The 56042-nt window shown below is 70.5% G+C and carries 50 protein-coding genes, 2 tRNA genes and 1 riboswitch (1 of these 53 only partly in view); of the genes, 24 read left to right on the top strand and 28 right to left on the bottom strand.

Features of this window, described 5'->3' with window-relative positions; genetic code table 11:
- Positions 1-694: the 3' portion of a diacylglycerol/lipid kinase family protein gene (locus tag ABD339_RS07235; protein ID WP_344563374.1), read on the top strand. It extends 275 nt beyond the left edge of the window; only the last 694 of its 969 coding nucleotides appear in the window; its start codon lies off the left edge, out of view; its stop codon occupies positions 692-694.
- Between the two features lie 315 nt (positions 695-1009).
- Positions 1010-1273, top strand: a complete 264-nt coding sequence (locus ABD339_RS07230) for a WhiB family transcriptional regulator (protein WP_016469673.1) — start codon at positions 1010-1012, stop codon at positions 1271-1273.
- Positions 1274-1409: 136 nt separating this feature from the next.
- Here the strand turns inward: ABD339_RS07230 and ABD339_RS07225 are convergent, their stop codons facing one another.
- The 7 genes from ABD339_RS07225 to ABD339_RS07195 form a co-directional block, all read right to left on the bottom strand.
- The gene (locus ABD339_RS07225; protein ID WP_344563787.1) at positions 1410-2921 is read right to left on the bottom strand and encodes a histidine kinase N-terminal domain-containing protein; all 1512 of its coding nucleotides are present in this window, start codon (positions 2919-2921) and stop codon (positions 1410-1412) included.
- 346 nt (positions 2922-3267) lie between these two features.
- Positions 3268-3903 carry a class II aldolase/adducin family protein gene (locus tag ABD339_RS07220; protein ID WP_344563372.1) on the bottom strand — a complete coding sequence of 212 codons (636 nt, stop codon included), beginning with the start codon at positions 3901-3903 and terminating at the stop codon, positions 3268-3270.
- 13 nt (positions 3904-3916) lie between these two features.
- Entirely contained in the window at positions 3917-4987 is a 1071-nt protein-coding gene (locus ABD339_RS07215) for an SIS domain-containing protein (protein ID WP_344563370.1), read from the bottom strand.
- A gap of 220 nt (positions 4988-5207) precedes the next feature.
- Positions 5208-6734 (bottom strand): glycoside hydrolase family 3 protein, encoded by a 1527-nt coding sequence (locus ABD339_RS07210; RefSeq protein ID WP_344563368.1) that lies wholly within the window; start codon positions 6732-6734, stop codon positions 5208-5210.
- Positions 6735-6787: 53 nt separating this feature from the next.
- A complete protein-coding gene (locus ABD339_RS07205) occupies positions 6788-7627 on the bottom strand; it encodes a carbohydrate ABC transporter permease (protein ID WP_344563366.1) in 840 nt (279 codons plus the stop codon).
- Positions 7624-8646, bottom strand: coding sequence for a carbohydrate ABC transporter permease (locus ABD339_RS07200; protein ID WP_344563365.1), 1023 nt, complete (start codon positions 8644-8646; stop codon positions 7624-7626). Before ABD339_RS07200 ends, ABD339_RS07205 begins: the two co-directional genes overlap by 4 nt.
- Positions 8647-8773: 127 nt before the next feature.
- Positions 8774-10042 (bottom strand): extracellular solute-binding protein, encoded by a 1269-nt coding sequence (locus tag ABD339_RS07195; RefSeq protein ID WP_344563364.1) that lies wholly within the window; start codon positions 10040-10042, stop codon positions 8774-8776.
- A gap of 349 nt (positions 10043-10391) precedes the next feature.
- On the opposite strand from ABD339_RS07195, the gene ABD339_RS07190 reads away from it, so the two are divergent.
- The 7 genes from ABD339_RS07190 (at position 10392) to ABD339_RS07160 (ending at position 19687) form a co-directional block, all read left to right on the top strand.
- Complete coding sequence (locus ABD339_RS07190) at positions 10392-11183, top strand: GntR family transcriptional regulator (RefSeq protein WP_344563785.1); 792 nt, start codon at positions 10392-10394, stop codon at positions 11181-11183.
- An 88-nt stretch (positions 11184-11271) separates the two neighbouring features.
- Positions 11272-13458, top strand: a complete 2187-nt coding sequence (locus tag ABD339_RS07185; RefSeq protein WP_425575915.1) for a carbon starvation CstA family protein — start codon at positions 11272-11274, stop codon at positions 13456-13458.
- Positions 13455-13655: a YbdD/YjiX family protein gene (locus ABD339_RS07180; RefSeq protein WP_344563362.1), complete on the top strand. Its 201-nt coding sequence runs from the start codon at positions 13455-13457 to the stop codon at positions 13653-13655. The genes ABD339_RS07185 and ABD339_RS07180 overlap by 4 nt, the downstream gene beginning before the upstream one ends.
- A 155-nt stretch (positions 13656-13810) precedes the next feature.
- Positions 13811-14107, top strand: a complete 297-nt coding sequence (locus ABD339_RS07175) for a DUF3311 domain-containing protein (RefSeq protein ID WP_344563360.1) — start codon at positions 13811-13813, stop codon at positions 14105-14107.
- Positions 14104-15837: a monocarboxylate uptake permease MctP gene (mctP, locus tag ABD339_RS07170; RefSeq protein ID WP_344563358.1), complete on the top strand. Its 1734-nt coding sequence runs from the start codon at positions 14104-14106 to the stop codon at positions 15835-15837. The genes ABD339_RS07175 and mctP overlap by 4 nt, the downstream gene beginning before the upstream one ends.
- Positions 15838-15957: 120 nt before the next feature.
- Positions 15958-16090: riboswitch (cobalamin riboswitch) on the top strand.
- Between the two features lie 118 nt (positions 16091-16208).
- Positions 16209-18668 carry a ribonucleoside-diphosphate reductase subunit alpha gene (locus tag ABD339_RS07165; RefSeq protein ID WP_344563356.1) on the top strand — a complete coding sequence of 820 codons (2460 nt, stop codon included), beginning with the start codon at positions 16209-16211 and terminating at the stop codon, positions 18666-18668.
- Complete coding sequence (locus ABD339_RS07160; RefSeq protein WP_425575914.1) at positions 18665-19687, top strand: ribonucleotide-diphosphate reductase subunit beta; 1023 nt, start codon at positions 18665-18667, stop codon at positions 19685-19687. Before ABD339_RS07165 ends, ABD339_RS07160 begins: the two co-directional genes overlap by 4 nt.
- Before the next feature lie 114 nt (positions 19688-19801).
- Here the strand turns inward: ABD339_RS07160 and def are convergent, their stop codons facing one another.
- The 8 genes from def to ABD339_RS07120 form a co-directional block, all read right to left on the bottom strand.
- A complete protein-coding gene (gene def, locus ABD339_RS07155; protein ID WP_344563351.1) occupies positions 19802-20446 on the bottom strand; it encodes a peptide deformylase in 645 nt (214 codons plus the stop codon).
- An 84-nt stretch (positions 20447-20530) separates the two neighbouring features.
- Positions 20531-21532, bottom strand: a complete 1002-nt coding sequence (locus ABD339_RS07150) for a tetratricopeptide repeat protein (RefSeq protein WP_344563349.1) — start codon at positions 21530-21532, stop codon at positions 20531-20533.
- A gap of 183 nt (positions 21533-21715) precedes the next feature.
- A complete protein-coding gene (locus ABD339_RS07145) occupies positions 21716-22960 on the bottom strand; it encodes an HD-GYP domain-containing protein (RefSeq protein WP_344563347.1) in 1245 nt (414 codons plus the stop codon).
- Complete coding sequence (locus ABD339_RS07140) at positions 22957-24333, bottom strand: HD-GYP domain-containing protein (RefSeq protein WP_344563345.1); 1377 nt, start codon at positions 24331-24333, stop codon at positions 22957-22959. Before ABD339_RS07140 ends, ABD339_RS07145 begins: the two co-directional genes overlap by 4 nt.
- Before the next feature lie 243 nt (positions 24334-24576).
- Positions 24577-24987 carry a mycothiol system anti-sigma-R factor gene (gene rsrA, locus ABD339_RS07135; RefSeq protein ID WP_344563343.1) on the bottom strand — a complete coding sequence of 137 codons (411 nt, stop codon included), beginning with the start codon at positions 24985-24987 and terminating at the stop codon, positions 24577-24579.
- Entirely contained in the window at positions 24984-25655 is a 672-nt protein-coding gene (locus tag ABD339_RS07130) for a sigma-70 family RNA polymerase sigma factor (protein WP_405805488.1), read from the bottom strand. The genes rsrA and ABD339_RS07130 overlap by 4 nt, the downstream gene beginning before the upstream one ends.
- 247 nt (positions 25656-25902) lie before the next feature.
- Positions 25903-26580, bottom strand: a complete 678-nt coding sequence (locus tag ABD339_RS07125) for an alpha/beta hydrolase family protein (protein WP_344563339.1) — start codon at positions 26578-26580, stop codon at positions 25903-25905.
- 104 nt (positions 26581-26684) lie between these two features.
- On the bottom strand, positions 26685-27521 hold the full coding sequence (locus tag ABD339_RS07120) for an SOS response-associated peptidase (RefSeq protein WP_344563337.1): 837 nt from the start codon (positions 27519-27521) through the stop codon (positions 26685-26687).
- A gap of 101 nt (positions 27522-27622) precedes the next feature.
- Between ABD339_RS07120 and ABD339_RS07115 the strand changes: the two genes are divergently transcribed.
- From ABD339_RS07115 to ABD339_RS07100, 4 genes are all read left to right on the top strand, one after another.
- The gene (locus tag ABD339_RS07115) at positions 27623-28336 is read left to right on the top strand and encodes a M50 family metallopeptidase (RefSeq protein WP_344563335.1); all 714 of its coding nucleotides are present in this window, start codon (positions 27623-27625) and stop codon (positions 28334-28336) included.
- Positions 28337-28407: 71 nt separating this feature from the next.
- The gene (gene aroA / locus ABD339_RS07110) at positions 28408-29781 is read left to right on the top strand and encodes a 3-phosphoshikimate 1-carboxyvinyltransferase (RefSeq protein WP_344563333.1); all 1374 of its coding nucleotides are present in this window, start codon (positions 28408-28410) and stop codon (positions 29779-29781) included.
- A 13-nt stretch (positions 29782-29794) separates the two neighbouring features.
- Entirely contained in the window at positions 29795-30814 is a 1020-nt protein-coding gene (gene rsgA, locus ABD339_RS07105) for a ribosome small subunit-dependent GTPase A (protein WP_344563331.1), read from the top strand.
- Positions 30815-30888: 74 nt separating this feature from the next.
- Positions 30889-31212 carry a DMT family transporter gene (locus tag ABD339_RS07100; RefSeq protein WP_344563329.1) on the top strand — a complete coding sequence of 108 codons (324 nt, stop codon included), beginning with the start codon at positions 30889-30891 and terminating at the stop codon, positions 31210-31212.
- A 10-nt stretch (positions 31213-31222) separates the two neighbouring features.
- Here the strand turns inward: ABD339_RS07100 and ABD339_RS07095 are convergent, their stop codons facing one another.
- Entirely contained in the window at positions 31223-31978 is a 756-nt protein-coding gene (locus ABD339_RS07095; protein ID WP_344563327.1) for a TetR/AcrR family transcriptional regulator, read from the bottom strand.
- Between the two features lie 134 nt (positions 31979-32112).
- On the opposite strand from ABD339_RS07095, the gene hisN reads away from it, so the two are divergent.
- On the top strand, positions 32113-32907 hold the full coding sequence (hisN, locus tag ABD339_RS07090) for a histidinol-phosphatase (RefSeq protein WP_344563325.1): 795 nt from the start codon (positions 32113-32115) through the stop codon (positions 32905-32907).
- Positions 32908-33131: 224 nt separating this feature from the next.
- On the top strand, positions 33132-33554 hold the full coding sequence (locus tag ABD339_RS07085; protein WP_344563323.1) for a CBS domain-containing protein: 423 nt from the start codon (positions 33132-33134) through the stop codon (positions 33552-33554).
- A gap of 198 nt (positions 33555-33752) precedes the next feature.
- Here the strand turns inward: ABD339_RS07085 and ABD339_RS07080 are convergent, their stop codons facing one another.
- Positions 33753-35189: a catalase gene (locus ABD339_RS07080; RefSeq protein WP_344563783.1), complete on the bottom strand. Its 1437-nt coding sequence runs from the start codon at positions 35187-35189 to the stop codon at positions 33753-33755.
- Positions 35190-35351: 162 nt separating this feature from the next.
- On the opposite strand from ABD339_RS07080, the gene ABD339_RS07075 reads away from it, so the two are divergent.
- The 4 genes from ABD339_RS07075 (at position 35352) to ABD339_RS07060 (ending at position 38917) form a co-directional block, all read left to right on the top strand.
- The gene (locus ABD339_RS07075) at positions 35352-35768 is read left to right on the top strand and encodes a Fur family transcriptional regulator (RefSeq protein ID WP_344563321.1); all 417 of its coding nucleotides are present in this window, start codon (positions 35352-35354) and stop codon (positions 35766-35768) included.
- Positions 35769-36022: 254 nt separating this feature from the next.
- Positions 36023-36862, top strand: a complete 840-nt coding sequence (locus ABD339_RS07070; RefSeq protein WP_344563319.1) for an ABC transporter ATP-binding protein — start codon at positions 36023-36025, stop codon at positions 36860-36862.
- A 5-nt stretch (positions 36863-36867) separates the two neighbouring features.
- Positions 36868-37725 (top strand): ABC transporter permease, encoded by an 858-nt coding sequence (locus tag ABD339_RS07065; RefSeq protein WP_425575930.1) that lies wholly within the window; start codon positions 36868-36870, stop codon positions 37723-37725.
- Between the two features lie 70 nt (positions 37726-37795).
- Entirely contained in the window at positions 37796-38917 is a 1122-nt protein-coding gene (locus ABD339_RS07060; RefSeq protein ID WP_344563315.1) for an ABC transporter substrate-binding protein, read from the top strand.
- A 49-nt stretch (positions 38918-38966) separates the two neighbouring features.
- On the opposite strand, the gene ABD339_RS07055 is transcribed toward ABD339_RS07060, so the two are convergent.
- The 4 genes from ABD339_RS07055 to ABD339_RS07040 all read right to left on the bottom strand — a co-directional run bounded on the left by ABD339_RS07055 (position 38967) and on the right by ABD339_RS07040 (position 44472).
- Positions 38967-39040: transfer RNA gene (locus ABD339_RS07055), tRNA-Met, on the bottom strand.
- Positions 39041-39292: 252 nt separating this feature from the next.
- Complete coding sequence (locus ABD339_RS07050; protein ID WP_425575913.1) at positions 39293-41137, bottom strand: tetratricopeptide repeat protein; 1845 nt, start codon at positions 41135-41137, stop codon at positions 39293-39295.
- 181 nt (positions 41138-41318) lie between these two features.
- Positions 41319-41392, bottom strand: a tRNA-Met gene (locus tag ABD339_RS07045).
- Positions 41393-41598: 206 nt separating this feature from the next.
- Positions 41599-44472, bottom strand: coding sequence for a UPF0182 family membrane protein (locus tag ABD339_RS07040; protein WP_344563782.1), 2874 nt, complete (start codon positions 44470-44472; stop codon positions 41599-41601).
- 143 nt (positions 44473-44615) lie between these two features.
- On the opposite strand from ABD339_RS07040, the gene ABD339_RS07035 reads away from it, so the two are divergent.
- Entirely contained in the window at positions 44616-45185 is a 570-nt protein-coding gene (locus tag ABD339_RS07035; RefSeq protein ID WP_344563311.1) for a PPA1309 family protein, read from the top strand.
- Positions 45186-45356: 171 nt separating this feature from the next.
- Here ABD339_RS07035 and ABD339_RS07030 read toward each other — a convergent pair whose 3' ends face one another.
- From ABD339_RS07030 to ABD339_RS07020, 3 genes are all read right to left on the bottom strand, one after another.
- Positions 45357-46472, bottom strand: coding sequence for a YlbL family protein (locus ABD339_RS07030; protein ID WP_344563309.1), 1116 nt, complete (start codon positions 46470-46472; stop codon positions 45357-45359).
- 460 nt (positions 46473-46932) lie between these two features.
- Positions 46933-47499: a molybdenum cofactor biosynthesis protein MoaE gene (locus tag ABD339_RS07025; protein WP_344563307.1), complete on the bottom strand. Its 567-nt coding sequence runs from the start codon at positions 47497-47499 to the stop codon at positions 46933-46935.
- Between the two features lie 43 nt (positions 47500-47542).
- Positions 47543-48643 (bottom strand): SDR family oxidoreductase, encoded by a 1101-nt coding sequence (locus ABD339_RS07020; RefSeq protein ID WP_344563305.1) that lies wholly within the window; start codon positions 48641-48643, stop codon positions 47543-47545.
- Positions 48644-48801: 158 nt separating this feature from the next.
- Between ABD339_RS07020 and ABD339_RS07015 the strand changes: the two genes are divergently transcribed.
- Both ABD339_RS07015 and ABD339_RS07010 read left to right on the top strand, forming a co-directional pair.
- On the top strand, positions 48802-50319 hold the full coding sequence (locus ABD339_RS07015; RefSeq protein ID WP_344563303.1) for a zinc-dependent metalloprotease: 1518 nt from the start codon (positions 48802-48804) through the stop codon (positions 50317-50319).
- The gene (locus tag ABD339_RS07010; protein ID WP_425575912.1) at positions 50316-50894 is read left to right on the top strand and encodes an NUDIX hydrolase; all 579 of its coding nucleotides are present in this window, start codon (positions 50316-50318) and stop codon (positions 50892-50894) included. Before ABD339_RS07015 ends, ABD339_RS07010 begins: the two co-directional genes overlap by 4 nt.
- A 200-nt stretch (positions 50895-51094) precedes the next feature.
- Here ABD339_RS07010 and ABD339_RS07005 read toward each other — a convergent pair whose 3' ends face one another.
- Positions 51095-51658, bottom strand: coding sequence for a M48 metallopeptidase family protein (locus ABD339_RS07005; RefSeq protein ID WP_344563301.1), 564 nt, complete (start codon positions 51656-51658; stop codon positions 51095-51097).
- Positions 51659-52033: 375 nt separating this feature from the next.
- Here ABD339_RS07005 and ABD339_RS07000 point away from each other — a divergent pair, with 375 nt between their 5' ends.
- Both ABD339_RS07000 and ABD339_RS06995 read left to right on the top strand, forming a co-directional pair.
- On the top strand, positions 52034-53125 hold the full coding sequence (locus ABD339_RS07000) for a ThiF family adenylyltransferase (protein ID WP_344563299.1): 1092 nt from the start codon (positions 52034-52036) through the stop codon (positions 53123-53125).
- A gap of 53 nt (positions 53126-53178) precedes the next feature.
- Positions 53179-54585 (top strand): ABC1 kinase family protein, encoded by a 1407-nt coding sequence (locus tag ABD339_RS06995; protein WP_344563297.1) that lies wholly within the window; start codon positions 53179-53181, stop codon positions 54583-54585.
- A 216-nt stretch (positions 54586-54801) separates the two neighbouring features.
- Here ABD339_RS06995 and ABD339_RS06990 read toward each other — a convergent pair whose 3' ends face one another.
- The 3 genes from ABD339_RS06990 to ABD339_RS06980 form a co-directional block, all read right to left on the bottom strand.
- The gene (locus tag ABD339_RS06990) at positions 54802-55158 is read right to left on the bottom strand and encodes a hypothetical protein (protein WP_344563293.1); all 357 of its coding nucleotides are present in this window, start codon (positions 55156-55158) and stop codon (positions 54802-54804) included.
- Positions 55155-55523, bottom strand: coding sequence for a WhiB family transcriptional regulator (locus ABD339_RS06985; RefSeq protein ID WP_344563288.1), 369 nt, complete (start codon positions 55521-55523; stop codon positions 55155-55157). Before ABD339_RS06985 ends, ABD339_RS06990 begins: the two co-directional genes overlap by 4 nt.
- Positions 55524-55657: 134 nt before the next feature.
- On the bottom strand, positions 55658-55924 hold the full coding sequence (locus ABD339_RS06980) for a hypothetical protein (RefSeq protein ID WP_344563779.1): 267 nt from the start codon (positions 55922-55924) through the stop codon (positions 55658-55660).
- Positions 55925-56042: the final 118 nt, after the last annotated feature.

The following is a 56042-nucleotide window of genomic DNA, read 5'->3' as shown; positions in this document are numbered from 1 at the left end:
GGGCGGCTCCACAAATGTCTTCGCCCGCGCCCTGGGCATGCCCAATCACGTGGTGGAGGCCACAGGCGCACTGCTGGACGCGCTGGAGTCGGGCAGTGAGAGAACCGTCGGGCTGGGACTGGCCGGCGGCGTTCCGGGAACGGACGACGCCGAAATCCCCTCGCGCTGGTTCACTTTCACGGCGGGACTGGGATTCGACGCCGGAGTGATCGGCCGGGTCGAGCAGCAGCGCGAACGCGGAAAGCGCTCCACACACTCCCTTTATGTCCGCCAGGTCATGCGGCAGTTCCTGACGGAACCGCACCGCAGCAAAGGGACGATCACTCTGCGCAGGCAGGGCGAGGAGCCGATCGAGGAGCTGGCGCTCTCGATGGTGTGCAACACCGCGCCGTGGTCGTACCTGGGCAACAAGCCCCTGTACGCGGCCCCCGAGGCGTCCTTCGACACCGGCCTCGACGTGCTGGGGCTCTCCCGGCTGACCCCCGCCGCCGTCAGCCGCTACGGCACTCAGCTGCTCACTTCCAGCCCCGAAAAGGGGCCTCACGGCAAGCACGCGGTGACGCTGCACGACCTGACGGACTTCACCTTGCATTCCCAGGTCCCACTGCCGTTTCAGATGGACGGTGACCACCTGGGGCTGCGTACGAGCGTGAACTTCACAGGCGTTCGCCGTGCACTGCGTGTGATTGTGTAAGTGGAAGTGCCTAAAGTCCTTCCACTCGAACGTTTAGACCAGGATCCACCCACTGGAATGACGGCTGTGAGCTAGGCGACACCAAGGATTCAAAAAAAAGTTTCCGGAGGGGGTTGTATCCGTCGCCGAGGTTTGCGAGTCTCTTCATGGCGATCGGGACGGCCCGCCACTGGGCCCCCTTGAGAGTCCGAATCCCCTCCTTCTCATCTTTGTGGGACCCGCATCACAGTTGTGTGGCCCCCCTTCACCCGCGAGGGGATTCGTGAAAGCGTTCACATTCACAAGCAATGCCACACACGAGGAGAGGTAGCAGCCATGGACTGGCGTCACCACGCCGTTTGCCGCGAGGAAGACCCCGAGCTGTTCTTCCCCATCGGCAACACTGGTCCTGCGCTGCTGCAGATCGAGGAAGCCAAGGCCGTCTGCCGCCGCTGCCCCGTCATGGAGCAGTGCCTGCAGTGGGCCCTGGAGTCCGGTCAGGACTCCGGTGTCTGGGGTGGCCTCAGCGAGGACGAGCGCCGCGCGATGAAGCGCCGCGCCGCCCGCAACCGGGCGCGGAACAACGCCGCGACCGCCTGAAGCGCCGCCCCGCACCTAGCTGCATCCCCCGAGCCGCAGCGCGCAGTGCCTCGGAGCGCCTCACAAGCAAGCAGAGCGCCCGCACACGCAGAGCGTGAAGCGCTGAGCCCCGGTCCGTTCGTCAACGGACCGGGGCTCAGCGCTTTTCGCGCGTCTCGCGCTTCTCGGCGAGCGGCAGATCGAACAGCACCCGGGTGCCGCCCCCGGACGCGGGCAGCATGTCGAAACCGCCGCCCAACTCGCCCTCCACGAGCGTGCGGACGATCTGGAGCCCGAGGTTGCCCCCGCTCTTGGGGTCGAACCCCTCGGGCAGGCCGCGGCCGTTGTCCTGGACGGTGACCAGCAGCCGGGCCGCCTCCTTGCCCGGGCCGCCCGCACCGCCCGTGCCACCTCCGCCCCGTACGGCGTGCACCTCGATGGCGCCCTGCTCCTCGGGGCCGAAGCCGTGCTCTATGGCGTTTTGCAGCACCTCGGTCAGCACCATGGACAGCGGGGTGGCGACCTCGGCGCCCAGAATGCCGAAGCGCCCGGTGCGACGGCCGGTGATCCGGCCGGGCGAGATCTCGGCGACCATGGCCAGGACCCGGTCGGCGATCTCGTCGAAGTCCACGCGCTCGTCCAGGTTCTGGGAGAGGGTCTCGTGCACGATCGCGATCGAGCCGACCCTGCGCACCGCCTCTTCCAGCGCCTCCTTGCCGCGCATCGAGTCCATGCGGCGGGCTTGGAGGCGCAGCAGCGCCGCCACCGTCTGGAGGTTGTTCTTCACCCGGTGGTGGATCTCCCGGATGGTGGCGTCCTTGGTCACCAGTTCCCGCTCGCGGCGGCGCACTTCGGTGATGTCGCGCAACAGGATGAGCGAACCGATGCGAGTGCCCTTGGGTTTGAGCGGGATGGCGCGCAACTGGACGACGCAGTCGGTGCCCTCGACCTCGGCGCCGCGCGGGGCCCAGCCGCTGGCGAGCTTGACCAGCGCCTCGTCCACCGGGCCGCGGGAGGGCGCGAGTTCTGCGGTGGCCTGGCCCAGGTGCAGGCCCACCAGGTCGGTGGCCAGGCCGAGCCGGTGGTAGGCGGACAGAGCGTTGGGGCTGGCGTACTGCACGACGCCGTCCGCGTCGAGGCGGATGAGGCCGTCGCCCACCCGGGGCACATGGTCCATGTCCACCTGGTGGCCGGGGAAGGGGAAGGTGCCGCCCGCGATCATCTGCGCCAGGTCGGAGGCGCTTTGCAGGTAGGTCAGCTCCAGCCGGCTGGGGGTGCGCACGGTGAGCAGGTTGGTGTTGCGCGCGATCACGCCCAGCACCCGGCCCTCGCGGCGCACCGGGATCGACTCGACGCGGACGGGGACCTCCTCGCGCCACTCCGGGTCGCCCTCGCGCACGATGCGGCCCTCGTCCAGCGCGGCGTCCAGCAGCGGGCGGCGGCCCCGCGGGACGAGGTGGCCGACCATGTCGTCCTGGTGCGAGGTCGGCCCCGTGTTCGGGCGCATCTGCGCGACGGAGACGTAGCGGGTCCCATCCAGCGTGGGCACCCACAGGACGAGGTCCGCGAAGGAGAGGTCTGCCAGGAGCTGCCACTCGGACACCAGCAGATGGAGCCATTCCAGCTCGGCGTCCGAGAGCGCGGTGTGCTGGCGTACGAGGTCGTTCATGGAGGGCACCCGGCCGAGGGTACCGGCCGGCCGCGGGGGCCCCACCACGGGCGGGGAGGGCGTGGGTCCGGAATGGGCGCGGGCCGGAGAGGGTGCGGGCCCGGAAAGCACTTCGGGCCGCGGCGCCGGGGCGGGACCCTCAACCCGCCCGGCACCGCAGCCCGGAGCTACAAGACCCGCCGCTGTCAGGGCAGAGAGCGGCCGGGCCTCGATCTGCCCTCCTGTGCGGGGAGAGCAGAAGCCGTGTTTCCCGAGAATTGTGGACTAGACCACAGCGTCCTGTCTATGGATCGCGCGGCCCGCTCCGGTGATTCCGGTACCGGGCCGCCGCGTGCCGTCAGGTGCCTCATGCGTGCTGGATCGCCTCGTCGGCCGTCACGGGGAAGCGCGTCGTACGGTCGCCCAGCAGCAGGGCGCGGTAGGTGGCCGTGGCGGCCTCCTCCAGGTTCATCGCCCGGCGGAAGGCCATGCCCACGTCCTCGCCCAGTGCCGAGCAGCCGTGGTGTGCCAGGAGCACGCAGTTGTGCTCCTTGGCCTGCTCGGCCGCCGTGTCGGCCAGCTCGTCCGACCCGTTCGGGTAGAAACCGGTCCGGCCTATGGAGCGCACGTACACCGCGTGGTCCAGGGTCAGCAGCCGGATCTCGTGACCGAGCGCGTCCACCAGCACGGCGTGCTGGGGGTGCATGTGGACGATCGCGTTGGTGTCCTCGCGCACCCGGTAGGTGCGCTGGTGCAGCTTCCATTCGCTGGAGGGCTGCGGGTTGCCGCCGACGATCTGACCGGACAGGCTCATCACGGTGAAGTCCTCGGGGGTCAGCCGGTCCAGCCAGGTGCCCTTGCCGGTGACGACGAACTCGTCCGAGCCCGGCAGCCGGGCGGAGAGGTTGCCGCCGCTGGCGAGGACGAAGCCGCGCCGGACGGCGGTCGCCCCGACATCGACGAGCTGTTCCACCAGGCCCTCGACGGTGGTCTCCTGCTTCATGTCGCGCGCCTCCTCAGCGGGTCTCGGTGACCTTGGCGAGCGAGCGGGGCGCGTCCGGGTCCTGGCCGCGCGCGATGGTGACCTCGTAGGCCAGCATCTGGAGCGGAAGGATCTCCACGATCGGCTGAAGCTCCTCGGGCAGGCCCTCGGTGGGCAGCGCGAAGCCGGCCGAGGCGCGCTCGACCTCGTCCTGCTCGCCGATCACCACGAGGTCGGCGCCGCGGTCGCGCAGCCGGTCCAGCACGGGCTGGAGGGCCTGGCCGCCCTTGCCCCCGGTGACCACGGCGATGACCGGCGAGATGTTGTCCACCATGGCCAGCGGACCGTGCAGCAGGTCGGCGCCCGAGTAGGACAGGGCCGGGATGTAGCTGGTCTCCATGAGCTTGAGCGCGGCTTCCTTGGCGGTCGGGTAGCCGTAGCCGCGCGAGGTGAGCACCATGCGCTCGGCGAAGCGGTAGCGGGCCGCCAGCGCCTTGACCTCGTCCCTGCGCTCCAGTACGGACTCGGCGAGGCCGGGCAGTGCCTTGGCCGTCTCGATGCCCTCGCTGCCCTCGCCGCCGCGCAGGCCCTGGACGAAGAGGTAGAGCGCCAGCAGCTCGGCCGTGTACGTCTTGGTGGCGGGCAGTGCCTTCTCGGGGCCGGCCAGGACGTCGATGTGGAACTCGCTGACCTTCGCCAGCGGGGAGTCCGCGTTGTTGGTGACCGCCAGCGTGATCGCGCCCGCGTCCCGGGCCGACTGGGTGGAGGCCACCAGGTCGGGGCTGCCGCCGGACTGGCTGATGGTGATGACCAGGCAGTCGGTCAGGTCCGGCTGCGCCCCGTACGCCGTGGTGGTGGACATCGAGGTGAGCCCGCAGGGCTTGCCCAGCTGGATCTCCAGCAGGTACTTCGCGTAGAGCGCCGCGTTGTCGGAGGTGCCGCGGGCGGTCAGCAGGACGAAGCGGGGGTTCTTGGCGGCGATCCGCTGGGCCACCTCGCGGATGGCGGGGGCGCCCTCGTCCAGGATGCGGCGCAGCACTGCGGGCTGCTCGGCCATCTCGCCGGACATGACGGCGCCCGGCGTGGATGGAGCGTTCGAGGACATACGAGGTGCCTCCCAGGCGGGTCGTGCGGTGGTGTGCGCTTGTGCTTCGATCCTACGGCGATACGAACAGCCCGATTTGCCCCGGCCCCTCCCGGCTCCCCGGCCCCTTCCGGCTGCTCCCGGTGTCCCGCCGGGGCTCCTCGTGCCCCACCCGGCCTCCGTCCGGTGGAGGCCGGGTACGAACGCTCCCCAGCGCGGGACTCCCGGCGCGGGGGCGTGGTCACCCCTGGGCGATCACCTCGGCCGCTGCCCGGCCGCACACCCGCGCGGCGCCGTGCGTCGCGATGTGGAGCGCGCCGCGCGGCGGGGCCTGGGGGACGCCCATCTCGACGACCACCGTGTCGGCGCGGGCTGCCACCAGCTTGTCGACCGCCGCCGCCATCCAGGGGTGGCGGTGCAGGTCACGGACGACGGCGACCACCGACCGCTCCCCCGCGGCGGCCAGGATCGCGCCGCCCGCGTCGTCGTCGGTGCTCCCGTACGTCGCCGTACGGGTCCCCGGAACCATCCGTTCCAGCTCGGCCGCCGGTCCCCAGGGGGTCTCGTCCCCGACGGCGATGTTGGCCAGCGGGGTCAGTGCGGCGACGAACAGCGGGCCCGTGGGGCCGCTGTGCTTCTCCGGCCGCGTGACCACCAGGGCGCGGCGGGCCGCTGCCAGGCCGATGCCGGGGTCGGAGCGGAGCGCGGAGCCGGCCCGGCCCCCTGCGCCGGGTCGGCTCGCGCTCCGCGTCCATGCGGCCAGCGCGCGGACCCGCCCCGCCGCGTCGGCCAGCCGCTCCTCGGTCAGCTCGCCCGCGCGGACGGCCGCCACCAGCGCGTCGCGCAGCCCGAGCACGGTGTCCTCGCCGGCCAGTCCGCCGCCCACGCAGATCGCGTCGGCCCCGGCGGCCAGGGCCAGCACGCTGCCGCGCTCCAGGCCCCAGGTGGCGGAGATGGCCTGCATCTCCATGCCGTCGGTGACGATGAGCCCCTGGTGGCCGAGGCCGCCCTCGCTCTCGGGGGCGCGCAGCAATCCGGCGAGCGCGGCGGGGCTGAGGGTGCCGGGGCGGGCCGCGTCCAGTGCGGGCAGCAGGATGTGGGCGCTCATCACGCACTTGCTGCCCGCGCGCACGGCGGCCTGGAAGGGGACGAGTTCGCGGGCTCTGAGGGTGTCCAGGTCGGCGTCGATGCGCGGCATCGTGTGGTGGGAGTCCACGGCGGTGTCGCCGTGCCCGGGGAAGTGCTTGACGCAGGCGGCGACGCCGGCGGCCTGGAGCCCTTCCACGTAGGCGACGGTGTGCCGGGCGACGAGTTCCGGGTCGCCGCCGAAGGAGCGGACGCCGATGACGGGGTTGTCCGGGTTGGAGTTGACGTCGGCGGAGGGCGCCCAGTTGAGGTTGACGCCGGCTGCCGCGAGTCTGCGGCCGAGTTCATGGGCGACGGCCCGGGTCAGGTCGGGGTCGTCGATGTGGCCGAGGGCCAGGTTGCCGGGGAAGGAGGAGCCGCTGCGCGCCTCCAGCCGGGTGACGTCGCCGCCTTCCTCGTCGATGGCGACCAGCACCTCGGGGCGCACCTCGCGCAGCTGTTCGGTGAGGATGGCGAGCTGTTCGGGCGAGTCGATGTTGCGCCCGAACAGGCCGACGGACGAGAGTCCTTCGTCGAGCCGGCGCAGCAGCCATGCGGGCGCCGAGGTTCCGGTGAAGCCGGGCTGGAGCACGGCCAGGGCGTCGCGGGTGAGGGTGTCGGAGTCTCGTACTGATGTGGTCATTCGGCGCGGTGTCCCTTCACTTCACGGGTGTGGCGTCACGGCGGCGAGCGGCCCTATCCCTTCACCGCACCGGAGGTGAGGCCGCTCACTGCCTTCCGCTGGAGGTAGATGAAGAGCAGCAGGATGGGGATGGCGAAGAGCGAGGCGGCTGCCATCGTGGCACCCCAGTCGTCGCCGAACGCGGTCTGGAACGTCGAGAGCCACAGGGGCAGCGTCTGGGCTTCCGCGTCCTTGTTGAGGATGAGGACCATGGGGAACTCGTTCCAGGCGGTGATGAAGCCGAAGAGCGAGGTCGCCATCAGGCCGGGGGCCAGCAGCGGGAAGATGACCTTGACGAAAGCCTGGGTGCGGGTGCACCCGTCGACCATCGCGGACTCCTCCAGTTCCCTGGGGACGGCCGCGACGTAGCCGCGCAGGGTGATCACCGTCAGCGGGAGGACCATGACGGTGTAGAAGAGCGTGAGCGGGACCAGGCTGTTGAGCATGTCCGCGTCGCGCACGATCATGTAGATCGCGATGACCATGACCTCCCAGGGCGCCATCTGGGCGACCATGAAGGTCAGGATGATGCCCTTGCGCCCCCGGAACCGCATCCGCGCGATGGCGAACGAGGCGAAGAGCGCGAGCACGAGTGAGATCCCCACCGCCAGCACGGTGACGGTGACGGAGTTGCGCACCAGCGTCCAGAAGTGCTCGGCGTTCACCGCCGTCTTGAAGTGTTCGAAGGTGGGCGAGGTGGGGAACCAGACGGGGTCCTCGCTGAGGATCTCCCCGTTGGGCTTGAACGCCGTGTTGAACATCCAGTAGACGGGGAAGGCGAACACCACGAACAGCACCAGGGCTGTGGCGTTGGGCCATATCCGGCCGGTGAGAGACTTTCGCGCGCGGCTCATCGCAGCCCTCCAGCGGCGGTGTGGGTCTCGACGTCCCCCGCCTCGTCGTCGTCTTCCTGCCGCAGCGCCATGCGCAGGTAGTACGACATCAGCGCGAGCAGGATGAGGATGGTGAGCACCGAGATCGCCGCGCCTGCGCCGTAGTGCTGGTTGCCGACGCCCTCGACGAAGGCGTAGACGGGCAGGGTCTCGGTCAGCCGGTCGGGGCCGCCCTGGTTGACGGCGAAGACCTGCGGGAACGCCTTGAAGATCCAGATGACTTCGAGGAACGTCGCGACCATCAAGAAGGGCTTCAGGAAGGGGAACGTGACGTTCTTGAAGCTCTTCCAGGCCCCGGCGCCGTCCAGCGACGCCGCCTCGTACAGCTCCCGCGAGATGGTCGTCGTCGCGGCGTAGAGGTTGATGGCGACGAACGGCACGGACATCCACACGATCAGCAGGGAGATCACGAAGAACGTGGACAGCTGGCTGCCGGTCCAGTTGTAGTCCGCCATGGAGCTGAACCCGGCTTTGGCGAGCACCCAGTTGACGACGCCGAACCGCTGCGCGAAGAGCCACTGGTAGACGGTGGTCCCCGCGATGGGGGGCGTGGCCCAGGCGAGTACCAGCCCGACGGAGAGCAGCAGCCGCATCTTCGGTCCGAGCCGGGCGAGCAGCAGCCCGGTCAGAGTGCCGGCCACCATGATCAGTACGACGTTGACCGCCGTGAAGATCACCGATCGCAGCGTGACCCGCCAGAACGTCTCGCTGGTGAGGGTGTCGGTGTAGTTGCTGGGCCCGGTCCACTCGGTGACGCGCTGGATCAGCTGCGTCATGTTCAGGTTCTGGAACGACAGCATGCCGTTCATCACCAGCGGATAGCCGAGGAAGACGACGGTGAGCGCGAGCGCGGGCAGCAGCAGGAGGTAGGGCAGCGTGCCCTTCGCCCGCGACCGCCCGCCCTCCGGCGCCTCCGCTGCCGTCACCGGGCCGACCGGCACCTTCTCTCCCGGCGGTGCCTCACCGGTCTGCACAGACATCGTGGATCCAGCTCCAAGTCACACGGGACACGGGGGACAGCAGAGGCGGAGGGGGCACACCCGGGTGCCCCCTCACACCCCGCGAGCGGCGAAGCGCGGTGTCACCGCTTCGCCGCTGGGGGCAGCCTCACTGCTTCTGGGAGAGCCTCTTGTTCAGTTCGCCCTCGACGGCCTTGGCGGCGGCGCCGTGCGACTTCCCCTTGAGTACGGACGTCATATACGTCTTGATCGGGTTGGGCGGGTTCTCCACCCCGGCCCACTCGGGGATGAGCGGGGTCAGTCCGCCGTCGGCGACGGCCGGCGCCGCGGCCTGTGCCGCGGGGTTGCCCTTGAGCTGGTCCTGGAGTGCTTCCTTGTTCGGGATGACGCCGCCCTCCTTGGCGAGGGCGCCCTCGAACTCGTCGGACAGCGCGATCTTCAGGAACTCCTTGGCCAGTTCCTGCTTCTGGCTGCCGGCCGCGATCGCCAGGTTGGAGCCGCCGAGGAAGACGCCTTCGGGCTTGTCCGCCTTCTCACCCGGAATGGTGAAGTAGCCGATGTCCTTCTCGATCTTCTTGTTGCTCGCGATCGCGGTGGCCGCCTCCCAGCTCAGGCCGATGAAGGCGCCGGTCTTGCCCTTGGCGAAGACCTCGGCCTGCTGCGGGGTGGCCTCGTCCTTGTCCTTGGGGGCCTTGGAGTAGGAGGCGTACTTCTTGTAGGTCTCCATGGCCTCGCCGACCTTGGGGTCGGAGAGGTTGGAGACCCACTTGCCGCCCTTCTTCTTCACCAGGTCGGCGTTGTTGGCGATCAAGAGGCCGTCGAAGAAGTACCAGTTCTGGCCGGGCATGTAGATCGGCTCGGCGTCGGTCTTCTTCCCGATCCGGTCGAGCGCCTTGAAGAACTCGTCGCGCGTCTTGGGAGTGCCCTTGATGCCGGCCTCGGCCCAGATCTTCTTGTTGTAGATGACCGTGCGGTTGACGGCGAACCAGGGGGCGGCGTACTGCTTTCCGCCGTAGACCGCCGACTTGTTGATGGAGGGGGTCCAGTCGGCGCCGACCCCCTTCTTCAGGTCACCGAGGTCGGCGAGCCCGCCGGTCTTGGCGTAGGCGGGGGTCTGGGTGTTGCCCACCTCGATGACGTCGGGCGGGTCGGACTCGGAGAGCGCGGTGGTGATCTTCTGCTGGATGCCGTTCCACTGCTGGACCTCAAGCTTGAGCTTCGCGCCGGTCTTCTTCTCGAAGGCGGCCCGTACGTCCTTCTCCCACTGCTTGGGCGTCGAGCCGTCCATGGCCCAGAGCGTGAGAGTCTGGCCCTTGAAGCTGTCGGGCCCGGACTTCTTGTCGCCGTCGGACCCACAGGCCGCGACGTTCACCACCAGTACCGCGACTCCGGCCGCGGCGATGAGTCCACGTTTCACAGCATCCTCCCCTGCCCACTGGATGTGGTCCTACCTGCGTGATTCCGGGGGCTGTTCCCCGGTCCTCCAGCCGGATCCACGCGCCGTGCGGCGGGCCCGCCGAGGGCTCGGCGAGGGTTCCGTCGGAGACTCCGCGAGCACATCCGGATGATGGTTTAGACCAATGCGCAGAGCTTGGCCTAGACCTTTAGGGGTGTCAACGGTGTATAAAGCTCGCTGCAGGTTCCGTTATCGGAACGACATCTGAGCTGGGGCGCCCGACCGGAGCGGGCCCGTGCCACGATGTGAGCCGCTATAAAGACGGAGGAAGCCGGTGACGGCAGCACGACACGAGTCGGGAAGGCGGGCCATGGGCACGGAAGGGGGCGGCGGCACGCCCGCCGCCGCGCGGACCAGGGCCACCACGGGCAACGGAGCGACGGCCCGCACCGCACGCGTGCCCAAGTACTACCGTCTCAAGCGGCACTTGCTGGAGATGACCGAAACCCTGCCGCCGGGCACCCCGGTGCCCCCCGAGCGCACCCTGGCCAGCGAGTTCGACACCTCGCGCACCACCGTGCGCCAGGCCCTGCAGGAACTGGTCGTCGAGGGGCGGCTGGAGCGCATCCAGGGCAAGGGCACCTTCGTGGCCAAGCCCAAGGTCTCCCAGGCCCTGCAACTCACCTCCTACACCGAGGACATGCGCGCCCAGGGCCTCGAACCCACCTCGCAGCTGCTGGACATCGGCTACGTCACCGCCGACGACCGGCTCGCCGCGCTGCTGGACATCCCCGCGGGCGGGCGGGTGCTGCGCATCGAGCGGCTGCGGCTGGCCAGCGGCGAGCCGATGGCCATAGAGACAACACACCTGTCCCAGAAGCGCTTTCCCGCGCTGCGCCGCAGCCTGGTGAAGTACTCCTCCCTCTACACGGCGCTGGCCGAGGTCTACGACGTCCACCTCGCCCAGGCCGAGGAGACCATCGAGACCTCACTGGCCACCCCGCGCGAGGCAGGGCTGCTGGGCACCGATGTGGGGCTGCCGATGCTGATGCTCTCGCGGCACTCCCGCGACAGCGAGGGCGAACCGGTGGAGTGGGTGCGTTCGGTCTACCGCGGCGACCGCTACAAGTTCGTGGCCACCCTCCAGCGCCCGGCCGGCTGAGAGACCCGCGCGAGTTCCCCGTACCGGGGGTATGGCGCGGATCACCACGCTGTTCTACCGTCGCCCTGCCGCCAGGGTCGAGGAGGACATGCGAGTGCGCACTGCCACACAGGCCGGACACCGGCTCGGTCCCCGCTCCATCGCCGTCTGGACAGCGGTCGCGCTCGTCGGCGCCGTCGGCTGGGGAATGCTCGCGCTGGCGCGCGGGGAGGAGATCTCCGCGGCCTGGATGGTCGCCGCCGCGCTCGGCTCCTACGCCATCGGATACCGCTTCTACTCGCGCTTCATCGCCACCCGCGTCCTGCGCGTGGACAAGTCGCGGGCCACGCCCGCCGAACGGCTCGACAACGGGATCGACTTCCACCCCACCGACCGGCGGGTGCTGCTGGGCCACCACTTCGCCGCGATCGCGGGCGCCGGGCCGCTGGTGGGACCCGTCCTCGCCGCACAGATGGGGTATCTGCCGGGCACCATCTGGATCGTCGTCGGCGTGATCTTCGCGGGCGCCGTGCAGGACATGGTGACCCTCTTCTTCTCGATGCGGCGGGACGGCAAGTCCCTTGGCCAGATGGCGCGGGAGGAGATCGGGCCGGTCGGCGGGGCCGCCGCGCTGCTCGCCGTTCTCGCGATCATGATCATCCTGCTGGCGGTGCTGGCGCTGGTCGTGGTCAACGCGCTGGCCGAGTCGCCGTGGGGCACCTTCTCGATCGGCATGACCATCCCGATCGCCCTGTTCATGGGCTTCTACCTGCGGGTGCTGCGGCCGGGCAGGGTCAGCGAGGTCTCGCTGATCGGCGTCGCGCTGCTGCTGCTCGCACTGGTCTCCGGGCGCTGGGTCGCCGAGTCCTCGTGGGCGGACACCTTCACACTGGAGCCGGGCACGCTGGTGATCTGGCTGCTGGTCTACAGCTTCGTCGCCTCGATCCTGCCGGTGTGGATGCTGCTGGCGCCGCGCGACTACCTGTCCACGTTCATGAAGATCGGCACCATCGGGCTGCTGGCCATCGGCGTCATCGTCACGCTGCCCACTCTCAAGATGGCGGGCGTCACCGACTTCGCCGGTGTCGGGGACGGGCCCGTGTTCGCCGGCTCGCTCTTCCCGTTCGTCTTCATCACCATCGCCTGCGGTGCCCTCTCCGGCTTCCACGCGCTGATCTCCTCGGGCACCACCCCGAAGATGATCCAGAAGGAGACGCAGGTCCGGATGATCGGCTTCGGCTCCATGCTGATGGAGTCGTTCGTCGCGATCATGGCAATGGTGGCCGCCTGCATCATCGACCCCGGGCTCTACTTCGCGATGAACGCCCCCGCCGGGGTCATCGGCGACAACGTGCAGGCCGCATCCGAAGCCGTGCAGCACCTCGGATACACCATCTCCCCCGACCAGTTGGCGGCGGCGGCCAAGGCCGTGGAGGAGCAGTCGCTGCTCTCCCGCACGGGTGGTGCCCCGACCCTGGCCATCGGTGTCTCGGAGATCTTCTCCAAGGTCGTGGGCGGGGGCGGCATGAAGGCGTTCTGGTACCACTTCGCCATCATGTTCGAGGCGCTGTTCATCCTGACGGCACTGGACGCCGGTACCCGCGTGGGCCGCTTCATGCTCCAGGACATGCTGGGCAACGTCTACAAGCCCTTCCGCCGGGTCAGCTGGTGGCCGGGGCTGCTGATCTCCAGCGCGGTGATCGTGGCGCTGTGGGGCTACTTCCTGTGGGTCGGGGTGCACGAGCCGCTCGGCGGGATCAACCAGCTCTTCCCGCTCTTCGGCATCGCCAACCAGCTGCTGGCGGCCGTGGCCCTGGCGGTCTGTACGACGCTGCTGATCAAGTCCGGGCGGCTCAAATGGGCCTGGGTGACGGGCATCCCGCTGGTGTGGGACGCGGTGGTCACGCTGACGGCGAGCTGGCAGAAGGTCTTCTCCAGCGACGCGAAGGTGGGCTTCTTCCAGCAGCGCTCCAACTACCAGGACGCCATCGACCAGGGCAAGATCCTCCCGCCCGCCAAGACCATGGACGACATGCACACCGTCGTCACCAACTCCACGGTGGACGGCGTGCTCTCCGCCCTGTTCGCCGTGCTGGTGATCGTCGTCCTGGCGGACGCGGCCCGCACCTGCGTGCGCGCGATCCGCGACCCCGGGGGCGCGAAGCTGACGGAGGCGCCGTACGTGGAGTCGAAGCTGGTCGCCCCCGCGGGCCTGGTGGCCACCAAGGAGGAGAAGGCCGAGCAGACCGCCGCAGCGGCGGCGGGCGCCGGGGGCGCGGAAGGGGCCGGGCGGTGAACGGGCTGCTGCGGGCCGGGCGTTGGGTGCGCTGGTATGTGCGCGAACTGACGGACGAGAGCGCCTACGACCGCTACGTCGCCCACCTGCGCCGGCACCAGGGACCGGATGCCGCCGTGCCCAGCAGGAGGGAGTTCGAGCGGCGCCGCACGGACGCGCGGGAGGCCGACCCCAGGGAGGGTTTCCGCTGCTGCTGAGGGGGCCTGTGGGGCGCTTGGGCGCTTGAGGGCGGACGCCACGGCGCGACACTCTGAGAACTGTCCGGTATACGGACAACCGGTGACGGAGAGCGAAGCCCTCGCTTAGGTTTCATGCACATTACAGGAACCCTGAGCGAGGGACGGAGCCCACCATGTCCGCACCACCCCCAACGACGGGTAGAAAACGGCCCGTTGTGACCCCCGCGCGCACCGTGGCGGGGCTCTGCCTTCTCGCGCCGTTTCTCGGCATTCTCTGGGTGGACTCCTACGCCCGCGTCGAGCCGACCCTGATAGGAATCCCCTTTTTCTACTGGTACCAGATGCTCTGGGTCCTGATCTCGGCCCTGCTGACCCTGGTCGCCTATCGGATCGTCCGCCACGAGCAGGCCGCCACCGCACGCCTCCGGACGGAATCCCCGCGCACGGCCGAGAGCGGTGAGGAGCGGTGAACGGCGGCATCAACGGCGTCGCACTCGCCGTCTTCATCTTCTTCTTCCTGGCCGTCACGGTCATGGGATTCCTCGCCGCACGCTGGCGCAAGGCCGAGAACGAGCACAGCCTCGACGAATGGGGCCTGGGCGGCAGGAGTTTCGGCACCTGGATCACCTGGTTCCTGCTGGGCGGCGACCTGTACACGGCCTACACCTTCGTCGCCGTACCGGCCGCCATCTACGCGGCGGGCGCCTCGGGATTCTTCGCCGTTCCCTACACGATTCTCGTCTACCCGCTCATTTTCACCTTCCTGCCCCGCCTGTGGTCGGTCTCGCACCGCCACGGATACGTCACCACCTCCGACTTCGTACGCGGCAGGTTCGGCTCCAAGGGCCTCTCGCTCGCGGTCGCGCTCACCGGAATCCTGGCGACCATGCCCTACATCGCGCTCCAGCTGGTGGGAATCCAAGCGGTGCTGGACGTCATGGGCATCGGCGGCTCGGAATCCACGCACTGGTTCGTCAAGGACCTGCCGCTGCTCATCGCCTTCGGGGTACTGGCCGCCTACACCTACTCCTCGGGACTGCGCGCGCCCGCGCTGATCGCATTCGTCAAGGACGGGCTGATCTACCTCGTCATCGCGGTCGCCATCATCTACATCCCGATCAAACTCGGCGGCTTCCACGAGATCTTCGACAAGGCGGGCGAAGCACTCGGGCAGCAGAATCCCGCGACCGGAAAACCACGCGGCGAACTGGCCAGCGGCGCGAACGCGCAGTGGGCCTACGCCACCCTCGCGTTCGGCTCCGCGCTCGCGCTCTTCATGTATCCGCACTCGATCACGGCCACGCTCTCCAGCAAGAACCGCAATGTGATCCGCCGCAACACCACCATTCTGCCGCTGTATTCGCTGATGCTGGGCTTCCTCGCGCTGCTCGGATTCATGGCGATCGCCGCCGGAATCAAGGTGGACAACGGCCAGCTCGCCATTCCCCAGCTTTTCGAGACGATGTTCCCCGACTGGTTCACCGGGGTCGCCTTCGCCGCCATCGGCATCGGCGCGCTGGTGCCCGCCGCGATCATGTCGATCGCCGCGGCGAACCTGTTCACGCGCAACATCTACAAGGACTTCATCCGGCCGGACGCCACGCCCGCGCAGGAGACGAAGGTCTCCAAGCTGGTGTCGCTGCTGGTGAAGGTCGGCGCGCTCGTCTTCGTCCTCGGCATGGACAAGACCGTCGCCATCAACTTCCAACTCCTGGGCGGTATCTGGATCCTCCAGACCTTCCCGGCGCTGGTCGGCGGCCTGTTCACCCGCTGGTTCCACCGGTGGGCGCTGCTGGCCGGCTGGGCGGTGGGCATGGTCTACGGCACCGTCGCCGCGTACGGCGTCGCCAGCCCGACCCAGCGGCACTTCGGCGGCAGCAGCGCGACGATTCCCGGCCTCAAGGAGACCGGCTACATCGGGGTGACGGCGTTCGTGCTGAACGTCCTGGTCACCGTCGTGCTGACGGTGGTGCTGCGGGCGTTCGGGGCGCCGGACGGTGTGGATGAGACCCGGCCCGAGGACTACACGGCGGACGCGCCCGACCAGCGCCCCGCAGGCCCGGTCGGCCCGCAGGCCCTGTCGGCGACCGGAGCCGCCCCGTCCGGCCCGCTGTCCGCGTCCGCGGCCCCCGCCGGTACCTCGCCCGCCACCCGCGAGACCCCCTCGGCCGGTGCCGCGTCGGCCACCGGCGCGGACTGACCGTCCACCGGCGCGTACCTCTCCGGGCGGCCACCGTGTGCTGCGGCGCACGGTGGCCGCTTCGGTGAATACCGGCCGCGACACACAATATGTGGGGCCACTGGCGCATCCGGACACTAGATGTATGCTCTTCCCGACCGCCAGCAATGCAGGGGAACCCGGTGCGATTCCGGGACTGTCCCGCAACGGTGTGCGGGCGCCCATGCCGTGTGCGCCCGCGAGTCCGAGCACCTGCGGCGGCTTCGAGGAACGCCCGGGTCCCGTGGGTTGGACCGGCGGTCCGTCGCGTCATGCCCTGACGCGCCGTGCCCTGCCTTGCCCGCCCCGCGACCGCCCGAGCGGCAGCGAGCAGCAGCGAGGGAGAGCACCGAGTGACCATCGCACCAGCCGAAGCGGCCCCCGGCCGGCGGGACGTCGAACAGGAGAGCGCCCTCTCCGGCCCGGAACAGCCAGGCACAGCCGCACCGTCCGGCACCGGGCAGCCGACCGGCGCGGACGACCCCGCCGCCGAAGCCCTGCGGCGCACGCTCGCCGCCCTCACCGCCGACCTCCCGGCCGCCGCCCCCGCACCCGTCGAGGCCGCCGCGCTGCGCGGCCGGGCACCGAACGCGTCCGCCGCCCAACTGCACGCCCTCGCCATCGACTCGGCCGCCGGGCTCATCAGCGAGGAACCCGCCTACTCCCGGCTGGCCGCCCGGCTGCTGACCCTCGCGATCCGCGACGAGGCGGCCTCCCAGGGCGTCACCTCATTCTCCGGATCCGTGGCGCTGGGGCACGCCGAGGGCCTCATCGCGGACGGCACGGCCGAGTTCGTCGCCGCGCACGCCGGCCGGCTGGACGCGCTGGCCGGGCAGGCGGTCGAGGACGGCGCCGACGACCGGTTCGGCTACTTCGGGCTGCGTACGGTCCACTCGCGCTATCTGCTGCGCCACCCCACCACCCGCCAGGCGATCGAGACCCCGCAGCACTTCCTCCTGCGGGTGGCCTGCGGACTGGCCGCCGACGGCTCCGAGCGGGCGCTGGCGGAGGTCGCCGAGCTGTACGCGCTCACCAGTTCGCTGGCGTATCTCCCCTCCTCGCCCACCCTGTTCAACTCCGGCACCCGCCACCCGCAGATGTCCTCCTGCTACCTGCTGGACTCCCCCAAGGACGAGCTGGACTCGATCTACGAGCGCTACCACCAGGTCGCCCGGCTGTCCAAGCACGCGGGCGGCATCGGCCTGTCCTACTCCCGCATCCGGGCACGCGGCTCGCTCATCCGGGGCACGAACGGGCACTCGGGCGGCATCGTCCCGTTCCTGCGCACCCTCGACTCCTCGGTCGCCGCCGTCAATCAGGGCGGCCGGCGCAAGGGGGCGGCCTGCGTCTACCTGGAGACCTGGCACGCCGACATCGAGGAGTTCCTGGAACTGCGCGACAACACCGGCGAGGACGCGCGCCGCACCCACAACCTCAATCTCGCGCACTGGATTCCGGATGAGTTCATGCGCCGGGTGGCGGCCGACCAGGAGTGGTCGCTGCTGTCCCCCTCGGACGCGCCCGAACTGGTGGACCTGTGGGGCGAGGAGTTCGACGCCGCCTACCGCAGGGCCGAAGCCGAGGGCCGCTACCTCAAGCGGGTGCCCGCGCGGCAGCTCTACGGCGCGATGATGCGCACCCTGGCGCAGACCGGCAACGGCTGGATGACGTTCAAGGACACCTCCAACCGCACCGCCAACCAGACCGCCGAGCCCGGACACACCGTGCACTCCTCCAACCTGTGCACGGAGATCCTGGAGGTCACCGACGACGCGGAGACGGCCGTGTGCAACCTCGGCTCCGTCAACCTGGCGGCCCACCTGGACGAGGCGGGCGTGATGGACTGGGAGCGGCTGGATGCCACCGTGCGCACGGCGGTGACCTTCCTGGACCGGGTCGTGGACATCAACTTCTACCCGACCACGCAGGCCGGAGGCTCCAACTCCCGCTGGCGGCCGGTGGGTCTGGGCATGATGGGACTCCAGGACGTCTTCTTCCGGCTCGGGCTGCCGTTCGACTCGGCGGAGGCACGGGAGCTGTCCACCCGGATCGCCGAGCGCGTCATGCTCGCCGCCTACGAGACCTCGGCCGACCTGGCCGAGCGGCACGGGCCCCACCCCGCCTGGGCGCACACCCGTACGGCCCGCGGCGTGCTGCATCCGGACCACTATCCGGACGCCGAACCGCACTGGAGCGACCGCTGGGCGGTCCTGCGTGCCCGTATCGCGGCCACCGGCATGCGCAACTCGCTGCTGCTGGCCATCGCGCCGACCGCGACCATCGCATCCATCGCGGGCGTCTACGAGTGCATCGAGCCGCAGGTCTCCAACCTCTTCAAACGCGAGACCCTCAGCGGCGAGTTCCTCCAGGTGAACACCTACCTGGTCGAGGAGCTGAAGCGGCTGGGGCTGTGGGACGGCCGGGCCAGGGAGGCGCTGCGCGAGGCCAACGGCTCGGTGCAGGGTCTGGAATGGGTGCCCGAGCAGGTGCGCGAGCTGTATCGCACCGCTTGGGAGCTGCCCCAGCGCGCCCTGATCGACATGGCGGCGGCCCGCACCCCGTACCTGGACCAGAGCCAGTCGCTGAACCTGTTCCTGGCCTCGCCCACCATCGGCAAGCTCTCCTCGATGTACGCGTATGCCTGGAAGAGCGGCATCAAGACCACGTACTACCTGCGCTCGCGCCCCGCGACCCGCATCGCGCAGGCCGCCACGTCCCATCCGGACGCTCCCGCCAAACCCCTTCCGGAACCCGCCGGGGACGCCGTGGCCTGCTCCCTGGAAAACCCCGAGTCCTGCGAGGCATGCCAATGACGAACGACACCCCGAGTGCCAAGAACCTGCTCGACCCGGGCTTCGAGCTGACCCTGCGCCCCATGCGCTATCCGCACTTCTACGAGCGCTACCGGGACGCCATCAAGAACACCTGGACGGTCGAGGAGGTGGACCTCCACTCGGACGTCGCGGACCTCGCCAAGCTCACCCCCGGCGAACAGCACATGATCAGCCGCCTAGTGGCCTTCTTCGCTACCGGGGACTCCATCGTCGCGAACAACCTGGTGCTGTCGCTCTACAAGCACATCAACTCCCCCGAGGCGCGGCTGTATCTCTCCCGCCAGCTCTTCGAGGAGGCCGTGCACGTCCAGTTCTATCTGACGCTGCTGGACACCTACCTCCCCGACCACGACGAGCGGGCCGAGGCGTTCGCCGCGGTGGAGAACATCCCCTCCATCCGGGAGAAGGCACAGTTCTGCTTCCGCTGGATGGACTCGGTGGAAGAGACCGGCCAGTTGGACAGCGCGGCCGACCGGCGCAGCTTCCTGCTGAACCTGATCTGCTTCGCCGCCTGCATCGAGGGGCTGTTCTTCTACGGCGCGTTCGCCTACGTCTACTGGTTCCGCTCGCGCGGCCTGCTGCACGGCCTCGCCACGGGCACCAACTGGGTCTTCCGGGACGAGTCGATGCACATGTCCTTCGCGTTCGACGTGGTGGACACCGTGCGCGAGGAGGAGCCGGGCCTGTTCGACGACACGTTGGAGAAGCAGGTCACCGCGATGCTGGAGGAGGCCGTCGAGGCCGAGTTGCAGTTCGCGCGGGACCTGTGCGGCGCGGGCCTGCCGGGCATGAACACCGAGTCCATGCGCGAGTACCTCCAGGCCGTCGCCGACCAGCGGCTGCTGCGGCTGGGCTTCCCCGCGCGCTACGGCTCCAGCAACCCGTTCTCCTTCATGGAGTTGCAGAACGTGCAGGAGCTGACGAACTTCTTCGAGCGCCGGGCCTCGGCCTACCAGGTGGCGGTGGAGGGCTCGGTGTCGTTCGACGACGACTTCTGAGCCGCCCGCCGCTCAAGACCCCGGACGGGGGCCAGGTGGCCCAGGCCCCCGTCCGGTCCACACCGCCTGTGGCCGATCGCCCGCGTACACCGGTCGCCCGCGTACGGCCGGCCGTTACGGCTGGTCGTTCGGGACCGTCTCGTAGCGCGGCGTGTTCTCGGCCATCTGCTGGAAGACGTCCTTGCGCTCCCGCTTGGAGAGCCGGTCGGTGTAGAGGTACCCGTACAGGTGGTCGGTCTCGTGCTGGAGGCAGCGCGCGAAGTATCCGGTGCCCTGGACGACGATCGGCTTGCCCTGCGCGTCCTGCCCGCGCACCACGGCGTAGTCGGGGCGGGCCAGGGGGTGGTAGGCGCCCGGCACCGACAGGCAGCCCTCGCTGCCGTCGTCCAGCACCCGCTCCTCGGCGGGGAGTTGGTCGAGCACGGGGTTGCAGACGACACCGACGTGCCGTACGCCCTCGTCGTCGGCGCAGTCGTAGACGAAGACCTTCAGGTCCACCCCGATCTGGTTGGCGGCCAGGCCGACGCCCTCCGCCGCACGCTGGCTGGCGAACATGTCGTCGATCAGCGTGGCCAGCGCGTCGTCGAACTCCGTCACCTCTCGGCACTCCCGGTGCAGCACCGGATTGCCGACGACCGTGAGGGGGCGGGCCGTCCCGCGCCCGGTGTGTGCCTCCTCACGTGCGGCGGCGTCCGTCGTGTCATCGACGAACTCCTCCGCACGGGCCGGCCCGGCCTTGGATTCCTGCTGCTGCGCCATGCCGTCGTAAGCCTTCCTGCGACCCGGTCTGCCGACTGTCTGCTGACTCGTCGCCCTACAGGGTACGGGGCCGCGCGGGCGCGCTCAGCAGACCTCCTCCAGATCCCGCCATTCACGGGTGTCCGGGCTGTCCGCGACCCAGCCGTCCAGCAGCCCCCGCACCAGCCCGGACGGCGCGGCCAGCCCGCACTCGCGCTCGGGCACCCACAGCTCCCCGGGCCCGCCCTGCGTCATATGGCCCAGCGGGCCCGGGTGGCCGGGCGAGCTGTGGTCGTGCGGATCCAGGTGGACGCTGCCGTCGCCCTCATCAGCCGGCATGGCGCTCTCCGAGCAGGCCCTGCACAGCAGCCGCACGGACGAGGACCAGTCCTCGGCGGCGAAGCCGGCGTCGGCCGCGAGGCGCTCCAGCGCGTCCCTGTCGCTCTCCGTCGCCGCCTCCAGGAGCACCACCCAGGTGGGCACCGGAGAGGGCGCCCACAGCTCGATCTCGTCGAAGACCGGGTAGGAGGGCCCGGCCGAGGTGGTGCGCTCGCCGTGCGGGACGCCGTCGTGCAGCACCACCTCGCCCCAGCGCCGGCCCGAAGAGGGCAGCGGGATGCTCTGGATCTCCATCCGCGCCGGGTCGATGCGCCGCCCCCATACGACCTCCGCCTCGCCCTCGGGCGAGAGCCGTACGGCGGCGCTGCCCAGCTGCATTCCGCTGGGCTCGTCCGCCGCTGCCGCCGTCTGCGCCTGGCCCGGCACCCGCAGCCCGTAAGCCTGCCAGGCCCGCCGCGCCAGCGGCCAGTCCTGGAGGGCGGTGGCCGCGATGCCCACGTTCCACCAGTCGGGCGCCCCGGCCTCCCGGTCCAGCAGGGCCACCGCGCGCAGCCCCGCCGCCCGCGCCTGCTCCCAGTCGTGCCGGAACTTGTGCAGCAGCGCGAGGTTGAACCACGACTCCGAGAGCCATGGCTCCAAGTCGGCGGCGCGGGTGAGCAAAGCGCCCGCGTCCTCGTAACGCCCGTCGCCGATAAGCGTGAAGGCACGATCCGTCGCCTGCCGCCAAGAGGCGGAGGGACGGTGCCTCACCTTGCCGAAGATCCTCACTGTGTTCCCGCCGAATCCGCCGTTTCCGCTGGCTTCCCGCTGACTTACCGCCTGTCGCTGAGGTCCTGCGCGCTGGGCGCCGGGGCGCTCGGTCACGCCTTTCGCGGTTCCCCCTTCGCATCCAACCATGCCCGCTCGGGTGCCCGCTCATTACCCGTGCGTCATGCGTGCGCGCACCCCCGCTCACGCCTCGGCGCTCCGCGACACGATGCGTGACAACGCCTCCACCACGCGTGGTTCGTGGTCACACGCGGTGGCCAGGCGCAGTTGCTCCAGGGCCCGCTCCCGCGCCCCGGGACCCGTGTGACCGCCGCCCGCCGTGAGGTCCTCATACGCGTTGACGGTACGGACGACACGGGCGGTGACCGGTTGCTCCCGGTAGGGATCCGCCTGGCACTCCACCACGGTGGCCACCTGCCCGTGCCCTCCGGTCTGGCGGACCACGGCGCCGCCCAGCAGGGCGATACGGCGCTGTTCGGCGGGATCCAGCCCCGCGGTGGCCCCGCCGGGTACGGGATCGACGAGGGAGAGCTGGCCGATGTCGTGCATCAAGGCGGCGTACTCCAGCACAGTGAGTTCCGGCTCCGTCAGGCCCAGCTCACGCCCCACGGCCCGGCTGAGGTCGGCAACGGCCCGCGCGTGCCCGTGCGGGGTGTATCCGGCCACCTCGGTGGCGCGCGCGAGGGAGCTGATGGTCTGCCGGTAGGTCGCCCGTACGGAGGTGTAGCGGCGGAAGGAGAACTGGGTGAGCAGCAGCGGTACGCAGAAGACCGGCAGCGCCCAGAGTCCGGTGACGGCGACGGCCAGTGCGAGCACGCATCCGGTCGCCGCGATGGCGGGGACGACGCCCAGGCGGATGCGCAACTCCTCGCGCAGCAGCGGCCACAGCGGCCAGCCGCTGCGCCCGGCAGCGGCGGCGGCGCCGAGGAAAGCGTCGAAGCATCCGGTCAGCAAGGTGATGGCCAGCAGGCACAGCGCGTACAGCGGACCGGGACCGAGGCCGTCTCCCAAGGCGCCGCCGCCTCGCAGCGGTTGGAAGCAGAAGGCGGCGAAGCCCGCGCCGAGCACCGTGCGGGCCACGATGTCCGGCCCGGGTGCCCTGCCCAGCGCGACATGCGGAACCAACCCCACCAGGGAGGCGACGACGGCCACCGCGATCACCTGGAGCGGCCCCTGCCCGGTGGGCGTCCCGCCGGCCTCCCCGAGCATGGCGTACCCGAGCGCTCCGGCCCCTGCCAGCGGGCCCGCGCTGCGGCTGCCCCCGTCGGCGGCCGGCAGCCGGACGCGCGCCAACTCCCCGACGGCGATCACCAGTCCGAAGGCCAGCGCGATACCGGGTTCGGTCAGCCCCTTCCACAAGGTGGCGCACAGCGCGGTGGCCGCGAGCACCGCGGCTGCCGCGTACACCGCGGCGACCAGGCGGGTCATACGGCGGAAACGCTTCCGCTCGGCACCCACGGACCGGCCGCTTCCAGGGGCGCGTTGTGCGGCGCGGGCAGGCCCGGCAGGTCGGCGGTGACGGCGGCGGGCCACCCGTGCCGCCGCAGCGCCCGCATGAGGGCCGCGACCATCCGGGGGTCGAACTGGCTGCCCGCACACCGCTCCAGCTCCTCCAGAGCGGCGCCGACGGGCCTGCCCCGGCGGTAGCTGCGGGTGGAGGTCATCGCGTCGAAGGCGTCGGCGACGGCCACGATCCGTGCCGCCTCGGGAATCTGCTCCCCGGCCAGCCCGTAGGGGTATCCGCTGCCGTCCACGCGCTCGTGGTGGTGCAGGATCGCCGCCCGCGCCTCGCCCAGGAATCCGATGCCCCGCACGATCTCGTGGCCGTACTCGGGGTGCAGTTCGATGGTGCGGCGCTCGTGCGGGGTGAGGGGCCCGTCCTTGCGCAACAGGCGGGTGGGGACGCCGAGTTTGCCGATGTCGTGCAGGATGCCGGCGAACCGCAGGGTCTCGGTGCGCTCCTCGTCCATGCCCAGTTCGCGCGCCATGAGTACCGAGGCCCGGCCGACGCGCTCGCCGTGGCCGCGCGTGTAGCGGTCCTTGATGTCCACGGCGTGCAGCAGCGCCCGGATGGTGGCCCGGTGCGCGGCGCGTTCGCGGTGGTACTGCGCGAAGACCCAGGAGCAGATGCACATCGGCAACAGTGGGAACAGCGCCGCGACGGGCCCGTAGGCGCTGCGCCACAGCACCGCCATCATCAGCCCGGCCAGCCCGTGCACCAGATGCGGCCCGGCGCGCCGCGCGAACTGCCCGCACCAGGCGGTACGCGGGGAACAGCGCTCGGCGGCCACGAGGATCCAGCCGTCCAGGGTGCCCAGGACGGCGCACAGCGCGAGCGCCGCGGCCACGGCGGGCACCAGGGCGAGCGGGAAGAGCGCGTGCGTCGGGGAGCCGCCCAGCAGCCGGTACACCTGTCCCGCCGCGTGCAGGCCGAGGACGAGCCGGGCGCCGTGCCACACCCGGCGGGCGGCGGCGTGCCGGGGCTCCACCCGGGCGGCCAGCGCCCCCGGCAGCGCGGTGAGCGCGGCGGCGGAAGGCGGCAGCAGACAGACGGCGGCCAGCAGAACGGGGAAGAAGACGGGCCGCAGCCCGCCGGCGCCGCCGGGCATCCGGTGGCCCATCAAAGGGCAGCGCGGGGCGTATTCGCACAGGGTGTAGAGCGCGGCCAGCGGCAGCACCACCGTCCACGCCGTCTCCTTGTGCCCCTCCAGGGCCGGTACGGCGCACAGCGCGGCGGCGAGCGCGGCACCGACGACGGTCGTACGCGCCGCTGTCGGCAGTTCCGCTCCCCGAGCACGCATCCTGAGCCTCCTCCCCATCTCGCACAGGACGGGGAGGATATGGCGGCACGAACTTCAGGTGGCACGGCGGCGGAACGTTCCCCCTTACGTGCAGGAAGTGCCACACGAAGGAGTGAGGCGGGCCGGAAACGGTCGCACCAATGCGCCGGATGTGAACTGCCGTGCCGGGCGGGGTTCTTGGCGGACCGCGTGGGGCGGAACGCCTGCCCGCCCGGGTCGGGCGGGGCTCGATGCCCGCCCGGATCAGGCGGGGTTCTTGCCCGCGGTGGGTGACGTACCGCTCTCCCCGGCCGGTGCGGCGCCGGAAACATCAGCGTCGGCCGGAGCGGAGACGGAGGCGTCCTGGCGGGCCTCCGAACCCTCCTGGCGGGCGTCCGAGCCCTCCTGGGGGGAGGACTGGCCCTGGCGGATCACCTCGATGCGGCTCATCACCTTCGCCCGCAGGTCGGTCGGCACGTCGTCCTGCCCGCAGCAGCGCTTGACGAGCTTCTTGACCTCGCGCTCCAGACCGTACTTCTCGAAGCAGGGGGAGCACTCGTCGAAGTGTTCCTTGTACTTCTCGCAGTCGCTGTCGGGCATCTCCCGGTCGAGATACTCGTAGAGGTGGTCCAGGACCTCGGCGCAGTCCGTCTCGTGCGGCTCTCCGCAACTCATGAGCCCGAGCCTTTCCGGTCTTGCGGCCCGTCCGCCACGGCACCGGCCGGGACGAGACCGCGCTCTTGCGCGTAGCCCTCCAGCATTTCGCGAAGCTGGCGCCGTCCACGGTGCAGCCGCGACATCACCGTGCCGATGGGCGTCCCCATGATGTCGGCGATCTCCTTGTATGCAAAGCCCTCGACATCGGCGAGGTAGACGGCGATGCGGAATTCCTCGGGGATCGCCTGGAGTGCCTGCTTCACATCGGAGTCGGGCAGATGATCCAGCGCCTGGGCCTCGGCGGAGCGCAGCCCGGTCGACATGTGCGACTCGGCGCGCGCCAGCTGCCAGTCCTCGATCTCCTCCGCCGCGCTGCGCTGGGGCTCGCGCTGCTTCTTGCGGTAGGAGTTGATGAAGGTGTTGGTGAGGATGCGGTACAGCCACGCCTTGAGGTTGGTGCCCTCGCGGAACTGGTGGAAGGACGCGTACGCCTTCGCGTAGGTCTCCTGCACCAGGTCCTCGGCATCGGCCGGGTTGCGTGTCATGCGCAGCGCGGCGGAATACATCTGGTCGAGAAAGGTCAGGGCGTCCCGCTCGAAGCGCGCGCTGCGCTCCTCCACGGTCTCCGACGCCTGTGTCTCCTGCTCGGCACTTGAGCCGCCTTCGGTCCCGGTGACCGGACCCACCTCCTCCAACGTCGTGACGAATCCGAAAGTGGACCCGCTCGAATCGGAGAATAGACGACGATCCGCACCGTCCGCCGCTCGAAAGCTTGTACCCCTGGACAGTGCCATGGTGGCCCAGTCCAGGTCAGCGGCCCGCGGGCGCTGGGGGCAAGCGACAGAACCCATGGGGGCTGCTCCCTTTCCTCGTCTTTGCTCGTGCTGCTGTACCGGCGTACCGACACCCCGTGCAACCGTGCGCCCCGCCGTCTCATTCCCGGCCGGCGGCCCCCTTCCGGAAGAGGTTTCCGTCCCGGGCCAGCCATCGGGAGACGGATCCGGTGAGCACGCCCATCGCCTCGTACTCGGTCAGCTCGGCCGACTTCGGCAGCGCGAAGCCGTGGTCGGCGTACGCCACCTCCACCAGCCGCGTGCCGTCGGGGAACTCTTCGGGGCGCCCGAAGGGGTCACGCCCGCCCTGCACCACGAGCACCGGAAGCCCCACCCCGCTCAGCTCGTCGGCGCGGGATTTCTCCGGCTTGCCCGGAGGGTGCAGCGGAAAGGACAGCGCGAGCACCGCGTGCGCGCCCAGTTCCCGGGCCGTCCGGCACGCCACCCGGGCCCCGGCGCTGCGCCCGCCCGCCACGACGGGCAACCCGGGGCGTGCCAGCGCGGGCCACAGCGCTCTCCAGGCCGCGTCCAGGGTCCTGGGCGCGGGGGCGAGCTTCTTGCCCGCCACCCGCCAGGGCTGCTCCACCAGCGCCACGCTCACGCCTTCCCGGGGCAGCGCCGCCGCGAGGGCCCGCAGGTCGCGGGCCTCGATACCACCGCCGGCGCCGTGGCCGAGGGCCAGGACGGTGTGTGCCTTCTTCGCGTGGTGCCAGGTGATCCGGGCCTCCCCCGCGGGGGTGTCCACCACGTCCGCCGTTCCGCCTGTCTGCGCGTTCATAGCCGCATCCTGCATCCTGCCGACCGGATGCCGGGCCACCTGCCGACCGGATGCCGGGCCAAAAGCGCGGCGGGCCGCGGTGCGTGGCCCTCGGCGGCCGGCCCTCAGAAGAGGGTTTCCTCCTCCGGCGCGGGCAGTTCCTTCAGCAGCTCGGGCCCGTTGTTGCGCACATTGCTGACGTCGGTGGAGACCGGATGGGCACGCATCAGGCCCTCCGGCGGCGGGGCCAGCAGTTCCCGGAGGCTGCCGCTGTCGGTGCGGGCCGGATCCAGCCAGGCGTCCCAGCGGTCCGGCGGCAGCATCAGCGGCATCCGCGGGTGGATGTCGGCCAGGGAGCGCGGAGCGCTCTCACCGGCCTCCCCCGCGTTGGCCAGCGGGGCCGTCTCGGCCTCCGTGGTGACCACGGTGCACGTCGCCCACCACGCCTGCGGATGGTCGTCGGGCAGTGTCTTGTCCCGCCAGAACTCATACAGCCCGGCCATCGCCATGACGGGACCCGCCCCCGCCCCTTCATCCGGTGCGACGAAGTAGGGCTGCTTACGGGAGCGCTTCTTGCGGCCCTCCTGCTCCAGCTTCAGCTCGCCCTGAGCGGTGACCCACTCGTAGTAGCCGTCGGCCGGGAGCAGGCAGCGGCGGGCGGTGAAGGGACGGCGGTAGGCGGGCTTCTCGTGGACGGTCTCGGCCCGGGCATTGATCATCTTGACGCCCATGTCCGGCGACTTGGCCCAGCCGGGCACCAGCCCCCACTTGAGCACCCGCAGCTGCCGGACGGGGCGGGGGTCGTCGCTGCCCTTGAGGGGCCGTTCCAGGACCGCGTGGACCTGTTTGGTCGGCGCGACGTTCCAGTCGGGTGCCAGGGTCTCGGCCGGGTCCCATGTCTCTATCCCGAAGAGCCCGACGAGGTCCTCGGCCCCCCGGCTCGCTGCATACCGTCCGCACATGCTGCAAGACTGCCACGGCACTCGGGGCGGGCGCCGCGCGTTGACCGGGAAGGCACGGCCCCCGGCAAGGCACGCGAGGAAGAGAAAGACCAAGAGGAGACATGGACAACGCGAGCATCACGAATGTCTGGGACCGCGTCGTCGGCAGCCAGCCGGATCCCGGCCAGTGGCTGGTGATCGTCACGGGCCTCGTCGCGCTGCTCGCGGTGCTGCCGCACGGCGTGTGGCGGATCTCCCGGAACGCGGTCACGATCGCTCACGAGGGCGGGCACGGGCTCATAGCCCTGGTATCCGGACGGCGCCTGGACGGCATCAGGCTGCATTCGGATACGTCGGGACTGACCGTTTCGCGCGGGAAGCCGACCGGAATCGGCATGATCCTCACCGCCACCGCCGGATACACCGCTCCCCCGCTGCTGGGCCTGGGCGGCGCCTGGCTGCTCGCCGCCAACCACATCACGGCCCTCCTGTGGGTGGCGACAGCACTGCTGATCGCCATGCTCGTGATGATCCGCAACGCCTACGGCGTGCTGACGGTCCTCATAGCGGGCGCTGCCTTCGTGCTGGTCTCCTGGATGACCGATTACCAGGTGCAGGCGGCCTTCGCCTATCTCGTGGTGTGGTTCCTGCTGCTGGGCGGCCTGCGCCCCGTCTTCGAGCTACAGGCCAAGCGGCGGCGCGGCGGGGCCCCGGACTCGGACGCCGACCAGCTCGCACGGCTGACCCACGCTCCGGCCGCCATGTGGCTCCTGCTCTTCCACGCCGTCGCACTGCTGTCCCTCATAGGCGGGGGCCGCTGGCTGCTCGGACTCTGACCAGAGGCCCCTGGTTTTCCCGCGCATCTGACCGGGATTCGGCCCCCACCCCAACCATTAAAGTGGCCACCATGACCGACCAGCTCCCCAGTCCCCCAGAATCCCTCCTCTGGCCCGCCCCCACCGCCCCGGGCCCGGTGGACGCGACCGTCACCGTGCCGGGGTCGAAGTCGGTCACCAACCGGGGTCTGGTGCTGGCGACGCTCTCCTCGGAGCCCGGCTGGCTGCGCCGTCCGCTGCGCTCCCGCGACACCCTGCTGATGGCGGAGGCCCTGCGCACGATGGGCGTCCAGATCGAGGAGACGCTCTGCTCGGCCTCCTCCACCACCGAGGCCGAGGGCGAGCGCGCCACCGGTGAGGCGTGGCGCGTCATCCCGGCCTCGCTGCGCGGCCCGGCCACCGTGGACGTGGGCAACGCGGGCACCGTCATGCGCTTCCTGCCGCCCGTCGCCGCGCTGGCCGACGGTCCCGTCCGCTTCGACGGCGACCCGCGCTCCTACGAGCGCCCCCTGCACGGCGTCATCGGCGCGCTGCGCGCGCTCGGCGCCCGGGTCGAGGACGAAGGGCGCGGCGCGCTCCCGATGACGGTGCACGGCACCGGCTCGCTGACCGGCGGCGCCGTGGAGATCGACGCCTCCTCCTCCAGCCAGTTCGTCAGCGCGCTGCTGCTGTCGGGGCCGCGCTTCCACCACGGCGTCGAGGTCCGGCACACCGGGCACAGCCTGCCGTCGATGCCGCACATCCGGATGACGGTCGAGATGCTGCGGGCCGCCGGCGCGCAGGTGGACGCGCCCGAGGACGGCGGCGAGCCGAACGTCTGGCGGGTCACCCCGGGCGCCCTGCTGGGCCGGGACCTGACGGTGGAGCCCGACCTGTCCAATGCCCAGCCCTTCCTCGCCGCCGCGCTGATCACCGGCGGCCGGGTCACCATTCCCGACTGGCCCGAGCACACCACCCAGCCGGGTGACGCGCTGCGCGAGATCTTCACGGCCATGGGCGGCTCCTGCGAACTGGACGAGCGGGGCCTCACCTTCACCGGCGGCGGCCGGCTCACCGGCATCGACGTCGATCTCGGCGACGTCGGCGAGCTGACCCCGGGCATCGCCGCCGTGGCCGCACTCGCGGACAGCGAATCGGTGCTGCGGGGCGTCGCCCATCTGCGGCTGCACGAGACCGACCGGCTGGCGGCGCTCGTCAAGGAGATCAACGGGCTGGGCGGCGACGTCACCGAGACCGAGGACGGCCTGCGCATCCGCCCCCGGCCGCTGCACGGCGGGGTCTTCCACACCTATGACGACCACCGGCTGGCCACCGCGGGCGCCCTGCTGGGCCTGGCCGTCGAAGGCGTCGAGGTGGAGAACATCGCGACGACGGGCAAGACACTGCCCGACTTCCCGCAGCTGTGGGAGGGCATGCTCGGCTCCCCCGTCGGAGAGAGAGCCTGAGAGGGCTCGGACGATGCGCCGCTACGGCAAGCACACCGACGAGGACGACATCCGCGTCCGCCCCTCCCGCCGCGGCACCCGCCCGCGCACCCACACCCGCCCCAAGCACGAGGACGCCGCCGAGGGCCTCGTCCTGACCGTGGACCGGGGCCGGCTGACGGTCCTGGTGGAGGACCGAACGGTCACCGCGATGAAGGCCCGGGAGCTGGGCCGCAAGGGCGTGGTCGTGGGCGACAGGGTCGCGGTGGTCGGCGATCTGACCGGCGCCCGGGACACGCTCGCGCGCATCGTGCGCGTCGAGGAGCGCACCTCGGTACTGCGCAGAACAGCCGACGACAACGACCCTTACGAGCGCATCATCGTCGCCAACGCCGACCAGCTCGCCATCGTCACGGCCCTGGCCGACCCCGAGCCGCGCCCCCGGATGATCGACCGCTGTCTGGTCGCCGCCTTCGACGCGGGCCTCGAACCCCTGCTCGTGCTCACCAAGTCCGATCTGGCCCCGGCCGCCCCGCTGCTGGATGTCTACGCGCCGCTGGGCCTGCGCTATGTGGTCACCAGCAGGGAGGAGCTGGCCGCCGGTCCCGGCACAGACGCCGTGCGCGAACTGATGCGCGGTCAGGTCACCGTGTGCGTGGGGCACAGCGGGGTCGGCAAGACGACACTGGTCAACGCGCTGGTGCCGGAGCGGCAGCGCGCCGTGGGCATCGTCAACGCCGTGACGGGGCGCGGGCGGCACACCACCACCTCGGCGCTCGCCCTGCCCCTGCCGCCCTCCGCCTCCGGTGCGAACGGCTGGGTCATCGACACTCCGGGCGTGCGTTCCTTCGGCCTGAACCACGTTCAGCCCGCGCGCGTCATCCAGGCGTTCCCGGACCTGGCCGAGGGCGCCGAAGGATGTCCTCGCGGGTGTGGCCACAACGAGCCGGACTGCGCGCTGGACCAGTGGGTCGCCGAAGGGCACGCGGATCCCGCCCGTCTCCAGTCGCTGCGCCGCCTGTTGGAGACGCGCGAAAGCCGCGAAGAGGATTGATCGCTTCCACACCCCTGCCCCTGCATACTGTTTGCCTGCGCTTGACCCCAAAGGGAGTAACGGGAGGCTGAGCAATGGCGTGGCTGCTGGTCATCGTCGCGGGGCTGCTGGAGACGGGCTTCGCGGTATGCCTGAAGCTCTCCCACGGCTTTACCCGGCTCTGGCCGACGGTCGCCTTCTGCGCCTTCGCGCTCGGCAGCTTCGGGCTCCTTACCCTGGCCCTGCGCCGGCTGGACGTCGGCCCCGCGTACGCGGTCTGGACGGGCATCGGCGCGGCGGGCACCGCGATCTACGGCATGGTCTTCCTCGGCGATGTGATCTCCACGCTGAAGCTGATCTCCATCACCCTGGTCATCCTCGGCGTCATCGGCCTCCAGCTCTCCGGCAGCGCCCACTGAGGCCCGCCGGTCACCCCGGGCCGGTGCTCCCCAGCAGTGCCCTGACGATCTCATCGACCCGCCCGCACGGCTCCTCATCCGGCTCTTCCCCCGGCGCGACGACGTACGACAGAGCGACCCGTAACCCCGTCTCGTAGGCCCGCTCCAGCTCCCGCTGCCCGGCCTCCGACCCCGCCGGTCCCGCGCCCTTCGCGCCGTTGTGCGCGGCGCCCGGGTGCGCGCCGCCGTTGTGCGCGGCCCTCTTACGTGCGCCGCCGTTGTGCGCCGCACCCTTCACCGGACCGTTCGCCGGGCCGCCGATCTGGAGCCATCCCGTCTGTTCCAGCCCGGACATCGCCCGGTGGCGCAGCAGGAGCGCGAGCCGCGCGGGCTCCCCCGCGGCCCCCGGTCCACTGCCCGGCGGCAGCGCGCGAGCGGGCGGCAGTGGCATCCGCGCGCCCCAGCATCCGGTGAGCGCCGCACGCACGATCGGCTCTTCCCGGGCTGCTCGCAGCATCCAGTGCGCGGCAGCCGCGCAGCAGGCCGCGGGGTCGGCGCCGCCGCGCCCGGCCTCGGCCACCGCATGCGCCGCCCCGTCCAGGAAGTCCTCGACCAGCCGGTTGACAAGCGCCGCGCCGAGCCCTTCCTTGCTGCCGAACTCGTTGTAGAGGGTCTGCCGTGACACCCCGGCGGCAGCGGCCACATCGACCATCCGCACCCCCGTCCAGGGCCGCGCCCGGACCGCCGCATGGGCGGCTCGCAGCAAGGTCTCGCGTGCAGTGGGCATCGTCGCCTCCCCGCCCCCGAAGCCCGTCAGCCCGGCGTGCGGCACAGAATTGACGCACCGCCACAAGGTGTCAATACACCGCGCACGCGCATGGCCCTGTGGCCGGGGGTAACCCCGCTCGATACTGTTCGCATATGCCGGACTACCACGATGATCTGCGTCTCGCCCACGTGCTGGCCGACGCCGCCGACGCCGCGACCATGGAGCGGTTCAAGGCTCTCGATCTCAAGGTCGAGACCAAACCCGACATGACGCCGGTGAGCGAGGCCGACAAGGCGGCCGAGGAGCTGATCCGCACCTCGCTCCAGCGCACCCGCCCGCGGGACGCGGTGCTGGGCGAGGAGTTCGGCTCCGAGGGCCACGGCCCGCGCCGCTGGGTCATCGACCCCATCGACGGGACCAAGAACTATGTGCGCGGCGTCCCGGTGTGGGCGACGCTGATCGCATTGATGGAGCTGGGCGAGGGGGGCGACCGCCCGGTGGTCGGCGTCGTCTCGGCGCCCGCGCTCAACCGGCGCTGGTGGGCGGCGCAGGGCGGCGGCGCCTACACCGGCCGCAGCCTGACGAAGGCGACCCGCATCGGGGTCTCGCAGGTCGCGAAGGTAGGGGACGCCTCGTTCGCGTACTCCTCGCTGAGCGGCTGGGAGGAGCGCGGCATGCTGGGGGGCTTCATGGACCTGACGCGGAATTGCTGGCGCACGCGTGCTTACGGCGACTTCTGGCCGTACATGATGGTCGCCGAGGGCTCGGTGGACATGTGCGCGGAGCCGGAGTTGTCGCTGTGGGACATGGCGGCGAGCGCGATCATCGTGGAGGAGGCGGGCGGCGTCTTCACCGGCCTCGACGGAAGCCCGGGTCCGCACAGCGGAAACGCCGCGGCTTCCAATGGCCTGCTGCACGAGACGATGCTCAGCTATCTGACGTCGTAGCTCTTCCCCGTCGCTCGGCCCCCGCACCCGGGCCCCTGGGCCCGGAGCTGTACCAGCAGGCCGGCAGCCGGTCTGAGGGCAGGCGATCAGCCGCGAGGACACTCAAACGGGTGGGGCCCCTTGTGAGGGGCCCTTCCGCATGTGAACATGAGAATCCGACCGCTTGTGACCTTGTGAATCGCTTCTCGAAGAGCGGGAACCCCCACCACGGAGGTGGCACCCTCATGCCCGGTCATGTCCACGACGCGATGAGCACCCTCGTTCTCACCATCGGACCCGAGCACACCCTCCGCCAGGCAGCTCAGCTCATGTCGGCCCGCCGCGTGGGCGCGGCCGTCGTCCTCGACCCCGACACCAGCGGGCTCGGCATCCTCACCGAGCGCGACATCCTCAACTCCCTCGGCTCGGGCCAGAACCCCGACGAGGAGCGGGCGCACAACCACACCACCACCGACGTCGTCTTCGCCGCCAGGACCTGGACCCTGGACGCGGCGGCCGAGGCCATGACGCGCGGCGGGTTCCGCCACTTGATCGTGCTCGACGAGCGCGAGCCGGTGGGGGTCTTGTCGGTGCGTGACATCGTCCGGAACTGGTCGCACGACCAGAGCCGGGCCGCCCCGGACGCGCCGGGCAAGGTGACCGTCTGAGGGCACCCGCACCCCACCGCCCGGCCCCCGATCCCCCGACCCGCCCCGACCTCTCCCCCAGCCTCTTCCGACGGCCTCTCCCGCCAGGGCTCGGGCGGCTCCCGCGGGGCCCCGCCGGGCCCCGGCGGACGCACCGGAGGGACCGGAGCCCCATGGCGTCCGGTCCCTCCGGTCTCGTACGGCGAGCGGCCGGCTCGTTCAGCCGCGAAGGGCCTGGACCGCGGCTTCCAGCCGCTTGCCGTAGTCGGGGTCCGCCTTGCGGAAGTTCTCGATCGCCCGCTGGGCGATCTCCTCGCGGGAGACCGCCGCGAGGCCGCCGGCGAGGTTGTCGATCAGCCGCTGCTTCTCGTCCTCCGACATCAGCCGGTAGAGGTTGCCGGCCTGGACGAAGTCGTCGTCCTCCGCGTGCACGGGAGCCGGGTGGTCCTCGGTGGTGCCGCTGACGGCGACCGGCTCCCAGTTCGCACGGCCGGTCTCGGCGGGGCCGCCGAAGCTGTTCGGCTCGTAGTTCTTCGCGCCGCCGTGACGGCCGTCGTACAAAGCGCCGTCCCGGCCGTAGGTGCGGGCCTCGGCCGCCTTCGGCTCGTTCACCGGCAGCAGGTCGGCGTTGATGCCGACGCGGTAGCGGTGTGCGTCGCCGTAGGCGAAGAGGCGGCCCTGGAGCATCTTGTCCGGGGAGGGGCCGATGCCGGGCACGAAGTGGTGGGGCGAGAAGATCGACTGCTCGGTCTCGGCGAAGATGTTGCGCGGGTTGCGGTTCAACTCCAGCTTGCCGATCTCGATCTTCGGGTAGTCCGCGTGCGGCCAGACCTTGGTCAGGTCGAACGGGTTGAAGCGGTAGTTCGCCGCCTCCGCCGCGGGCATGACCTGCACGTATACCGTCCAGGTCGGGAACTCGCCCCGCTCGATCGACTCGCGCAGGTCGCGCTGGTGGCTGTCGGGGTCCTTGCCGGCCAGCGCGTCGGCCTCCTCGGCCGTCAGGTTCTTGATGCCCTGGTCGGTCTTGAAGTGGTACTTGACCCAGAAGACCTCACCGGCCTCGTTCGTCCACTGGAAGGTGTGCGAGCCGAAGCCGTCCATGTGGCGGTAGGAGGCGGGGATGCCGCGGTCACCGTGCAGCCAGGTGACCTGGTGCGTCGATTCGGGCGACAGGCCCCAGAAGTCCCACACGTTGTCCGGCTCCTGCGAGCCGGTGTACGGGTCACGCTTCTGGGTGTGGATGAAGTCGGGGAACTTGATGGCGTCCTTGACGAAGAACACCGGCGTGTTGTTCCCGACCAGGTCGTAGTTGCCCTCTTCCGTGTAGAACTTCAGCGCGAAACCGCGGGGGTCGCGCACCGCGTCGGCCGCACCCAGGTTCCCCGCCACGGTCGAGAAGCGCAGGAAGACCTCGGTCTCCTTGCCGATCTCGGACAGGAACTTCGCCCTGGTGTACTTCGTCACATCCGCGGTGACCGTGAACTTCCCGTACGCGCCCGCGCCACGGGCGTGCACGACACGCTCGGGGATCCGCTCACGGTTGAAGTGCGCGAGCTTCTCCAGGAGGTGCTGGTCCTGCACCAGCACCGGGCCGCCGGCCCCGGCGGTCTGGCTGTTCTGGTTGTCCGCGACCGGAGCACCGGCTTCCGTCGTCATCGGACCCGTCGTCTCGCCCTGCACGGTCACGTGCGCCTCCTGTGCTTCAAAGCTGTTCTCGACCAACTTCCCGCAACCCTACATTGGACTTTGTCCAAGTCAAGATGAAGCCGAAACTCGTACAGGTTCTGTCTGTGGACACGGCACTGCTAGGCTGTACGCATGAGTGACCTGCTGGAACGACTCCGTGAGCGCGGCTGGCGGCTCACCGCACAGCGGCGAGTCGTCGCCGAGGTGCTCGACGGCGACCATGTGCACTACACCGCGGACGAGGTCCACTCGCGGGCGGCCGACCGCCTCCCCGAGATCGCCCGTGCGACGGTCTACAACACGCTCAGCGAGCTGGTCACGCTCGGCGAAGTGCTCGAAGTGAGCACCGACGGCCGCGCGAAGCGCTACGACCCGAACGCACGCCACACCCACCAGCACCTGGTCTGCTCCCGCTGCGGGACGATCCGCGACGTCCACCCCACGGGCGACCCGCTGGCCGCCCTCCCCGAAGCCGAGCGCTACGGCTTCGCCATCGTGGACGCCACCGTCACCTACCGCGGCACCTGCCCGAACTGCACCGGCTCCTGACCCCACCCCGGCAGCGCCACTCCCGGAGGCTCGCGCGCCGGGCGGCCCCGCCGCCGACCCGGCGCCCGCGACCGGCCCCCACGCCGTCCCCGCCCCGGCGCACACCCCTCGACGCGCGCCCGCGCACGCTTCACGGCCCGCACCCGCACGGTGCGGGCCGTTCACGTTCCCGCACAACCCTTGCCGGTATCTGACGGCCCGTCATATCGTCTCGGGGACGCACCACTTCCCCCCAGCCATGACGGGGAGCCCCCATGCCCAAAATCCGCGCCAGTGGCCTCACTCGCACCTTCGGGCGGGGCTCTGGCCTGCTCACCGCCCTGGGACCGGTCGAACTGAAGGTCGCCCGGGGTGAGTTCGTCTGCCTCGTCGGGCCCTCCGGATGCGGCAAGTCCACATTGCTGCGTATCGCGGCCGGCCTGCTGCGCCCGTCCGCGGGCGAGCTGGAACTGCGCACCGACGCCCGGCACCCCGCCGCCATGATCTTCCAGGACTACGGCATCTACGACTGGAAGACCGTCCTGGCCAACGTCCGCTTCGGCCTCGACATCCAGCGCGTGCCCCGCAAGGAGGCCGACGCCCGCGCCCGGGAGTGGCTGGGGCGCATGGGTCTGGCCGAGTTCGAGGACGCGTACCCCGCCGCGCTCTCCGGCGGCATGCGCCAGCGGGTGGCCATCGCCCGTGCCCTCGCCGTGGAACCGGAGATCCTGCTGATGGACGAGCCCTTCGCGGCCCTGGACGCCCAGCTGCGCACGATCCTCCAGGACGAGCTCCTCGCCCTCACCCAGTCCACCAGCACCACCGCCGTGTTCATCACCCACAGCCTCGAAGAGGCCCTCGTCCTCGGAGACCGCGTGCTGGTGATGTCCGCGCGACCCGGCCGGATCATCGCCGAACGCACACCCCCCTTCAGCCGTCCCCGCACGGGCGAGGTCCGCTCGGACCCGGCCTTCACCCTGCTCAAGGACGAACTGTGGGAGCTGCTGCGCGGCGAGGTGGGGCGCGGTGAGCATGCCGGGCGGAACCATCGCAGCGGGCGCTCCGGCCTGCCCGGCCAGTCCGGATACTCCGGTTCGAGCGCGACCCTCGCATGAGCGCCCTGGAGACGCCCGCCCCCGAAGAGGGCCGCCTCGTACGCCGCCCCGGGCCCCACGAGGCCCGCCCCGAGTCCGCGCACCGGCGCCGCCGCACCCTGGAGCTGTCGCTGGCCGTGGCCGTACCCGCCGCCCTCGTCCTGCTGTGGCAGCTGGCCGCCGCCCAGGAGTGGATCGACGCGCGCGTCTACCCCGCCCCGTCCGCCATCTTGTCCGACGGCTGGGAGCGCGCCGTGGCGGGCGAGCTGTGGCCGGATGTGTGGGCCACCCTCAAGCGCGTGCTCGCCGGGTACGCCATCGGCACCGTCTCCGGCTACCTGCTCGGTCTGCTGATGGGCGCGCTGCCGCTGGTGCGGGCCGCGCTGGAGCCGATGATGGACGCCCTTTACGTGGTGCCGAAGCTGGCCCTGCTGCCCGTCTTCTTGAACATGTTCGGACTGGGCGAGGGCCCGCAGATCGCGCTGGTGGCCGCCACGGTCTTCTTCTTCGTCTGGATCTCCACGCTGGCCGCCGTGCTGGCGGTGCCCGAGGGGCACAGGGACGCGGGAGCGGTCTTCGGCGCCGGGCACTGGCAGATGTTCCGGCACGTGCTCCTGCCCGCCTCGCTGCCATCCGTACTGGTCGGAGCCCGCATCGCCGCGGGCGTCGCGGTGCTGGTGATCGTCGCCTCGGAGTCCATCGCAGCCCCGGACGGCCTGGGCCACCTGATCTTCGACTCCCGCGCGCTCTTCCAGAACGACGTGATGTTCGTGGGCATCGTCTGCGTCGCCGTCCTGGGCGTGATCTTCTCCGAGCTCGTACGGCTCGCCGGGCGCGTGCTGACCCCCTGGGCGCCCCGCGACCGGGGCCGGGGCCAGTCCTGACCACTCACCGGAGGATCCCTTGCGCACCCCAGCCCTCGCCCGGTCCGCCGGCGCCGGCCCATTCCCCGCCATGGCCGCCACAACCCTGGCCGCGGCGCTCTCGCTCACCCTCGCGCTGACCGGATGCTCGGCCCAGCGGAGCAAGACCGTCAACACCGCAGACCGCACCATCGAGCCGGTGGCCGGATGCGGGGAGAAGTCCTGGACCGACCCCGCACGGCTCGGCGCCGACCGCTCCCCCGCCCGCTGCGGCAAGGGCGCGCCCGCACCCCAGCGCCTCAAGAAGCCCCGTGAACTCACCATCGCCACCAGCACGCTGACGGCCGAGTATGTCGCTCCCCTCCAGATCGCCGTCCGGAAGGGCGAGTTCAAAAAGGAGGGCCTGGACGTCGAGCTGAAGGTGCTGCCGACCCCCGAGGCGCTCCCGCTGCTCGCGAAGGGCGAGATCGACGCGCTGTGGGCCGCCCCCGAGGCGGCCGTCGTCAACGGCATCAACGGCGGCTTCGACATCCGCTGGGTCGCGGGCAACTTCTCTCCCGCCCCGTCCTCCCGAAGCGGCCTGTGGGCCCGGGTCCCCAAGGGCGAGAAGCCCGCGTCGATACGGCTGGACGGCAGGCGGATCGGCACGCTGATCGGCAAGGGGTCGGTGATCTCGTACCCCATGGACAAGATCATCGCGGAGCACGGTGCCGAGATGAAGTCGATGTCCTTCCAGCAACTCGGCTCCTCCGATGTCCTCAGCGCCTTCGCCGGCGGAGGTGTGGACGCCGCCTGGCTGCTCGACCCGGTCTGGCGCAGGGTGGACGGCGACGAGCGCTACGCCTTCCTGGGCGGCCAGCCCGCCGGGGAGCCGCTGGGCGGGGCGCTGTTCGGCCCCAGTCTGCTGAGCGACGACGTGGACGCGGGTGTGGCTCTGCTGCGCGGCTACATCCGCACCATCAACACCTACTTCGCCGGGGACTACAAGAAGAGCGCCCCGTTCGTATCCCAGCTGGCCAAGGTGCTCAAACAGGACGCCAAAGTGATCAAATCCGTTCCCTCGCTCCGGATGGACTGGGAAATACGCAAGGGAACAACAGACCGGCTCCAGAAGTCGTACCGCGACGCCGGGGTGACCGAGGGCAAAGCGCTCCCCGAGGAACGGCTGGTCGACCGCAAGCTGTACGCGGAAGCGGTGGGCCACAAACCCTGAGCACATGACGAAGGCCCCGGATCCGAGGATCCGGGGCCTTCGTCTTCAGTAGCGGGGACAGGATTTGAACCTGCGACCTCTGGGTTATGAGCCCAGCGAGCTACCGAGCTGCTCCACCCCGCGCCGTTGTGTTCACAACTCTAACCCCGCCCCTACGACCAGTGCAAATCGAGCCCCGGAGACCACATCACCCCCTGCGGTTTCCCGGCCGTCCCGCTTCGGGATATCGCCCGGGACCGCCCTGGCTCACGGGAACACCGGACCGCGGCCGGAGCCCAGCGCGCGCTCGGCACCATACGCTCGGCCCCGGATACCGGCCCACAGGCCGGCCCCGGAGCCCGACCACGGCGTGGACGGGCCCCGCGGCACGCGCTCTTAAGCCGTCAGCTCGGCCCGGAGTGCGTCGCGGAGCTTGGCAGCACGCTCGGCCACCTCCACGGGTCCCAGCTCCATGGCGCGGGCACACCAGAACTGCCCTTCGGACAGCTCGCCGCCCCGCGCGCTGATCAGCGCCAGCCGCAGCGCCGCTCTACCGTGCCCGGCCTCGGCCGCACGGGACCACCACTGCACGGCCTCGGGCTCGCTGCCCTCGCGGGCCAGCAGCAATCCGAGGTTGAACGCGCCGTTCGGGCTGCCCGCCTCCGCCGCCGCGCGGTACCAGCGCGCCGCGTCCACGACCTCGCCGCGCGCCGCCGCACACATACCGAGGCGCACCTGGGCCCTGCGGTGGCCGCGCTCGGCAGCGCGTTCGTACCACTCCTCGTACTCGGGTCTGCCCACGCTGTCGGCCACCCCCAGCCGGTGGGCCGAGCCCAGCTCGCCGGTACGGGCGCTGCCCCGGGTGACGCGCTCCAGCAGCGCGCCGAGGCGGAAGGCGCCCTCGACGCTGCCGCCGCCCGCCGCGCAGCGCAGGTGCCGCTCGGCGGCGTGCAGTTCGCCCTCGCGCAGCAGCGCGATGCCGACCTGGAGCGCTGCCTCGGTGTGCCCGGAGGCCGCCGCGCGCTCGTACCACGCGCGCGCCGTACGGTCCTTGCCGCGGCCCGCGTACAGGATGCCGAGGTTGAACGCCGCGTCCACGCTGCCCGCCTCGGCCGCCTTGGAGAACCAGGGCTCGGCGCCCTCCGCGTCCCCGCGCTGGAGCAGGAGGACGGCGAGCGCGTTGGCGGCCTCCGTGTGCCCGGCGTAGGCGGCACGGCGGTACCACTGCTCGGCCTGTGCGGTACGGCCCTGGGCCGCGCACAGCAGGCCGAGGTTGAAGGCACCGTTGTCGGAGCCCGCTTCGAGCGCCACGCGATACCACCGCTCGGCGGCCTGGCGCTCGCCCCGGTCCGCGTGCAGGGCACCCAGCGCGTTGGCCGCGTTCCCGTCGCCGTCCTCGGCCGCGCGGCGCCACCACACGGCGGCGCTCTCCTCGTCGCCCGCGTCGCGCAGCAAGAAGCCGAGCGCGCACGCGGCCCGCGCCTCCCCGTCCTTCGCGGAGGTCAGATACCAGCGGCCGGCCTCCTTCAGGTCGCCCCGGCGCTCCAGAATCGCTCCGAGCCGGAGAGCGGCCCTGCGGTGACCGCGCGCGGCGGCCTGGCGGTACCAGCCCTCGGCCTCTTCCTCTGCCGCGCGCCGCTTTCCGGCGCCGCTCTCCCCGCCTGCCGCTGCCCGCTCGGCAGCGGCGCCGATCAGCTGCGCGATGCGGTAGGCGGCTTCCCGGTGCCCGCACTCGGCGGCGGCCCGGAACCACTCCTCCGCTCCCGCCTCCCCCCGGTGTTCGAGCAGGTCGGCGAGCGCGTAGGCGCCCAGCGGGTGCCCGGATTCGGCGGACTGCCGAAGCCAGTAGTGCGCGGCGGGCTCGTCGCCGCGTTCCCTGTGATACCTGCCGAGCGCGTGCGCTGCGGCTGCGGAGCCGGCGACTGCGGCGGTGCGCCACCATCCGGCGGCCTCTTCCGCGTACCCCCTCTGATGCAGTAGAACGCCGAGGTTGTTGGCGGCGGCGCGGTCACCCGCCGCCGTAGCGGCGCGCAGATGTGGCTCCGCGCCGTCCAGGTCTCCCCTGCGCAGCAGTTGGGCGCCCAGGACGCTGGCCGCGGTCGACTTCTCGTCGGTCGCGGCGTACACACCGGTCTCGGTGTCTGCCGCGGTTCGCGGCCTGTCAGCTTCCCCGGCGTATTCCTCCACACTCAGGCCCGGACCAGGACGCACCGGGTCCGTCAGCCTTGCCTTGTCCCCCATAAGCTCCATCGTCGCACCACCTGCAACCCGCGTACACCTGGTATACCGCAGCCAGTGAGGTCACTTCAGCGGTTTGTCGACTTCCCGACGAAGAGATACCCCTGCTGCAGCCTTCCCTGGAATCCTCAGCGCAAGCGAAGAGGCCCGGAGTCTGTTGACTCCGGGCCTCGTTCGATTCAAGTAGCGGGGACAGGATTTGAACCTGCGACCTCTGGGTTATGAGCCCAGCGAGCTACCGAGCTGCTCCACCCCGCGCCGTTGTGTTCACAACCCTACACCACGATCCGGGCCGCCCTCACCACGGTTTCCCCGCCCGAAGACCCGGCGCGAATCCGGAGGCAGCCCGGCGTCCGGAAGGCAACCCGAAGCCCCGGAGACACAACGAACGGGCGACACCGGCAGTCAACTCGACCGCCTGTGCCGCCCGTTCGGGATCTCCCCGGAACCGGGGCCGCCAGGGGCTAACCGTTCTTTCCGGACCCGCCCTTTTCAGCCTCGGACGCGTCCTTCAGCGCCTCCTCCAGGGCCTTCTGCTGCTTGCCGTACTCCTGCCAGTCGCCCTTCTCAAGAGCCTTCTGGCCGGCCTCGTACGCGGTCTGGGCGTCCTTGAGCGATCCCTTGACCGAGGCGTTGGGCGGGTTCTTCTCCTTCTCCCCGTCCTCGCCGGGACCCGTTCTCTCGCCACTGCCACTGGATCTGCCCTCGGTGCCGAAGACCTTGTCCAACGCCTTGTCCAAGCTGTTCTCGAAGGCGATCTGCTCGCCGTAGGTGACCAGGACCTTCCGCATCCGCGGGTAGTTGGTACCGGCACCGCGGACGTAGACCGGCTCCACGTACAGGAGGCCGCCCTCCAGTGGCACGGTCAGCAGATTGCCGTACTCGATCTCGGAGTCACCCCGTTTGAGCAGGTTGATCGACTCGGCGATCTCCGGATCGGAGTTGAACTTGCTCTGCACCTGCGAGGGACCGGAGACCGTCGTATTGGGCGGCAGTCTCAGCATTCTGATCTTGCCGTACTGGTCACTTCTCGCGTCCGCGTCGATGGCCATGAAGGCCCCGAGGGTCTCGCGTTTGTTCGGGTTGAAGGTCGTCGTCAGCTGGAAACGCTGCTGCTTCTGCCCCGGCATCTTCATGCTCAGGTAGTACGGCGGAACCGCGTTGCCCTTGTGCGTCGGGTCGTCCGGGACCTGCCAACGCTCACTGCCGCTGTAGAACTGCGACGGCGAGGTCACGTGGTAGGTCTGGAGCAGGTCGCGCTGCACCTTGAACAGGTCCTGCGGGTAGCGCAGATGATCCATCAGATCGCTGCTGATGGCGCTCTTGGGCTTGACCGTGTCCGGGAACGCCTTCATCCACGTCTTCAGCACCGGGTCCTTCTTGTCCCACTGGTACATGTCCACATCGCCGGTGTAGGCGTCCACCGTCGCCTTGACGGAGTTGCGGATGTAGTTGACGCGGTTCTGCTGCGCCACCACCGCGCGCTGGCCGTCCGTCAGCGAGTCCGCCGTCGTGTCCCCCAGCGTGGTGCGCGAGGAGTACGGATAGCCGTTCGAGGTGGTGTAGGCGTCGACGATCCACTTGATGCGCCCGTCGACCACCGCCGGGTACGGGTCACCGTCGATGGTCAGCCACGGTGCGACCGCCTCGACGCGCTCCTTGGGCGTGCGGTTGTACAGGATCCGCGAGCCCTCGCCGATGGCCCCCGAGTAGAGGATCTGGGGCTCGTTGAAGTTCACCGCGTAGGCGGCCCGGTTGATCGGGTTGGCGAGGTTGACGCCGCTCTTGCCCTTGTAGGTGTACGTCTTCTCACCCTCGTCGTCGGCGTAGTCCAGCTCCTTTTGGGGGCCGCCGACGATGGAGTACTGCGTGGTCTTCTCGCCGTAGTAGACACGGCCCTCGTACTTGCCCTTGTCGCCCTTGGGCGGCAGGTCCTTCTCGGTGAAGTCCGGGGAGCCGTCCTTGTCGACCGCGGTGCCCTTGGCGGCGACCATGCCGTAGCCGTGGGTGTACTTGAAGTGCTCGTTGATCCAGTTCTTCTCCGGGATGCCGTTGGTGTTGATCTCCCGGAGGCCGACGACGGTGTCCTGCTCCTTGCCGTCCTTCTTGTACCGGTCCACATCCAGCGTGGCGGGGAACTGGTAGTACCCGCGCACCTGCTGCTTCTGCTGGAAGGTCGGGGAGACCACGTTCGGGTCCAGCAGGCGCATGCTCGCGGTCGTATCGGCCGCGTCGCGCAGCTTCTGATTGTCGGCCTTGCTCGTGCCCGAGTAGTCGCGTACGTCGGAGTCGTCGATGTCGTACGCGTCTCGGGTGGCCTGGATGTTCTTCTTGATGTACGGCGCTTCCTTGGCCTGCTCGTTCGGCTGGACCTGGAACTTCTGCACGATCGCGGGGTAGAGGCCGCCGATGAGGATCGCGGACAGGACCATCAGTCCGAAGCCGATCACCGGAAGCTGCCAGGTGCGCCGCCAGATGGTGGCGAAGAACAGCAGCGCGCAGATGATGGCGATGATGAACAGGATCGTCTTCGCCGGCAGATAAGCGTTGGCATCGACGTACTTGAGGCCCGTCCAGTTGTCCGTCGCCTTGAAGTCGCCGGACTTGACCGCCAGTCCGTATCTGTCCAGCCAGTAGGCCACGGCCTTCAGCGCGACGAAGACGCCGAGCAGGACCGACAGATGGCCGGTGGCCTGCGCCGTCGCGCGCGCGCCCGGTGTGGTGACCCGCAACCCGCCGTAGAGGTAGTGCACCAGCGCCGCCGCCAGCAGCGAGAGCACCGCGGCGGCGAAACCGAAGCTCAGCAGGAAACGGTAGAAGGGCAGATCGAAGGAGTAGAAGGCGATGTCCTTGTGGAACTGCGGGTCCTTCGTACCGAACGGGACACCGTTGATCCACATCAGCCAGGTGCGCCACTGACCGGCCGCCGAGGCGCCGGAAATCAGCCCGACGAGAGCCGTGATGCCCAGCAGCACCCACTTCTTGTACGGCGCGAGGCCCATGCGGTAGCGGTCGAGGCTCTGCTGCTCCAGCGACATCGCGCTGAGCGGCGGACGCAGGCGGTGGGCCAGCCAGATGTTGAAGCCCACGGCCCCGGCCATCAGCAGGCCGAACACGGCGAACAGACCGACCTTGGTCCACAGGGTCTTGGTGAAGACCGAACTGTAGGCCACCGAGCGGTACCACAGCCAGTCCGTCCAGAACCCGGCGAACATGACAAAGAGCATCGCCAGAACGGCCAGCACGCCCGCTGTCATCAACAGCGTCCGCGCACGCCGGGATGGCCGGCCCACTCTGATCCGTGGCCCGGAGGGACCCCCTGAGCCCCGGTCCGGCATCTGGAAAGCCAAGGTGCGCACCTCGAAGATTCGCAGTTTTATGAAGCGGTGAAGACGGGCCCGCATCGTAAGGCCCACTTATGCAACTTACTCAAGCTTTACTCAGTTCCCGTTTCCGGGGTCGAAGGCTGCACGATATGAGCATGAACAACCTCCCCTCTGACGGCACCCCACTCGCCTCCGGACCGCTGACCCGCGCGGTGCTGGAGATCGATGAATACACCTCCGGGCTCGGCTGGGACCAGCCCGCACGACTCTTCGCCCTGGTGAACACCGCACGGCTGCGCGCCGAGGAGCCCGGCCTCGCGGGACAGCTGGGACTGGCCGATGACGCCTCCAACGGCGCGGACACCTCGTCCCTGACCCCGGTGGAGCAGGAGGAGGTGCCGGCCGGCACGCCTCTGGACGAGTTCCTGGGAACGATCGCTTGGCCGGGGGCGGTCGATGGCTGTGCCGTCACCGTGGAGCGGCTGATGCTGCCGCCGTCCGCCGAAGCGGCCGTCCCCGAGGACCTGGACGAGGGCGGGCTGGCCACCTGGGTCGCCGGGCATCCCGAGCGCCGCGAGGTCCGGATGACTGTCGCCGTGCTGCGGAGCGGGGAGCGCGAATCGGCGCTGCGGCTGCGCGAGAAGGACACGGCCACGGAGGTGCTGACGGGGGCCGACCTCGTACCGGGCCTCGCGGAGGCGCTCACGGCGACCTTCGAGGAGTAGCGCGGGGGCGCGGGGCGGCCCGGGACGCGAGGGCGTGACGCCTGACGCGTGAGCGGCCGGGAACGAGCGCCGGGGGCGGCACCAGGGACGGTGCCGCGTCCGGCTCCTGGCGCCTCGTCGGGCCGACAGCCGGCGGGCGGGGCGGTTCGACGGGCCGGGCGGCTCCTCTGGTCAGCCCGGCTTGCACTGGGTGAGCTGGTCCGTCTTGCCGCTGCGGATCTTCTTCAGCGAGTCCAGCGCGTTGTGTATCGAGGTGGTCTTCACCAGTGTCAGGCCGCCGGGCTTGTCCTTGGCCGCCGAGGGGCAGTTGCCCGCGGGGGTCAGGAAGAACTTCGCCCCCTTGGCCCGCGCGGCGACCGTCTTCATCTGGATGCCGCCGATCTCGCCGACCTTGCCCTTGTCATCTATGGTGCCCGTCCCCGCGACGAACTTTCCGCCCGTCAGGTCGGCGGGCGTGAGCTTGTCGACGATGCCCAGCGCGAACATCAGTCCGGCGCTGGGGCCACCGATGTCCGCGAGCTTGATGTCGATCTCGAACGGGAAGGAGTGGCCGGCCCCGGGCTGGATACCGACCACGGCCCTACCGTCGTCCTTGGCCTTCTCCGTGGTGAGCGTGACCTTCTTGGCGTCCTTGGGAGAGGGCTCTTGCCCCTTCTTCTGCGAGGCGGCGGCCTTTGCTGCGGGGATCACGGTGAAGGTGGTCTTCTGTCCGGGCTTGTGCTGTGTCACCACCTCGGCGACGCTCTCCGGCTCGCCCACCGGCTTGCCGTCCACCGCTGTGACGACATCGCCTCCGTGCAGCTTCTTCTCCGCCGGGCCGCCCTTGAGGACCGAGCTGACGACGACATGGGAACTGACCGGAATCTTCAGCTCCTTGAGGGCCGCGACCTTCGCGCTCTCCTGCGAGGCGCTGAATTCTTCCGCGTTCTCCTGATCGACCTGCTGGGCGGACTTGTTGTCCGGATAGAGCGTCGAGTGCGGGACGACCACCCCGTCGTGACGCAACCAGCCGGATACCGCCTCGACGAGGTTCATCCGGTATTCCGAGCCGGTGACCCGGACCGTCGTCATGTTCAGGTGGCCGGAGGCGCGGTACTGCTTGGGCTCGCCCTTGTGGCCCGGCTCGTCCTTGATGTTCAGCACCGGATCCCCGTCGTGCTTGCCCAGCGTGTTCACCGTGGGTCCGGGTGACATCTCGGCGTAGGGCACCTTGATGAGCACTCCGGCACAGAGCAGCGCTATGAGCAGCAGTGTGGAGGCGAGCAGAGTCGCGGTGCGGCGAGGCATGGCACGACAGTACGGGACAGGTCTGTCAGTCGCCCGTCCGGGCCGGTTGCTCCGCGTCCGGTCGGGTCCCTGCCCGAGCGGAGGTCAGAACCTCCTCGTTGGAGCGCTCCATGGCTGCACGGAATCGCTCGTATCCGGCCACGCCCGCGGCGTCCGGCGTGGTGGTGCGCCGGCGGCCCGCCCAACTTCCCCACAGGCTCGCGACGACAACGGCGGCAACCGGAATCAGCAACCAGGCAAGAGCCGCCATCGAGACCTCCCGACCCCTCGTACGCACATCCCATCGGTCCGGCTGGTAGACCGCCCGATGAGCAGATTAACCGTCTCAGGCACAACGGTCGGCGCCGGGGACCGGTTACGCAACCGGAATCAAACCCACCACTCGGCGGCTCCGCTGTACGGCAATCGGCCCCAGGCGGCGTGCTCCCGCACTCCCCCGAGGCTGCGCGCACCGCCCCCGTCAGGCGCCCACCCACTCCTCGGTGCCGTCGGAGAAGGTCTGGTGCTTCCAGATCGGGACCTGGTGCTTGAGCTCGTCGATGAGCCGGCGGCAGGCGTCGAACGCCTCGGCGCGGTGCGGACAGGAGACGGCCACGACAACGGCCAGATCCCCTACTTCGAGGTCCCCGACCCGGTGGATCGCCGCCAGCGCTCGTACCGGATGGTCGGCGGCGACCCGCTCCGCCACCTTCCGCAGTTCCTCCCGCGCGCTGGGGTGCGCCGAATAGCCCAGACGGGCGACATCGGTGCCACCGTCGTGATCACGTACCGTGCCGACGAAAAGCGCCGTCCCGCCCGCCGCGTCGTCCCCCACGGCGGCGAAGACCTCGTCCACGGTAAGCGGCGTCTCGCGCACGTCCAGCAGCCGGATGGGGTCCCGCGCCGCACGCTCGCCCGGATGATCGGGACGCGGTCGCCCGACGGGATCGCCGGAGCGCCGCTGCTGGTCCGGATGCCGGGAACGTTGCTGCTCGTCCGGATGCCGGGAGTCTCCTGCGGTGTCGTACGTGTGTGCCATGCCGGTCATGCTGCCCTGTCTGCCCTGGTTCCGGAACACTTCCCGGGCCGCCTCACAGACCGCGCCGCTTGCGTGCCCTGCGGACGAGTGCCGCCGTGCCCAGCAGCGCGACCGTCGCACCCGCCGCCCCCGCCGCCGTGGCCGCTTCCGTGCGGCCCAGGCGCCGGCCCGCGACCGTGTGCCTGCCGGAGACCTCTTCGAGCAGCTCGGCGAGGACCTCCTCGTTCGTCCGGCGCGGACGCCAGCCCGCCTCATGCAGCCTGCTGCCGCTGACCACCCACGGGTACATCGTGTACGCGAGGTCGCCGGCGGGCGACGGAGTGAGCCCGAGACGGTGCAGCCGGGAGGCCGCGCCCAGAGCGACGCTGGAGGGCAGCTCCATCCTCCGGATACCGGTCAGCTCCTCCACCTCCTCCTGCTCCAGCCAGCCGTCGCAGCCCACCGCCAGTTCCCCCTCGACCTTCTCCAGCGCCGCGTACTCCAGCGCCGTGACCAGGTCCTCGACGTGGCAGAACTGCCAGCAGGGTCTGGAGTCGGCCACCACCAGCAGGCGCGGCGACTCGAAATAGCGGGTCAGCGCCGTATCCGTACCGGCCCCCACCAGCACGGCGGGCCGCAGGACGGTGACGTTCAGCCCCGGGTGCGCCCTGGGTGCGCGGCGGGCGAGCCGCTCGATCTCCAGCAGGTCGCCGACCCCGGTCGCGTCCGCCGTCGCCCGCAGTTCGGCGTCCTCGGCCAGCGGTACATCGTTGTCCTGAAGCGCCCCGTAGACCATGGCCGAGGTGCAGAGCACCACCCGCCGCACTCCGGCCGCCGCCGCGGCGGTCAGCACCGTCTGGGTGCCGCGCACGTTGTAGGCGGTACGGGCGGCCGGATCGGTTTCCAGATCGAGATCGAGCGCGAGATGGACCACGACGTCCACCGGGTCCCCGTCGCCGCGCAGCCGGTCGGCGATCGCCGGATCGCGGACGTCCAGCGCGTACCACTGGGCCTCGCTGACCTCGCCCCGGCGCTCGTCGAGGGCGATGACCTGCTTGATCTCCTCGGAGGCCGCGAGCCGCTCGGTGAGCAGCGCGCCGACGCCCGAGGCTGCGCCGGTGACGGCGACGGTAGGGGTTCGCGCTGCGCGAACGTGGGACTCGGAGGAACTCACCGGGCGTCTCCAGTGGTTGTTTCTGGTACGAGGTGCGCAGGCTCCATCCTGCCTGACTGGTGTCTAGGCTGGAGGCAGAGCCCGCAGATCGCCTCCAGGACGATGCATATCGTTCAGGGACCGACCACACCGTCCGACGAGACAGAGCCGAGGAAACCGTGAGTGACACCCCATTCGGATTCGGCGTACCTCCCGAGGAGCCCGAGGACGGGGACGACGGCAAGAAGAAGCAGGGCGGCGAGCCGTCGAACCCGTTCGGTTTCGGCGGCGGAAAGGGCTCCGGCCCCGCCGACAACCCGCTGGCTGCGATGTTCGGGTCACTGGGCGGCGGCCAGGGCCAGCTCGACCCCGGCGACCTGGGCGCCGCCTTCCAGAAGCTCGGCCAGATGCTGTCCTACGAGGGCGGCCCCGTGAACTGGGAGATGGCCAAGGACATCGCGCGGCAGACGGTCGCGGCGGGCGCGCAGGACGGTTCCAAGGACGCCTCTGTCGGCCCCGCCGAGCGGGCGGCCGTCGAGGAAGCCGTACGCCTGGCCGACCTGTGGCTGGACGGGGTGACGTCACTGCCCTCCGGGTCCGGGGCGGCCGTGGCGTGGAGCCGCGCCGAGTGGGTCGAGGCGACGCTTCCGGTCTGGAAGGACCTGGTCGACCCGGTCGCCGAGCGCGTAGGCGCCGCCATGGGCAGCGTGCTCCCCGAGGAGATGCAGGCCATGGCCGGCCCGCTGCTCGGAATGATGCGTTCCATGGGGGGCGCCATGTTCGGCACCCAGATCGGGCAGGCCGTGGGCGTACTCGCCGGTGAGGTCGTGGGCTCGACGGACATCGGCCTCCCCCTGGGCCCCGTCGGCAAGGCCGCGCTGCTGCCGCGCAACATCGAGGCGCTGGGCAAGGGCCTGGGCGTCCCCCTGGAGGAGGTGCGGCTCTACCTCGCGCTCCGGGAGGCGGCACACCAGCGGCTGTTCGCGCACGTGCCCTGGCTGCGCTCGCACCTGTTCGGCGCCGTCGAAGGGTACGCGCGCGGCATCAAGGTCGATACGGCCAAGCTGGAGGACGTCGTCGGCCAGATCGACCCGCAGCGCCCCGAAGAGCTGCAGGAGGCCCTTCAGCAGGGCATGTTCCAGCCCGAGGACAGCCCCGAGCAGAAGGCGGCACTCGCCCGCCTGGAGACCGCGCTGGCCCTGGTCGAGGGCTGGGTGGACGCCGTCGTGCACGCGGCTGCCGAGCCGCACCTGCCGTCCGCCTCCGCGCTGCGCGAGACCCTGCGCCGCCGACGCGCCTCCGGCGGCCCCGCGGAGCAGACCTTCGCGACGCTGATCGGCCTGGAGCTGCGCCCCCGGCGGCTGCGCGACGCGGCCCGGCTGTGGGCCTCGCTGGCCGAAGCTCGCGGCACCGAGGGACGCGACGGGCTCTGGGAGCATCCGGACATGCTGCCCACGGCAGCCGACTTGGACGACCCGGACGGGTTCGTGCACCGCGAGCAGCCGGACTTCTCCGAGCTGGACCGGATGCTGGGTGACGCCGCGGCTCAGAGCGGGGACCCGGCGCCGGAGCGCGGCGGCTCCCAGGGAGGCTCCGAACCAGGCTCCAAGAGCGAGGAGAGCGGCCCGAAGCTGGACAAGTCGCCCGAGTCCCCTGACGACGAAAACAGTGGCGACGAGGGCGAAGGGAAGAAGTGAGCGCCCCTTCGAACCCCGGCCCCGAAAGGGAATCGACCGTCCTTCGGGCGGACGCAGCGGGCGTGCTGCGCGCGTGGTCACCTGCTGGGGACGACCCGGGCCAGGAGCGGCTGAGGCAGGAGTACCTGCGCCATATCGACGAGCATCCGGACGCCATGTGGAAGGCGTGCTCCCAGGGGCACGTCACCGCGAGCGCGCTGATCGTCGATCCGGATGGCGCGAGGGTGCTGCTGACCCTCCACCGCAAGCTCGGCATGTGGCTCCAGATGGGCGGCCACTGCGAGCCGGGTGACGCCACCTTGGCCGAGGCGGCTCTCAGGGAGGCCACGGAAGAGTCCGGCATCGCGGGACTGACGCTGCTGCCCGGCGGCCCGGTCAGGCTGGATCGGCACCACACTCCCTGCGCCTGGCACCTGGATGTGCAGTACGCGGCTCTGGCACCGCCAGGCGTACGGGAAAGGATCAGCGACGAGTCCCTCGACTTGCGCTGGTTCGGCTTCTCCGAAGTGGCCGAGGTCGCCGACGAATCGGTCGTCCGCCTTACGGAAGGGGCCCGCGCGCTCGTGCTGTCCTGAGCAGAGCCCGAGGAAGCTTCGGGGAAGCTCCGGGGCCGCGCGAATGGGGTTGTCGGACGGCCACGGCCTGTCGGCACAGGCGAGTCAGGGCAGCACAGGCAGCACAGGACGGATGGTTCTCAAGACAGCCGGGGGGCGCCGTCCCGACGGACGGTGCTCTTCCCGGCGCGCTGGGGGCACGGTCGGCCTTAGCGCGCGAGTCAGCCCTCGTCGGTGACCTGCGGAAGGTGAGGCAGGTGCGGCAGCCGTTCGGCTGCGACGACCCCTTCCAGGAAGCCGCGCGCGCGTTCGGTGCGCGGGTACGCGTCCAGGAGCCGCCAGAAACGGGGCCCGTGCCCCGGTACCAGCAGGTGCGACAGCTCGTGCAGCAGCACATAGTCCACAACGTACTCGGGCATGCCCTGTAGCCGATGGGACAGCCGGATGCTCCCTTCGGCGGGGGTGCATGAGCCCCAGCGCGTGTTCTGATTGGTGACCCAGCGCACCGATGCGGGTCGCGCGCGCCCGTCGAGATACTGCTCGGACAACTCGGCCGCACGCCGCGCGAGATCGCTGTCATGCAGCATCCGCTTGCTCTCTTGCGCCGCGAGCTTGTCGAGCATCACCCCGACCCAGCGGGCCTCCTCGTCCGCGGACATGCGCGCCGGAAGCAGGACAACGGTGCGGTCTCCTTCGCGGTAGGCGGAGACCGTGCGGCGTCGGCGCGCGCTACGGCGCACCTCGACCGCGCTCTGGCGAGTGCTGTTCAGCGGGTCGGCGGACACCCCCCGACGTTACCCGGTGCGCCCGGGGAAGTCCCGCCTCCAGGCTGGTTCGAGGCGGAAAGGGGAGAAGAGCCTGGAGAGCCCCGGAAAAGCGGGAGCGGAGTCGCATTTGGGGGCGCACGTGGCGCTCGCACTGGGCGCTCGTGCTGGGGGCGCTCGGCAGGCGCGCGGGGTCCGCGCTGGGACGCTGCGGACTGTGCGGGCCCCAGGGACGGCGGTCTTCGGGCTGCGGGCTGCGGGTGGACATCGGCGATCGGAGGCCGCAGTTATACGACTAATGCGGCTGGTTGTGGATAACTCCCGACCGGCAAATGTCAGGTCCCCGCATGCTGTCAGCAGTGATCGAGAGCAAAGCCAGGGGGAAGCGTGCATCCAATGATCAAGCCCGCGTTGCGGCGTGGCTGGCGTGACCGGCAGACGGTGCAGTACGGCGTAGCTCCCGCACACGCGGTGCTGCTGGGCCCGGTGAGCGACGCGACCGCCGCTTTCATGGAACTGATGGACGGCACCCGCAGCCTGGACCGCCTCCGTGTGGAGGCCGACAGGCTCGGCCTCGCCCCGGAGATCCCGGACAGGCTGATCGAGCGGCTGGCGGGGTCGGGGGTACTGGACGACGCGACGGCGAACCGGGAGGCGGCGGCGAGTGTGGGCGACCGGTTGCGTCCGGACCTCGCCTCCCTGTCCGTGGTCCACCGCGAGCCGGGCGGCGGAGTCCGCAGGCTGGCGGCCCGGCGCGAGGCCCAGGTGCAGGTGCGGGGAGCGGGCCGGGTCGGCATGGCCGTGGCCGCGACGCTCTCGGCAGCCGGGGTCGGCCAGGTGGATGTGATCGACGGCGGCGCCGTGGAGGAGTGGGACACCGCGCCAGGGGGCATCCCGGCGGACCGGGTGGGCACACGCAGGGATGCGGCTGCGCGCGGTGTGGTGCGCGCAGCCCGCGCCTGGCAGGGCAGGTCGCGCAGCGAGGTCAGCCTGGTGGTCATCGCGCCTCGCGACGGACTGGACGCCTATGCGCCCGACCCTGCCGCGGCCCAGTGCTTCATGGCTGCGGGGACGCCCCATCTGTACGGCGGAGTCGTGGAGGCCACGGGTGTGGTGGGCCCGCTGGTGCTCCCTGGCTCGTCACCGTGCTCGGAGTGTCTGCTGCGCACCCGGGCGGAGCGGGAGCCGAGTTGGCCGATGCTGGTGGGCCAGTGGCGCACAGCGAGCAGACGGCGCGCGGGGGTGCCGGCCTGTGACACCGCACTGGCAACGATGGTGGCGGGAGCGACCGCTTCGTATGCGCTGAGCTTTCTCGACGGGGACGGCGGCTGCGCGGCGGGCTACCGATTGCGCTTCGCGCTGCCACATCTGCTCCCCGACACCGAGCAGTTCCGCACCCATCCCGAGTGCCCATGCGGTGCCGCTTCGGTGGGTGCCGCACCCGGCGACGCAGAGAATCATCGAACGCACGCCACAATGACCGAGTAGCCGCCGTCCTCGGTGCTGTCCTCGGTTGAGCTGTCTGGGAGTTGGAGGGACGCATGTCTGATCTTCCCCGCAAGGCGGTGACACGTACGGCCAAGCTGGCCGCCCTGCCGCTGGGCTTCGCCGGCCGCTCCGCCTGGGGGCTTGGCAAGCGCCTCGGCGGGTATTCCGCCGATCTCGTCGGCCACGAACTCCAGCAGCGCACCGCCGAGCAGCTCTTCAAGGTGCTGGGCGAGCTGAAGGGCGGGGCCATGAAGTTCGGCCAGGCCCTCTCGGTCTTCGAATCCGCGCTGCCCGATGAACTGGCAGGCCCCTACCGTGCGACACTCACCCGCCTCCAAGAGGCCGCACCCCCCATGCCGACCCGAACGGTCCACGCGGTGCTGGAAGAGCGACTGGGACAGGGGTGGCTTGAGCTCTTCGAAGAGTTCGACGACAAGCCCGCTGCCGCCGCCTCCGTAGGCCAGGTGCACCACGCGGTCTGGCACGACGGCCGCGAGGTGGCGGTAAAGGTGCAGTATCCGGGCGCGGGCGAGGCCCTGGTCACCGACCTCGCCCAACTGGGCCGCTTCGCCCGGCTGCTGGGGCCGCTCATCCCGGGCATGGACATAAAGCCGCTGATCACCGAGCTGCACAACCGCGTCACCGAGGAGCTGGACTACGCGCTGGAAGCGGAGGCCCAGCGCGCCTACGCGGCGGAGTACACCGGGGACGAGGACGTGCTGGTGCCCGGTGTGGTGCACCAGAGCGACGAGGTGCTGGTCACCGAGTGGCTGGAGGGCACGCCGCTGTCGGCGGTGATAACGGACGGCAGCGAGGAGGAGCGGAACCGCGCGGGTGAGCTGTTGAGCCGCTTCCTCTTCTCCGGCCCGGTGCGCACGGGCCTGCTGCACGCCGACCCGCACCCGGGCAACTTCCGTCTGGTCACCGACGGGCATGAAGCACCGGAGCGCTGGCGGCTGGGAGTGATGGACTTCGGCACCGTCGACCGGCTGCCCGCCGGCCTGCCCTCGACGATCGGCACGGTATTGCGGATGACGCTGGACGGTGAAGCGGAGGCAGCGTATGAACTGCTGCGCGAGGAGGGCTTCGTCAGGGAGCGGATAGAGCTGGATCCGGACGAGGTTCGCGACTACCTGCTGCCCATCGTCGAACCGGCATGCGTCGAGGAGTTCACCTTCAGCAGGGAGTGGATGCGCAAACAGGCAGCCCGCATAGCCGACCCTCGCTCCCCCGCCCACCAGTTGGGCCGCCAGCTGAATCTGCCGCCCTCGTATCTGCTGATCCACCGCGTGACGTTGAGCACGATCGGGGTGCTGTGCCAGTTGGGGGCCACGGTACGGATGCGGGACGAAATGGAGACCTGGGTTCCCGGATTCGCCCCCGACGAGCCGGAAGAGGCAGTCGGGGCCGAAAGCCGGGAGGAGCCCGACGAGCCGGCCTACGAGGAGACCTCCGCCTGAGTCCCGGCCGAGGCCGCGCCCTACGGGAAGACACACCTTCACCCGGCCCCGGGCATCGAACGGCGGAGAGCCGGGGCACGGGGCCCCGGCTCTCCGATACGGCACTGTCACCTCGGGATGCGGCTCGGTTCTACCTCACGCCGTCGCCCGGCAAGCTGAACACTTCGTGCTCATGCTTTGTGCTCGTACTTCCTACTGGTTCGTGCTGGTGCTTCGTCACTGCATGACGGCCATCGCGAGTGCGCGCCTCGCGCGGCGCGTGGCACGTTCGGCCCGGCGCTGGAGGCGCCGCGCGGTCAACACGTGCAGCGCCCTCCGTTCGGATTCGGCCTCCTGCATCCGGTCTTGTATCTGGGCCCTGGCCAAAGATTCTGGCAAGAGTTGCATTTCGCGGGTCCTGTTCTGACGGACGATCGTCGCGTCTGAGCGAGTGCGTGCTGTGGTCTCGTGGATGGGTGCCATCGTCGGGTCCTGCTTCGTGAGGTGGCGCGTGCGTGGTTCCAGCGCCGACGGGTTGTCGATCGTTCCGGCCGCGGGTCGGCGGTTGAGCGATCCCTGGCGGGGGGAACTCATGCCGATACCGGGTTCTTGCGCGGACGCCCACGCGGGCGCTTGCGCGGAACCACAACGCCCTGAACGAACAGTTCGCCGCCCCAGACGCCCCAGGGCTCGCGGCGGTCCTTGGCACCGGCGAGGCATGCCTCACGCAGGGGGCAGGTCTGGCACAGGGACTTGGCGTACTCGACGTCGGCCGGGGTCTCGGCGAAGAAGACCTCGGGGTCGTAGGAGCGGCACGGAACATCGACGCCGAGGCGCTCGATGGCGTCGTCGAGTTCGGTGAGGGTGATCTGGGGGGCGGTCAAGGTGTCCTCCGTGGTGGCATCGGGCGGCAGAGAAGGCGCGGGGCGCAGCGTCTGGGAGTGCGTCTCGGTGTGCACTGTCGGTTCTTCCTCGTCTGTCGGTGTCTGTTTTGTCTTGTCGGTCCGGCTGGTGGCCGGTCGGGGCAAACAGAAGGGCCGCGGATCCCGGTGTGGGTTCCGCGGCCCTGGAAGGTGCCGACCTGATCTGCCGATCAGGCTGGATCTCTCCAGGGTTCGAGCCCACGGAAGGCCCACATCGTGTAGCGCTGCGTCTTCTGGCGTCCCTCGCCGGCACCGTTGGCCGCTGCACTGAAGGCAAAGGCCCGTGCCTGTGCCTGCTCTGCTGCTACCGCGGGTGCCTTGATCGGTCGCTCATTGCCGCCGGGGACGACGCCGGACACACCGGTGCCGTGGAGGCGGGAGCCGAGCAGGCAGGCGCGAATGACCGAGTGATCGGTCATTTTGATCTTCATCGTCATTGCGCTCACTGGTCTCCGCCTCCTCTCGGCGTCTCGGGGACCGGCCGTGAAGCCGATCCGCACATGTTCAGGACTAAGTACAGCATGGATGGGGTCGGAGCGAAAAGGCCCGCCCCTC

The sequence above is a fragment of the Streptomyces axinellae genome (assembly GCF_039532135.1).
GTDB lineage: Bacteria > Actinomycetota > Actinomycetes > Streptomycetales > Streptomycetaceae > Streptomyces > Streptomyces axinellae.
The sequence above is the reverse complement of the archived record's forward strand: the minus strand, read 5'-3'. Positions and strand labels throughout refer to the sequence as shown.

Excerpts from the sequence above, each read along its gene's own strand:
- ABD339_RS07230 (WP_016469673.1), top strand. The coding sequence starts at position 1,010 with ATGGACTGGCGTCACCACGCCGTTTGCCGCGAGGAAGACCCCGAGCTG.
- ABD339_RS07225 (WP_344563787.1), bottom strand. The coding sequence starts at position 2,921 with ATGAACGACCTCGTACGCCAGCACACCGCGCTCTCGGACGCCGAGCTG.
- ABD339_RS07220 (WP_344563372.1), bottom strand. The coding sequence starts at position 3,903 with ATGAAGCAGGAGACCACCGTCGAGGGCCTGGTGGAACAGCTCGTCGAT.
- ABD339_RS07215 (WP_344563370.1), bottom strand. The coding sequence starts at position 4,987 with ATGTCCTCGAACGCTCCATCCACGCCGGGCGCCGTCATGTCCGGCGAG.
- ABD339_RS07210 (WP_344563368.1), bottom strand. The coding sequence starts at position 6,734 with ATGACCACATCAGTACGAGACTCCGACACCCTCACCCGCGACGCCCTG.
- ABD339_RS07205 (WP_344563366.1), bottom strand. The coding sequence starts at position 7,627 with ATGAGCCGCGCGCGAAAGTCTCTCACCGGCCGGATATGGCCCAACGCC.
- ABD339_RS07200 (WP_344563365.1), bottom strand. The coding sequence starts at position 8,646 with ATGTCTGTGCAGACCGGTGAGGCACCGCCGGGAGAGAAGGTGCCGGTC.
- ABD339_RS07190 (WP_344563785.1), top strand. The coding sequence starts at position 10,392 with ATGGGCACGGAAGGGGGCGGCGGCACGCCCGCCGCCGCGCGGACCAGG.
- ABD339_RS07185 (WP_425575915.1), top strand. The coding sequence starts at position 11,272 with ATGCGAGTGCGCACTGCCACACAGGCCGGACACCGGCTCGGTCCCCGC.
- ABD339_RS07175 (WP_344563360.1), top strand. The coding sequence starts at position 13,811 with ATGTCCGCACCACCCCCAACGACGGGTAGAAAACGGCCCGTTGTGACC.
- ABD339_RS07160 (WP_425575914.1), top strand. The coding sequence starts at position 18,665 with ATGACGAACGACACCCCGAGTGCCAAGAACCTGCTCGACCCGGGCTTC.
- def (WP_344563351.1), bottom strand. The coding sequence starts at position 20,446 with ATGGCGCAGCAGCAGGAATCCAAGGCCGGGCCGGCCCGTGCGGAGGAG.
- ABD339_RS07145 (WP_344563347.1), bottom strand. The coding sequence starts at position 22,960 with ATGACCCGCCTGGTCGCCGCGGTGTACGCGGCAGCCGCGGTGCTCGCG.
- ABD339_RS07140 (WP_344563345.1), bottom strand. The coding sequence starts at position 24,333 with ATGCGTGCTCGGGGAGCGGAACTGCCGACAGCGGCGCGTACGACCGTC.
- rsrA (WP_344563343.1), bottom strand. The coding sequence starts at position 24,987 with ATGAGTTGCGGAGAGCCGCACGAGACGGACTGCGCCGAGGTCCTGGAC.
- ABD339_RS07125 (WP_344563339.1), bottom strand. The coding sequence starts at position 26,580 with ATGAACGCGCAGACAGGCGGAACGGCGGACGTGGTGGACACCCCCGCG.
- ABD339_RS07120 (WP_344563337.1), bottom strand. The coding sequence starts at position 27,521 with ATGTGCGGACGGTATGCAGCGAGCCGGGGGGCCGAGGACCTCGTCGGG.
- ABD339_RS07115 (WP_344563335.1), top strand. The coding sequence starts at position 27,623 with ATGGACAACGCGAGCATCACGAATGTCTGGGACCGCGTCGTCGGCAGC.
- aroA (WP_344563333.1), top strand. The coding sequence starts at position 28,408 with ATGACCGACCAGCTCCCCAGTCCCCCAGAATCCCTCCTCTGGCCCGCC.
- rsgA (WP_344563331.1), top strand. The coding sequence starts at position 29,795 with ATGCGCCGCTACGGCAAGCACACCGACGAGGACGACATCCGCGTCCGC.
- ABD339_RS07100 (WP_344563329.1), top strand. The coding sequence starts at position 30,889 with ATGGCGTGGCTGCTGGTCATCGTCGCGGGGCTGCTGGAGACGGGCTTC.
- ABD339_RS07095 (WP_344563327.1), bottom strand. The coding sequence starts at position 31,978 with ATGCCCACTGCACGCGAGACCTTGCTGCGAGCCGCCCATGCGGCGGTC.
- hisN (WP_344563325.1), top strand. The coding sequence starts at position 32,113 with ATGCCGGACTACCACGATGATCTGCGTCTCGCCCACGTGCTGGCCGAC.
- ABD339_RS07085 (WP_344563323.1), top strand. The coding sequence starts at position 33,132 with ATGCCCGGTCATGTCCACGACGCGATGAGCACCCTCGTTCTCACCATC.
- ABD339_RS07080 (WP_344563783.1), bottom strand. The coding sequence starts at position 35,189 with ATGACGACGGAAGCCGGTGCTCCGGTCGCGGACAACCAGAACAGCCAG.
- ABD339_RS07075 (WP_344563321.1), top strand. The coding sequence starts at position 35,352 with ATGAGTGACCTGCTGGAACGACTCCGTGAGCGCGGCTGGCGGCTCACC.
- ABD339_RS07070 (WP_344563319.1), top strand. The coding sequence starts at position 36,023 with ATGCCCAAAATCCGCGCCAGTGGCCTCACTCGCACCTTCGGGCGGGGC.
- ABD339_RS07060 (WP_344563315.1), top strand. The coding sequence starts at position 37,796 with ATGGCCGCCACAACCCTGGCCGCGGCGCTCTCGCTCACCCTCGCGCTG.
- ABD339_RS07050 (WP_425575913.1), bottom strand. The coding sequence starts at position 41,137 with ATGGGGGACAAGGCAAGGCTGACGGACCCGGTGCGTCCTGGTCCGGGC.
- ABD339_RS07040 (WP_344563782.1), bottom strand. The coding sequence starts at position 44,472 with ATGCCGGACCGGGGCTCAGGGGGTCCCTCCGGGCCACGGATCAGAGTG.
- ABD339_RS07035 (WP_344563311.1), top strand. The coding sequence starts at position 44,616 with ATGAACAACCTCCCCTCTGACGGCACCCCACTCGCCTCCGGACCGCTG.
- ABD339_RS07030 (WP_344563309.1), bottom strand. The coding sequence starts at position 46,472 with ATGCCTCGCCGCACCGCGACTCTGCTCGCCTCCACACTGCTGCTCATA.
- ABD339_RS07025 (WP_344563307.1), bottom strand. The coding sequence starts at position 47,499 with ATGACCGGCATGGCACACACGTACGACACCGCAGGAGACTCCCGGCAT.
- ABD339_RS07000 (WP_344563299.1), top strand. The coding sequence starts at position 52,034 with ATGATCAAGCCCGCGTTGCGGCGTGGCTGGCGTGACCGGCAGACGGTG.
- ABD339_RS06995 (WP_344563297.1), top strand. The coding sequence starts at position 53,179 with ATGTCTGATCTTCCCCGCAAGGCGGTGACACGTACGGCCAAGCTGGCC.
- ABD339_RS06990 (WP_344563293.1), bottom strand. The coding sequence starts at position 55,158 with ATGAGTTCCCCCCGCCAGGGATCGCTCAACCGCCGACCCGCGGCCGGA.
- ABD339_RS06980 (WP_344563779.1), bottom strand. The coding sequence starts at position 55,924 with ATGACGATGAAGATCAAAATGACCGATCACTCGGTCATTCGCGCCTGC.